The sequence below is a fragment of the Nostoc sp. GT001 genome, assembly GCF_030382115.1.
Classification (GTDB): Bacteria; Cyanobacteriota; Cyanobacteriia; order Cyanobacteriales; family Nostocaceae; genus Nostoc.
Genome location: NZ_JAUDRJ010000003.1, coordinates 608,187 through 665,857, shown reverse-complemented (window position 1 = coordinate 665,857; position 57,671 = coordinate 608,187). Strand labels below are relative to the sequence as shown.

The 57,671-nt window shown below is 41.0% G+C and carries 45 protein-coding genes, 2 tRNA genes, 1 pseudogene and 1 CRISPR repeat array (1 of these 49 only partly in view); of the genes and pseudogenes, 26 read left to right on the top strand and 22 right to left on the bottom strand.

Features of this window, described 5'->3' with window-relative positions; genetic code table 11:
• Positions 1 to 51 precede the first annotated feature (51 nt).
• Positions 52 to 1,107: a tRNA dihydrouridine synthase DusB gene (dusB, locus tag QUD05_RS05745; protein WP_289795245.1), complete on the top strand. Its 1,056-nt coding sequence runs from the start codon at positions 52 to 54 to the stop codon at positions 1,105 to 1,107.
• A gap of 59 nt (positions 1,108 to 1,166) precedes the next feature.
• Positions 1,167 to 2,929: direct repeats of the CRISPR family, unit length 37 nt; unit sequence GTTTCAATCCCTAATAGGGATTTTATTAAATTGCAAT.
• Positions 2,930 to 3,230: 301 nt separating this feature from the next.
• Here dusB and ald read toward each other — a convergent pair.
• Positions 3,231 to 4,331 (bottom strand): alanine dehydrogenase, encoded by a 1,101-nt coding sequence (ald, locus tag QUD05_RS05740; RefSeq protein ID WP_289795244.1) that lies wholly within the window; start codon positions 4,329 to 4,331, stop codon positions 3,231 to 3,233.
• A gap of 479 nt (positions 4,332 to 4,810) precedes the next feature.
• Here ald and QUD05_RS05735 point away from each other — a divergent pair, with 479 nt between their 5' ends.
• From QUD05_RS05735 to QUD05_RS05710, 6 genes are all read left to right on the top strand, one after another.
• Positions 4,811 to 4,981, top strand: a complete 171-nt coding sequence (locus QUD05_RS05735; RefSeq protein WP_099099534.1) for a CAB/ELIP/HLIP family chlorophyll-binding protein — start codon at positions 4,811 to 4,813, stop codon at positions 4,979 to 4,981.
• A gap of 365 nt (positions 4,982 to 5,346) precedes the next feature.
• Positions 5,347 to 5,640, top strand: a complete 294-nt coding sequence (locus tag QUD05_RS05730; protein WP_289795243.1) for a hypothetical protein — start codon at positions 5,347 to 5,349, stop codon at positions 5,638 to 5,640.
• A 138-nt stretch (positions 5,641 to 5,778) separates the two neighbouring features.
• The gene (locus tag QUD05_RS05725) at positions 5,779 to 6,792 is read left to right on the top strand and encodes a WD40 repeat domain-containing protein (protein WP_502911427.1); all 1,014 of its coding nucleotides are present in this window, start codon (positions 5,779 to 5,781) and stop codon (positions 6,790 to 6,792) included.
• 706 nt (positions 6,793 to 7,498) lie between these two features.
• Positions 7,499 to 8,551, top strand: a complete 1,053-nt coding sequence (locus QUD05_RS05720; RefSeq protein WP_289795241.1) for a permease — start codon at positions 7,499 to 7,501, stop codon at positions 8,549 to 8,551.
• A gap of 63 nt (positions 8,552 to 8,614) precedes the next feature.
• Positions 8,615 to 9,388: a TIGR03943 family putative permease subunit gene (locus QUD05_RS05715; RefSeq protein WP_289795240.1), complete on the top strand. Its 774-nt coding sequence runs from the start codon at positions 8,615 to 8,617 to the stop codon at positions 9,386 to 9,388.
• A gap of 52 nt (positions 9,389 to 9,440) precedes the next feature.
• Positions 9,441 to 10,937, top strand: coding sequence for an Ig-like domain-containing domain (locus QUD05_RS05710; protein WP_289795239.1), 1,497 nt, complete (start codon positions 9,441 to 9,443; stop codon positions 10,935 to 10,937).
• Positions 10,938 to 11,233: 296 nt separating this feature from the next.
• Here the strand turns inward: QUD05_RS05710 and QUD05_RS05705 are convergent, their stop codons facing one another.
• The 3 genes from QUD05_RS05705 to QUD05_RS05695 form a co-directional block, all read right to left on the bottom strand.
• Complete coding sequence (locus QUD05_RS05705) at positions 11,234 to 12,025, bottom strand: sulfite exporter TauE/SafE family protein (protein WP_289795238.1); 792 nt, start codon at positions 12,023 to 12,025, stop codon at positions 11,234 to 11,236.
• 35 nt (positions 12,026 to 12,060) lie between these two features.
• Positions 12,061 to 13,347: a sulfite oxidase gene (locus tag QUD05_RS05700; protein ID WP_289795237.1), complete on the bottom strand. Its 1,287-nt coding sequence runs from the start codon at positions 13,345 to 13,347 to the stop codon at positions 12,061 to 12,063.
• Between the two features lie 129 nt (positions 13,348 to 13,476).
• On the bottom strand, positions 13,477 to 14,931 hold the full coding sequence (locus QUD05_RS05695; protein WP_289795236.1) for an aminotransferase class V-fold PLP-dependent enzyme: 1,455 nt from the start codon (positions 14,929 to 14,931) through the stop codon (positions 13,477 to 13,479).
• Positions 14,932 to 15,946: 1,015 nt separating this feature from the next.
• Between QUD05_RS05695 and QUD05_RS05690 the strand changes: the two genes are divergently transcribed.
• On the top strand, positions 15,947 to 17,473 hold the full coding sequence (locus tag QUD05_RS05690) for a hypothetical protein (protein ID WP_289795235.1): 1,527 nt from the start codon (positions 15,947 to 15,949) through the stop codon (positions 17,471 to 17,473).
• Between the two features lie 52 nt (positions 17,474 to 17,525).
• Here the strand turns inward: QUD05_RS05690 and QUD05_RS05685 are convergent, their stop codons facing one another.
• Positions 17,526 to 19,685, bottom strand: a complete 2,160-nt coding sequence (locus QUD05_RS05685; protein WP_289795234.1) for an NAD(P)/FAD-dependent oxidoreductase — start codon at positions 19,683 to 19,685, stop codon at positions 17,526 to 17,528.
• 160 nt (positions 19,686 to 19,845) lie between these two features.
• Here QUD05_RS05685 and QUD05_RS05680 point away from each other — a divergent pair, with 160 nt between their 5' ends.
• From QUD05_RS05680 to QUD05_RS05655, 6 genes are all read left to right on the top strand, one after another.
• Positions 19,846 to 20,079, top strand: a complete 234-nt coding sequence (locus tag QUD05_RS05680) for a hypothetical protein (protein WP_094349603.1) — start codon at positions 19,846 to 19,848, stop codon at positions 20,077 to 20,079.
• Between the two features lie 469 nt (positions 20,080 to 20,548).
• The gene (locus tag QUD05_RS05675) at positions 20,549 to 21,688 is read left to right on the top strand and encodes a glycolate oxidase (protein ID WP_289795233.1); all 1,140 of its coding nucleotides are present in this window, start codon (positions 20,549 to 20,551) and stop codon (positions 21,686 to 21,688) included.
• A gap of 91 nt (positions 21,689 to 21,779) precedes the next feature.
• A tRNA-Leu gene (locus tag QUD05_RS05670) sits at positions 21,780 to 21,863 on the top strand.
• Positions 21,864 to 21,896: 33 nt separating this feature from the next.
• Positions 21,897 to 22,148: a hypothetical protein gene (locus QUD05_RS05665; protein WP_289795232.1), complete on the top strand. Its 252-nt coding sequence runs from the start codon at positions 21,897 to 21,899 to the stop codon at positions 22,146 to 22,148.
• A gap of 484 nt (positions 22,149 to 22,632) precedes the next feature.
• Positions 22,633 to 23,430: a WecB/TagA/CpsF family glycosyltransferase gene (locus QUD05_RS05660; RefSeq protein ID WP_289795231.1), complete on the top strand. Its 798-nt coding sequence runs from the start codon at positions 22,633 to 22,635 to the stop codon at positions 23,428 to 23,430.
• 252 nt (positions 23,431 to 23,682) lie between these two features.
• Positions 23,683 to 23,754: transfer RNA gene (locus tag QUD05_RS05655), tRNA-Gln, on the top strand.
• A gap of 89 nt (positions 23,755 to 23,843) precedes the next feature.
• On the opposite strand, the gene QUD05_RS05650 is transcribed toward QUD05_RS05655, so the two are convergent.
• From QUD05_RS05650 to QUD05_RS05640, 3 genes are all read right to left on the bottom strand, one after another.
• Positions 23,844 to 24,323, bottom strand: coding sequence for a hypothetical protein (locus QUD05_RS05650; RefSeq protein ID WP_289795230.1), 480 nt, complete (start codon positions 24,321 to 24,323; stop codon positions 23,844 to 23,846).
• 164 nt (positions 24,324 to 24,487) lie between these two features.
• Positions 24,488 to 24,784 (bottom strand): arginase family protein, encoded by a 297-nt coding sequence (locus QUD05_RS05645; protein ID WP_289795229.1) that lies wholly within the window; start codon positions 24,782 to 24,784, stop codon positions 24,488 to 24,490.
• The gene (locus tag QUD05_RS05640; RefSeq protein WP_289795228.1) at positions 24,781 to 24,981 is read right to left on the bottom strand and encodes a hypothetical protein; all 201 of its coding nucleotides are present in this window, start codon (positions 24,979 to 24,981) and stop codon (positions 24,781 to 24,783) included. Before QUD05_RS05640 ends, QUD05_RS05645 begins: the two co-directional genes overlap by 4 nt.
• A gap of 53 nt (positions 24,982 to 25,034) precedes the next feature.
• Here QUD05_RS05640 and QUD05_RS05635 point away from each other — a divergent pair, with 53 nt between their 5' ends.
• The gene (locus tag QUD05_RS05635; protein ID WP_289795227.1) at positions 25,035 to 26,333 is read left to right on the top strand and encodes a hypothetical protein; all 1,299 of its coding nucleotides are present in this window, start codon (positions 25,035 to 25,037) and stop codon (positions 26,331 to 26,333) included.
• Positions 26,334 to 26,406: 73 nt separating this feature from the next.
• Here the strand turns inward: QUD05_RS05635 and QUD05_RS05630 are convergent, their stop codons facing one another.
• From QUD05_RS05630 to QUD05_RS05615, 4 genes are all read right to left on the bottom strand, one after another.
• The gene (locus QUD05_RS05630) at positions 26,407 to 27,552 is read right to left on the bottom strand and encodes a SpoIID/LytB domain-containing protein (RefSeq protein WP_289795226.1); all 1,146 of its coding nucleotides are present in this window, start codon (positions 27,550 to 27,552) and stop codon (positions 26,407 to 26,409) included.
• A 311-nt stretch (positions 27,553 to 27,863) separates the two neighbouring features.
• Positions 27,864 to 28,301, bottom strand: a complete 438-nt coding sequence (locus QUD05_RS05625; protein ID WP_289795225.1) for a hypothetical protein — start codon at positions 28,299 to 28,301, stop codon at positions 27,864 to 27,866.
• A gap of 321 nt (positions 28,302 to 28,622) precedes the next feature.
• A complete protein-coding gene (locus QUD05_RS05620; RefSeq protein ID WP_289795224.1) occupies positions 28,623 to 30,815 on the bottom strand; it encodes a GumC family protein in 2,193 nt (730 codons plus the stop codon).
• Between the two features lie 640 nt (positions 30,816 to 31,455).
• A complete protein-coding gene (locus tag QUD05_RS05615; RefSeq protein WP_289795223.1) occupies positions 31,456 to 32,415 on the bottom strand; it encodes a ribonuclease Z in 960 nt (319 codons plus the stop codon).
• A 403-nt stretch (positions 32,416 to 32,818) separates the two neighbouring features.
• On the opposite strand from QUD05_RS05615, the gene QUD05_RS05610 reads away from it, so the two are divergent.
• Complete coding sequence (locus QUD05_RS05610; protein ID WP_289795222.1) at positions 32,819 to 34,567, top strand: endonuclease; 1,749 nt, start codon at positions 32,819 to 32,821, stop codon at positions 34,565 to 34,567.
• Between the two features lie 281 nt (positions 34,568 to 34,848).
• Here QUD05_RS05610 and QUD05_RS05605 read toward each other — a convergent pair whose 3' ends face one another.
• Together QUD05_RS05605 and cobU are read right to left on the bottom strand one after the other, a co-directional pair.
• On the bottom strand, positions 34,849 to 35,268 hold the full coding sequence (locus QUD05_RS05605; RefSeq protein ID WP_289795221.1) for a hypothetical protein: 420 nt from the start codon (positions 35,266 to 35,268) through the stop codon (positions 34,849 to 34,851).
• Positions 35,269 to 35,313: 45 nt separating this feature from the next.
• Positions 35,314 to 35,889, bottom strand: coding sequence for a bifunctional adenosylcobinamide kinase/adenosylcobinamide-phosphate guanylyltransferase (cobU, locus tag QUD05_RS05600; RefSeq protein ID WP_289795220.1), 576 nt, complete (start codon positions 35,887 to 35,889; stop codon positions 35,314 to 35,316).
• Between the two features lie 226 nt (positions 35,890 to 36,115).
• On the opposite strand from cobU, the gene QUD05_RS05595 reads away from it, so the two are divergent.
• The 5 genes from QUD05_RS05595 to QUD05_RS05575 all read left to right on the top strand — a co-directional run bounded on the left by QUD05_RS05595 (position 36,116) and on the right by QUD05_RS05575 (position 40,508).
• On the top strand, positions 36,116 to 36,943 hold the full coding sequence (locus tag QUD05_RS05595; RefSeq protein WP_289795219.1) for a hypothetical protein: 828 nt from the start codon (positions 36,116 to 36,118) through the stop codon (positions 36,941 to 36,943).
• A gap of 227 nt (positions 36,944 to 37,170) precedes the next feature.
• Complete coding sequence (locus QUD05_RS05590) at positions 37,171 to 38,103, top strand: glycosyltransferase family 2 protein (RefSeq protein WP_289795218.1); 933 nt, start codon at positions 37,171 to 37,173, stop codon at positions 38,101 to 38,103.
• Positions 38,104 to 38,127: 24 nt separating this feature from the next.
• On the top strand, positions 38,128 to 39,084 hold the full coding sequence (locus QUD05_RS05585; RefSeq protein ID WP_289795217.1) for a glycosyltransferase family 2 protein: 957 nt from the start codon (positions 38,128 to 38,130) through the stop codon (positions 39,082 to 39,084).
• Between the two features lie 30 nt (positions 39,085 to 39,114).
• On the top strand, positions 39,115 to 39,696 hold the full coding sequence (gene hpsU, locus QUD05_RS05580; RefSeq protein ID WP_289795216.1) for a hormogonium polysaccharide biosynthesis acetyltransferase HpsU: 582 nt from the start codon (positions 39,115 to 39,117) through the stop codon (positions 39,694 to 39,696).
• A gap of 335 nt (positions 39,697 to 40,031) precedes the next feature.
• Positions 40,032 to 40,508, top strand: coding sequence for a hypothetical protein (locus QUD05_RS05575; protein ID WP_289795215.1), 477 nt, complete (start codon positions 40,032 to 40,034; stop codon positions 40,506 to 40,508).
• Positions 40,509 to 40,544: 36 nt separating this feature from the next.
• Here QUD05_RS05575 and QUD05_RS05570 read toward each other — a convergent pair.
• The 4 genes and pseudogenes from QUD05_RS05570 to QUD05_RS05555 form a co-directional block, all read right to left on the bottom strand.
• Positions 40,545 to 40,814 (bottom strand): annotated as a pseudogene (locus QUD05_RS05570) (nuclear transport factor 2 family protein); the annotation flags it as partial.
• A 177-nt stretch (positions 40,815 to 40,991) separates the two neighbouring features.
• Positions 40,992 to 41,291, bottom strand: a complete 300-nt coding sequence (locus tag QUD05_RS05565) for a protealysin inhibitor emfourin (RefSeq protein WP_289795214.1) — start codon at positions 41,289 to 41,291, stop codon at positions 40,992 to 40,994.
• 185 nt (positions 41,292 to 41,476) lie between these two features.
• The gene (locus tag QUD05_RS05560) at positions 41,477 to 42,556 is read right to left on the bottom strand and encodes a M4 family metallopeptidase (protein WP_289795213.1); all 1,080 of its coding nucleotides are present in this window, start codon (positions 42,554 to 42,556) and stop codon (positions 41,477 to 41,479) included.
• A 641-nt stretch (positions 42,557 to 43,197) separates the two neighbouring features.
• On the bottom strand, positions 43,198 to 45,468 hold the full coding sequence (locus QUD05_RS05555; protein ID WP_289795212.1) for a RelA/SpoT family protein: 2,271 nt from the start codon (positions 45,466 to 45,468) through the stop codon (positions 43,198 to 43,200).
• A 322-nt stretch (positions 45,469 to 45,790) separates the two neighbouring features.
• Here QUD05_RS05555 and patD point away from each other — a divergent pair, with 322 nt between their 5' ends.
• Positions 45,791 to 46,165: a heterocyst frequency control protein PatD gene (gene patD, locus QUD05_RS05550; protein ID WP_289795211.1), complete on the top strand. Its 375-nt coding sequence runs from the start codon at positions 45,791 to 45,793 to the stop codon at positions 46,163 to 46,165.
• 139 nt (positions 46,166 to 46,304) lie between these two features.
• On the opposite strand, the gene QUD05_RS05545 is transcribed toward patD, so the two are convergent.
• Positions 46,305 to 46,889 (bottom strand): TetR/AcrR family transcriptional regulator, encoded by a 585-nt coding sequence (locus QUD05_RS05545; RefSeq protein WP_289795210.1) that lies wholly within the window; start codon positions 46,887 to 46,889, stop codon positions 46,305 to 46,307.
• Positions 46,890 to 47,081: 192 nt separating this feature from the next.
• Between QUD05_RS05545 and QUD05_RS05540 the strand changes: the two genes are divergently transcribed.
• The 3 genes from QUD05_RS05540 to cysH all read left to right on the top strand — a co-directional run bounded on the left by QUD05_RS05540 (position 47,082) and on the right by cysH (position 49,997).
• Positions 47,082 to 48,200: a DHA2 family efflux MFS transporter permease subunit gene (locus QUD05_RS05540; protein ID WP_289795209.1), complete on the top strand. Its 1,119-nt coding sequence runs from the start codon at positions 47,082 to 47,084 to the stop codon at positions 48,198 to 48,200.
• A 37-nt stretch (positions 48,201 to 48,237) separates the two neighbouring features.
• Positions 48,238 to 48,672: an efflux MFS transporter permease gene (locus QUD05_RS05535; RefSeq protein WP_289795208.1), complete on the top strand. Its 435-nt coding sequence runs from the start codon at positions 48,238 to 48,240 to the stop codon at positions 48,670 to 48,672.
• A 599-nt stretch (positions 48,673 to 49,271) separates the two neighbouring features.
• On the top strand, positions 49,272 to 49,997 hold the full coding sequence (gene cysH / locus QUD05_RS05530) for a phosphoadenosine phosphosulfate reductase (RefSeq protein ID WP_289795207.1): 726 nt from the start codon (positions 49,272 to 49,274) through the stop codon (positions 49,995 to 49,997).
• A gap of 138 nt (positions 49,998 to 50,135) precedes the next feature.
• Here cysH and QUD05_RS05525 read toward each other — a convergent pair whose 3' ends face one another.
• Genes QUD05_RS05525 through QUD05_RS05515 form a run of 3 tightly spaced genes read right to left on the bottom strand, consistent with a single transcriptional unit; the run spans position 50,136 to position 57,229 of the window.
• Complete coding sequence (locus QUD05_RS05525) at positions 50,136 to 51,236, bottom strand: hypothetical protein (protein ID WP_289795206.1); 1,101 nt, start codon at positions 51,234 to 51,236, stop codon at positions 50,136 to 50,138.
• A 20-nt stretch (positions 51,237 to 51,256) separates the two neighbouring features.
• Positions 51,257 to 53,158, bottom strand: coding sequence for a trypsin-like peptidase domain-containing protein (locus QUD05_RS05520; protein WP_289795205.1), 1,902 nt, complete (start codon positions 53,156 to 53,158; stop codon positions 51,257 to 51,259).
• A 57-nt stretch (positions 53,159 to 53,215) separates the two neighbouring features.
• Positions 53,216 to 57,229 (bottom strand): PDDEXK-like endonuclease domain-containing protein, encoded by a 4,014-nt coding sequence (locus tag QUD05_RS05515; protein ID WP_289795204.1) that lies wholly within the window; start codon positions 57,227 to 57,229, stop codon positions 53,216 to 53,218.
• Between the two features lie 238 nt (positions 57,230 to 57,467).
• Here QUD05_RS05515 and sbcD point away from each other — a divergent pair, with 238 nt between their 5' ends.
• Positions 57,468 to 57,671, top strand: the 5' portion of a protein-coding gene (gene sbcD / locus QUD05_RS05510; RefSeq protein ID WP_289795203.1) for an exonuclease subunit SbcD. Its footprint extends 1,050 nt past the window's final position; only the first 204 of its 1,254 coding nucleotides appear in the window; its start codon is at positions 57,468 to 57,470; the stop codon falls past the right edge of the window.

The following is a 57,671-nucleotide window of genomic DNA, read 5'->3' as shown; positions in this document are numbered from 1 at the left end:
TTATCTACATATTTTTACTATTTCTCATTCCCATAATTTTTAATTTTTTCTATGATTTCCATCTCTCCTATTCTTCAAGCTAGACTCTCCCAACCCTTAAAGATTGGCTCCTTTGAGGTAAAAAGTCGGGTTCTCCAGTCGCCTCTATCTGGAGTGACAGATATGGTGTTTCGCCGTCTCGTGCGTCGCTATGCGCCAGATTCGATGATGTATACCGAAATGGTTAATGCTACGGGGTTGCATTATGTCAAGCAGTTACCCAAAATCATGGAGGTAGATCCAAATGAACGCCCAATTAGCATTCAACTATTTGATTGCCGTCCAGATTTCCTGGCAGAAGCAGCTATAAAGGCAGTTGCCGAAGGTGCTGATACTGTTGATATTAATATGGGTTGTCCGGTTAATAAAATCACTAAAAATGGTGGTGGTTCTTCGTTGTTGCGACAACCAGAAGTAGCAGAAGCAATTGTGCGGGAAGTGGTAAAAGCTGTTGATGTTCCTGTGACAGTAAAAACTCGTATTGGCTGGAATGACAACGAAATTACTATTCTCGACTTTGCCAAGCGGATGGAAGATGCTGGGGCAAAAATGATTACGGTACATGGACGCACCCGCGCCCAAGGGTACAATGGTAATGCCCGTTGGGAATGGATTACCCGTGTAAAAGAAGTGCTTTCTATCCCAGTGATTGGGAACGGAGATATTTTTTCCGTTGAAGCGGCAGTTAAATGTTTAGAGCAAACTGGCGCTGATGGCGTCATGTGTTCCCGTGGGACTTTGGGTTATCCGTTTTTGGTGGGAGAAATCGATCATTTTCTGAAAACAGGGGAGATATTACCATCACCAACCCCAATTCAGCGTTTGGAATGTGCAAGAGATCATTTACAAGCCTTGTGGGAATATAAAGGCGATCGCGGTGTACGTCAAGCCCGTAAGCACATGACTTGGTATGCTAAGGGTTTTGTTGGTGCTGCCGAACTCCGAGGACAGCTAAGTTTAGTTGAAAGAGTAGATCAGGGTTTGGCAATGATTGACCAAGCAATTGAAAAATTGGCTAATGGTTATGAACTAGAGGAAGAAGCAGAAGGTAGTTTGGTAATGCTTTAATAAGTTGATTTTAACCTAGCTTGGGGTGATATTGCTGGTTGCAAAAAGTGATGCGATCGCTTGAATACCACAATAGGGATTTTATTAAATTGCAATGATTGCATCAACACGCCGATTAGGGCAAGTTGATAGTTTCAATCCCTAATAGGGATTTTATTAAATTGCAATCAATCTCCATACCCCTTTAGAGAATACGAATTAGGCGTTTCAATCCCTAATAGGGATTTTATTAAATTGCAATCATTCACCTTTCCTAAAGGAGGAAAGCAACTAAGTTTCAATCCCTAATAGGGATTTTATTAAATTGCAATTTGTTTTGCCCAAGGTGGCTGTTGCCTGCTATAAGTTTCAATCCCTAATAGGGATTTTATTAAATTGCAATAAAAGATTCTTAGATTTGTTACTATATATAAGTAGTTTCAATCCCTAATAGGGATTTTATTAAATTGCAATGCCGGGCTTGGGCGGCTGGTAGTTATCAAGGTGTTTCAATCCCTAATAGGGATTTTATTAAATTGCAATGAGAGGATAGAGATTTTTACCTTGACGATGACCAAGTTTCAATCCCTAATAGGGATTTTATTAAATTGCAATCTCTGTTGCTCCGGCAAGCGCTTGCTCGTTAATTGTTTCAATCCCTAATAGGGATTTTATTAAATTGCAATGGAGGGATAATTTATTTAGTTAATTTAAGTGAATTTTGTTTCAATCCCTAATAGGGATTTTATTAAATTGCAATTCCAAAAATATCGAAGGGGAATTTATTTGAGAAGTTTCAATCCCTAATAGGGATTTTATTAAATTGCAATAAATCTGGCCAGTCTGACTAGTAATTGCCTTATCCGTTTCAATCCCTAATAGGGATTTTATTAAATTGCAATCACTGATATAAGTGCAATGGTAACGTCTCTAGGGTTTCAATCCCTAATAGGGATTTTATTAAATTGCAATATCGTTTGAAGTTTACTAAGCGGTCTTTACTCTCGTTTCAATCCCTAATAGGGATTTTATTAAATTGCAATTTAATGCTCTCATTACGTCCAGCTTTCAATGCTTTGTTTCAATCCCTAATAGGGATTTTATTAAATTGCAATCTACGTTAACTTGAGAATCAAAGATTGCCAGGGAGTTTCAATCCCTAATAGGGATTTTATTAAATTGCAATATGCGGTCGAAGCAGATTAGCTCCATAGTTACAGCGTTTCAATCCCTAATAGGGATTTTATTAAATTGCAATTCAGGGGGGGCAATACCAGAAAGGAAAAGAGCTTCTAGGTTTCAATCCCTAATAGGGATTTTATTAAATTGCAATGGTAGTGGTAAGCGTGTAAGGATTCCTACTAAATTGTTTCAATCCCTAATAGGGATTTTATTAAATTGCAATTACTGTTTAGCATCCCGTTCTGCTTGACTTCGCTGTTTCAATCCCTAATAGGGATTTTATTAAATTGCAATTGTTCAGGAACTTGTAGTACGATGCTGGGTGAATGGTTTCAATCCCTAATAGGGATTTTATTAAATTGCAATCTGATTCTTGATAGCGCTTGTCTACTTGCGTTCTCCTCAGCGTTTCAATCCCTAATAGGGATTTTATTAAATTGCAATTTCACGTATCACAAAGTCTGTATCACGTTGTAAAAGTTTCAATCCCTAATAGGGATTTTATTAAATTGCAATACTCCTTTATTTACAAGAGGATCAGCTAATGACTGTTTCAATCCCTAATAGGGATTTTATTAAATTGCAATATATGGCACAAATTATCGTATCCGATGCACTCGAATTGTTTCAATCCCTAATAGGGATTTTATTAAATTGCAATCGCTGCCTTCTGAAAGCGCTGCTGTATTTGGTTTTCAAGGTTCAGTTGCGCGAATGAGCAAATCATAACACAGGGAATAGTGATATCACAAGATGCAAATCGCTGAAACCCAATCCCCATAAGGTGCGCGGATGGTTTGAAAGTACCATTGCCCTCAAAGTCTTGTATAGATGGAGCGTAGAGCCTTTTTCGCTCCTTCTCATTTTGTACATCTACCCATCCGCGCATTTGGTAAGAAAATTAGTCTGATTGGCGATCGCTACCTCTATTAAAATAAGCGATCGCCTAATCCTTGAACATCTTAATTTACCAAATCAGGGAACACTTCTTGCACAGCAGGATGCACTAAGCGATGATTCTGCACATTCACACCCTTAGCTAATGCTGGGTTAACCTCCAGTGCCAAAATTCCCAAATTTGCCAACTGGACGACATAAGGTAATGTACTATTATTAAGTGCCTGAGTTGCTGTCCAAGGTACTGCTCCTGGCATATTAGGAACGCCATAATGCACCACACCTTCTTCAATGTATACCGGATTTGTATGGGATGTTGGGTGTAAAGTTTCTATGCAACCGCCTTGGTCAACGGCTACATCAACTATTACCGAACCAGGACGCATTTGTTTAACCAATTCGCGAGATACTAATATTGGCGCTCTACGTCCTAACACTAAAACTGCACCGATGAGCAAATCGGCTTCAAGGACTGCGGCTTCAATATGAGCAGAGTTGCTGTAAAGTAATTCAACTCTAGAACCTCTAGAACCAAAAAGGGTTTCTAAGTAAGATAAACGCTCGACACTCACATCTAAAATCTGGACGATCGCACCCATCCCTACGGCAATTTTAGCTGCTTCTGTGCCGACAACGCCGCCACCTAAAATTACTACTTTACCTGGTTTGACTCCAGGGACACCGCCCAAAAGAACTCCTCTACCACCTTGCTGACGTTCTAAGAACCTGGCCCCAAATTGTACTGCAAGCCGACCAGCAATTACGCTCATGGGGGTGAGCAAGGGTAATCTATTTGCCCCAGGTTGTTCTACAGTTTCGTAAGCGATCGCAGTTGTGCCACAATCAATTAAATGCTCTGTCAACTTGCGATCGGCTGCTAAATGTAAATAAGTAAATAATACCTGCCCTTTTTGCAAAAATTTATACTCAGATGTCAGCGGTTCTTTGACTTTAACAACCAATTCCCGATTCCAAGCTTTTTCTGATGTGGAGACAATTTCGGCTCCAGCAGTTTTGTAGTCGTCATCGGAGAATCCAGCACCATTACCTGCTTGTGTCTCGACGAAGATACTATGACCATTTTCTCGCAGCACCCGCACACTAGAAGGACTTAACCCTACCCGAAACTCTTGATCCTTATTTTCCTTGGGAACGCCGATTTCCATATATCGCCTCTGATAATTTTTTTGTTTAACTGTAGCCTTCCAATCTCAAGCTTGCTACTTCCGTCTTGCTAGTTCCGTATTAGAGATAGCTGGATTAGAGATACNNNATCTCTGTTNNNACTTTCNNNATTCAATCTGAGTAGCCCNAAACTCTTACCCTTGACTATTGCCCCAGTATTTATACAATATATAAAGAATAGTAACAATTTATTAAAAAAGCGATTTATAGCTCTTGANNNGGAAGCTTTTGCTGAATTTCTCAAGTCATCTTGGCATTCCAGCATTGCAATCAGCTTTTAAGTTAACTTGACTTTTCAATGTCATCTGAAAACTTCAAAGTCTCTCTCTTAGAAGGAGAGAGATTTAGAGAGGGGTTTTCCAGACACCATGAAAAGCAAGTAGCGATTATCCCCACTTTCTGTGACTTCTACCAGAAGTCTGATATCAAGTCCCGTTTGCCAAAAAAAGGTTTCNNNAAAATGACACAAACACAACCAACAATTACACCGAAACTAGAAGAGCCTAAATTTGGCTTTAACGAATACGCCGAACGCTTGAATGGTCGAGCTGCAATGATTGGCTTTGGTTTGATGCTGGTGATTGAATACGTCACCAATCAAGGGGTGCTATCATGGCTGGGTCTGAAGTAGTGCCATCAACAAGCACGATCTTGAAGTTGTAAGCTAGTAATTAAAAGAGTTACAACCAGCTGGAACAACCAGTTGGTTTTGACTTCAATAATTTATAGTGGAGTACTTCGCCCTAGATACATTAATTAGACTTATTCATAAATAACTGCCATAGAATGTAAGCAAGAGAGGAATCGAAATACCTATTAGTGATTGAAATATCATAGACTTGCAACTAATATGTGCAAGGCGATTAATGAGTAAATTTCCTCCCCCTACTAAAAAAATCATAAATTAGTGTCTGCCTTAAATGAGAAAGGCAAATTATGGGTGAGGTATTCTTGGTAAATATACACAAAAGGTGAACTGGAACCAACCAAGCTGTGATGAATGCTGTATTACCTCGTTTTTTGAAGTCAACCTACCGAAAAGACCCACTAATCAGTGTACTGATGACGATGGGCGTTATGGATGCCCTGATTGGCGGATTGAATGATAGCTGGTCGTTGTTTGCTTTTGGTTTGGGAACGGCAGGGATAGCGCTAGGCTTTAAGTTGTGGCGTTTTCAGCAACGTCGTCCTTTACCAGAAGAGCCTGTAGTGCAACATTATTTGCCCTCTCGTTCTTCTAGTGCGCCTTTACCAATGTTAAGCGTTTCTAAGAAAAAACCACCTCTTTAGGATATGCAGAGTTATGACTTAAAATAACTCTGCAAAATTTATTGGGTTTAACTGTATCTGTAAAAGTGAGGAAAAAGAGTGAGTAGTGAGGGAAGAGGTGGCGGTAATTTTCTGCGACCGTATATTATCCTGGCATTTATGGCAGCTGTTGCCCTTCCAGTGAGTACCTGGGAAGGGTTTTATATTCATCAAGCTCATGCTGCCATTGAAGAAGTAACGCCAAGNCTCCCCCCAGTTAACACTAACTTTGCTAATGCTCAACTAATTTACACACTCAAAGGGCATAACGGAACTGTTAAATCCCTCGCTTTCAGTCCAGATAGCAGAATGCTTGTGAGTGGAGGTGCAGAAAACGAGGGTGTCATTCGCTTGTGGAATTTAGCAAAGGGCAAAAAATTAGCGACTATTAACAAAGCACACAAAGCAGCTGTAGAATCTTTAGTGATTTCACCAGATGGGCAAACCCTCGCTAGCTGTAGTGATGACAATACGATTAACCTCTGGAGCCTGAAAAATTTTAAATTTAGCCGCTCTTTTGTCGGACATACCAGTAACGTCTTATCTTTAGCGGTATCTCCTGATAGTAAAGTTCTTGTCAGTGGAGCTTTGGATGGGATTCGTCTCTGGGATTTGCTACAGCAGCGCCCTCTAGGAACTATAGTACGCTTTGATAATTTGATTTATACTCTGGCTATTAGTCCTGATGGACAGACCTTGGCTAGTGGTGATAATAAGGGTGTAATCAAGCTGTGGAATTTGAGTACTGGTAAATTAATCAGTGAATTGGTAGCTCATTCTAGTGCTGTTAGCGATGTGATTTTTACACCAGATGGACAAACATTAGTTAGTGCTAGCCACGATCGCACCATAAAATTGTGGAATATTAATACTGGAGAATTAGTCCGCACCCTTACAGGACATAATAACTGGGTAAATGCGATCGCTCTTAATCCCGATGGACAAACCCTTGCTAGTGCTGGTAGAGATGGGATTAAATTGTGGGATTTAACTACAGGGGAGTTAATAAATACACTAAGTGGACATACAGACTGGGTAAGTGCGATCGCTTTTAGTCCAAATGGTAAAGTTCTTGCCAGTGGTGGATTCGATCGACTAATCAAGATTTGGGGGATTCCAACAAAACGAAAGTAACTGCGATCGGGCAAAATAATCGTGAAAGAATAGACTATATCCCCGACTTCTTTTAAGAAATCGGGGATATCATTTTGACGCTCCTTTTAAGGCTTTGTGACTTGCCATAGCTCAAATTCTCACGTCATATAGAAAGTCAGGCTATCGCTAACACCGAAAAATTCCCCAATCATTTCCCGTATCTGCTAAACTTTGGTCTTGCCTTTTTAGAGTTTTTGTAGTAAAAAATCAACCAAAGCTCAGATCAAATTTTGCTATAACTAGTCAAAATCAATGATGGTAACAACCAATAGTGATGTCTACGATGGTCACTGAGCTTGCCGAAGTGCGGGCTACGCCTACCAAAATCTTGAAGAACTGTGAATACTTGATGAAAATACAGCCGAACTAATATCTTATCCAGCAAATTACTGTAAGTATAAACATAGGTAATTTCAAATTAATCTGTGCAGTTACTTGCCCTCTAGATAGGAACAATTTCTGAACTTAGACAATCTTAGAAATGGTCATCGTCAGTAAATGCACTCAGTTAAAAGTCACAAACTCGTGTGAAGCCAAGGTTTGTAGTGCTTAACCGCTATTTTTAAGATAGGATAACTTGCTACTTAAATTATGTTTAATTTTCCCGAACTGCTTTTGATCCCCATTTCGATAGAATGACTAGGCAGAACCCTAAAACTAAAAACCGCTTTTGACTGCGACGCACATGAATCAACTGAACAATGGTTTTACGCTATTTTTAAGTCTGCTAGTCGAGGCGATGCCTTTTTTGCTTCTTGGGGTTTTATTCTCCAGTTTGCTGCTATTTTTTGTTGATGAGCGCAAACTAGTAGAAAAAATGCCCAAAAACCCGCTGTTGGGTGCTTTAGTTGGCAGCATGATCGGCTTTTTGTTTCCGGTGTGTGAGTGCGGGAATGTACCGGTAGCGCGGCGATTCCTGATTCAAGGAGTACCCACACCAGTCGCAATTGGTTTTTTGCTAGCAGCACCAACAATTAACCCAGTTGTAATTTGGGCCACTTGGACAGCATTTCGAGATCAGCCAGAAATAGTAGTCTTACGAGTCGTATTTTCCCTAACAATTGCCACAATTATCGGGTTTGTTTTCAGTTTTCAAAAGGACTTAAATCCCATAGTCCAACCTGCGATCGCTCGTTATATGAAGTTTAATCCACCCGCGCAACCCCAAACCAAACGCCGTGGTAAGCCTTATCAAGGACAACAAGAAGAAACAGTACCGAATCTGTTGCAATCCGGGACTTATATCTTAGGAGGAAAAGCAGGTATCCCTCTACGGATAGATCCTAATTTAGCACCGCCTACCTCAGTCTCTACTGCTGATAAACCACTGGCAGCTAAACTGCGCCTAGTTGTGGATAATAGCATCCAAGAATTGCGAGAATTGGGCGGAGTGATGATTTTAGGAAGTGCGATCGCTGCTGCTATTCAAGTCCTAGCTCCCCGTGAATTAATTCTCAGTTTGGGTGCTGTGCCCATTAGCTCAATTGTGGTCATGTTGATATTAGCAGTAGTGGTATCAATTTGTTCTACAGTCGATTCTTTCTTTGCCTTATCTTTTGCCTCAACCTTTAGCAGCGGTTCATTGCTGGCATTTCTGGTGTTTGGCCCAATGATTGACATCAAAAGCGTTGGTTTGATGTTATCTATTTTTAAACCCAAAACTATCTTTTACTTGTTTGCGTTAGCAGCACAGTTGACATTTCTGTTCACTCTTTTTCTGAATTTACACGTCTTTTAAAAAAATATTTGTCATTTGTCCTTTGTTAATGACCAATGACTAATGACCAATGACTAATGACCAATGGCTAACAAAAATCCCAAATCTAAAATCCCAAATCTGTTACTCCCTTGGCTGGATGCCCTAGCAATTACTGCTTGGGGTATTTTGATGTTGAGATATTGGCTAACTAACAAGCTGAACCTGTTGATTCACCCAAATTACTTTTGGTTGGTGATTGTGTGTGGTATCAGCTTCATCATTATTGGTTTGTTCAAGATGCAGGAACTTTGGCAACGGCGTCGCCGTGATCTTATGCCAAACACCCAGCATATTAGTTTATTTCCCCCTGGTTGGGGGAGTGGTTTATTGTTGACTACAGCAATTCTAGGTTTTATCATTACACCGCAAGTTTTTGCTAGTGACAAAGCACTCCAAAGGGGTGTGACGACTGATTTATTGGGAAGCACACGTGTCAAACCCCAAGCCTTTCGGGTTACTGTTCGTCCAGAAGAGCGATCGCTTGTAGACTGGGTACGCACTGTAAATGTCTATCCAGAACCAGACGCATATACAGGACAAAAAGTCAAGGTGCAGGGATTTGTGATCCACCCGCCCGATATAGGAAAAGAATATTTGTTTTTAGCACGATTTGTCTTAACTTGCTGTGCAGCAGATGCTTACCCTGTGGGATTGCCCGTTAAACTACAAAATAATCAAGAGCGTTACTCTCCTGATACCTGGCTAGAAGTAGAAGGACAAATGGTGACAGAAAATTTGGCAGGTAAACGCCAACTTACCATTGCCGCTACCTCTTTTAAAAAGATTCCTCAACCGGAGAATCCTTATAGTTATTAGTTATTTGTTGATGACAAATGACAAATGACAAATAACAAATGACAAATGACAAATGACTAAATCTAAAGCATTCCAACCACTGGATCGTATAGCGATCGCACTAATGCTACTGCTGAGTGTGCTGATTGGGTTAATCATTTTGCAAGGTGATGTGGTAACTGCTCGTGTCCGGGAATTTACCTGGCAAAATCAACAAATTGGGGCAGAAGATAATTCCTTCACCCTCACCTTCAGCCGCCCAATGGAAGCAAAAAGCGTCGAGGATAACTTGAAAATTGAGCCACCCCTAGCAGGTAAATTCAGTTGGGCAGGGCGGCGGATGGTTTATACACTGGTGACACCAGCACCTTATGGCACAAATTATAAAGTGCAGTTACAAGGAGCTAAAGATAAGTTTGCGGAGCAAGAAGGTAAAAATCGGCTGATACAGCCCTTTACAGGTAGCTTCCGTACACGCGATCGCGTCATCCTTTATATCGGAACCGACAAAGAAGAACAGGGACGCTTAGTTCTTTACAACTTAACCCAAGAGCAAAAAAGGGTACTTACCCCTAAAGACCTGATAGTAATCGACTTTGAGTCATTTCCTGATGGGGAGAAAATTTTATTTTCTGCTCGCGCCGCAAACAATCAAGACTTACTTTCAGCCCAACTGTATACGGTGACAACTGGCGTTTCTGCTAAATCTGGACAAAAAGCAGAACCAGAAGGCAAAGTTGACCTGACTTTAGATAGTAAAGATTATCAAAACCTGAAATTTGACTTATCACCTGATGGGCAAACTATTGTCATCCAGCGGGGAAATAAAAATAATCCTGGCGATTTTGGGCTATGGTTTATGCCAGCAACCAGTGATGGTTCAGCAGAAAAAACCACCCCGAAACGTCTAAAAAGCCAGCCGGGAGGAGACTTTATGGTGACACCAGATAGTAAAGCCGTAGCAGTTGCTCAAGGACAGGGAGCAGCAATTTTACCACTGCAAGGTGATGCCAGTAAACCTTTGGATTTTCTGCCACAGTTTGGTTTAGTACAGGCTTTCTCCAAAGACGGCTCTCAAGCCGCGATGGTAAAGTTTAATACAGATTACACGCGAGATTTGTTTTTGGTAACAAACCAAGGTGTGCAGAAACAGCTATTAAAAACAACAGGTTCAATTCTCAGTTGCCAATTTGACATCGCCTCACCCACCCTCTACTGTTTGTTAACACAGCTAGTATCCAAGGAACAATACATAGAACAGCCCTATGTGGTGGCAATTGATTTGAAAACTGGGCAACAGAAACCATTGTTAGTACTGCCTCCTGCTCAACGGAATGTGCAAATGAGTTTATCTGCTGATGGTTTGGGCTTGTTATTTGACCAAGTAGTACCGCAGACAAATCCCCCAGCATCATTACCCACAAACACTTTGAAAACTGATGATGGAGATGCGATCGATACCAGTAGCCTGTGGTTAATGCCTCTGTTGCCCATCGCTGATGCTGCAACTGTTGAAATTAGACCAGAACAACTGCCCTTAGCTGGGTTTCATCCCCGGTGGCTACCTTGAGCGAATAATTCGTAATTCGTAATTCGTAATTGTGATTAGCAATAACTGTAGGGTGGACACTACTACAAACATCAAATTTAGGTTGCCTCGTTCTCACCAATGGACTAGGAATAACCCTCATTGAGGCTCCGCTCCGGCTTCCTGACTTTGGTAGTAGCACAATGAGTAACATTTCCAGCCTATGGCTGGAAACAAGATTTGAAAATCGTTTTAGCTTAAGTGAACACCTACGATCATTGCTATTTCACTACAAGGTATGTGGTGAAAATAAATTAAACCTGCTGTAATTATACGAATTACGAATTAATAATGATTTGTTGATAATTTATCCAAGCTTCCCAAAAAATATAAATTGATAGTATTCCTAAGAAAATACGAAGCACTAAACTCACAGTATAATCTGGTAGTTTTGGCAATGTGCGAGTACTCATTTGAACGCCTAAAAGACCGCCACATCCCAGAACTATACCTTGAGTAAACAGAATATTTCCTTCTAATGTATGTCCTGTACAAGCAGCTAAAGCAGTGATGACAATCACGCCCAAACTAGTCTGAATTGCTACTTTAATTTCTTCTCCCAGTAATAACATTTGCAGCGGAACCATAATCGTACCGCCACCTAAGCCGAATAAACCTGCTAAAATTCCTGCTGCTCCCCCAGTGCCAATTTTAGAAACTAATGGGTTAAATACTCGGACTGTATCTTCTTTTTCCTGGAATGACAGTTGCTTGCGAAGCTCAATCAGATAGATATTAGCAAGTAGTATGATGCCAAATGTAAAGAGTATTATATAAGATGGAATTTTATTGGCGAAATATACACCTATTCCAGTAGTTAGAAAAGCTGGAATTCCTAAATATATTACTCGTTTAAAGTCAAAGTAGCCCATCCACCAATTCTGCAAACTTCCAGAAATTGAAGTAATCACAATAGCAAGGCTACTAGTAGCGATCGCCTGAACGGGAGTATAACCTAGTGTGACTAAAAGAGGAATTGTGATAATACCGCCACCTATTCCTAAAAGTCCAGCTATGACTCCAGATATTAAACCCCCACTCACTAAAATTAACCAACTAAAATCAATCATAAATAATTCTTTTTCTAAAGACTGACTTGGTGTGATTAACCTTGTACTGTCACCGGATGGCTAACAACACCTCCGTAAAGCAATCCAGAGTCATTCCACGGAACTGTACTCGGTTGTGTATTACCTAAATTGTCAGTAGCACGAGCCTGGAGAAAATATTCCCCAGGAAGTGGATTCCATTCAATGTCCCAGCGTACCCACGCAAATGGAAAATTTGGTTCTCTCAGTCGTGCAAATTGCCAAGTTTTACCGCCATCTAGGCTGACTTCTACACGGACAATCTTTCCTTTCCCAGACCAAGAACGTCCGCGTAGTAAGTGGGTTTTAGCCGAAAGCGTAGCTGGCCAAGCCAACTCGAAAGCGCTCTTAACATTTTGATAGGTAATCAGTTTACCTTTATAGGGTGCGATCGCTGGGTAGTCTGCACCAACCAGCACCATCTGCTCTGTCACCCACTGGGTATATATCGGTGTTTCAGAAACTTCAATCCGCTCAATCCATTTAACGTTGGCGTTTCCTCCCCAACCAGGGAATAACACACGGCACGGCTGACCATGATCTGGAGGTAATGGTTCTCCATTCATGGCGTAGACGACGAGCGAGTTATCTGCTAATGCTTTGCTAATTGGAACTACACTGCTGAACTTGGATTTATTTGTTTCCTTTGAGTCCAACGAATCCACATCTGCACCCTCAACGAGTACATCTTTTGCTGTGGATTTCAGTCCAGATCGTTCTAATAACATACCAAGTGGTACACCAGTCCACTCAGCCACACCAATAGCCCCAAGTCTCCACCGTGTTCCAGGGAGTGGTGTGTTGTAAGCTTCTTCAAAGAAGCGCCGACCGTTAGCAGCACACTCAATAGCGCAAGTGACTGAGATGGATGGCATGGCGATGATTTCATCGTAAGTAAACTCGCAGGGGGCAGAAACGCCAGTTCCATGAATTTGCAAACGCCATGTAGATGGTTCAAAGGTCGGCGGTGCGCTGCGGTTGTGAACATAGAACCAATCATTTGGTACTAAATAGCCACGCCCATACATCGCTTCCCAGTTCATCTCTAATGTGCCTTTGCTATGAGAGATGTACCCTGGTGGTAATGGCTTAAGTATTTTGCTGCCTTTAGTTTTAATAGCTGTCTGACTCTGAGCAGGTGCAGGTTTAGCTAACCCTGCAATGGCTGTGCCACCAACCATAGTGGCAAGTATTTTCAGAAAGCGCTGGCGCGAAATACCCGCATCTGTACTTTTTTGCCAGATGCACTCATCAACCCGTGCCTGTAGATAATCTTCCTGGTCAAAGAGGTTTTTATCACTCAAGCTATTACCCCCTTTTAATTCGTAATTCGTAATTAAGAATATAGAGAATGAAGGAGTAGGGGAGAAGTTGCAGTAAGTCTTTCCCCTCTGCGCCTCTGCCCCTCTGCTTCTTCCAATGCTCTGAAAAAACTAGCTGTTTATCGCTGTCCAAACACCAGTTATCTGATCTTGGGTATAGTGTGGCAAATAGTGAGCCAATCCGTTTTTAGCTATTTGAGCGATCGCATTTATAAAGCGATCGCAATCTTCTAATGTATTATATACAGCAAAACTGGCTCGGATAATACTAGGAATATTACGTGTAATTCCTCTATCTACTTCCTCAGCAATCTCATAGTCTTTCTCGTCTGAAACATTCTTGAGTTTGCGAATATATTCATAAGTGCAGAAAGCCCCAGCCCGAACGCCAATACCGTATTCTTGTGCCAAAATTTCTGCTACTAAGCGTCCATCAAATCCATCAATATCGAAGGGAATAACATGGGCTAAGTTATCTCCGGGGATATGTATTTTGACACCAGAAATCAGCCCAAGCCGTGTATATGTAAATTCAACTAGAGAGTGTTCATACTGAGCAATGCGATCGCGCCCCACTTCTTCGATAATTTCAATCGCCTTGGCAATGGCGATCGCACCCATTGCATTTGGTGTTCCGGGGTCATGGGCCCGTTCTGTATAAAAACGCTTAATCTCTAGGTTTCTGGTGATATAAGGCAGGTTTCCACCCCCAATTTGATAAGGGTAGGAACTATCAAAAAATTCCTTTGGCCCCAGCAAAACCCCGGTTCCATAAGGGGCATACATCTTGTGTCCAGAGAAAGCCACAAAATCTAAATGACATGGGTCATCATCAGCACGCATATCAACTCGTTCATGCTGAATTAACTGACACACGTCGGCAAATATCTTCGCACCATACCGATGTGCTAAAGCTGCAATTTCGTAAATTGGGGGTCTGTAACCTGTAATTGTCGAAGCACCTGTAATAGTTACTAACTTAATTTGCTCGGCTTCGGGGAGATTTTGGTGTGCTTTAAAAATATCTTCAATTTCTGCGACATTTACACTTCCATCGGGCTGGGTTCTGTACTGCACAACTTCGTCTCTAGTAACCCAAGGCAGCAGGTTAGATGAATGCTCAATATCAGAAACTAAGATTTTCCCAGGTTTTTTTGCCCACAGTGTGGCGGCTCCGTTAATTGCTTCTGTTGTATTCTTCGCAAAGATGACATAGTTGTCTGAAGATGACCCTACAAAGTCCCGAATCACGTTCCGACTAGCGTCATATTCTCGTGTAGTGATGATGGATTTTTGCCCAGAACCTCGATGTACACTGCCATAGGTGTCAAGCATTTCGTCCACGTATTGCTTCAGGGTTGCAAATGGTGTGGTTGTAGCTCCATTATCCAAGTTGACGTACTTGACATAGTTTCCGTTAAGAGTTTTCACCTTGAAAGATAGAGACTCATCTGTAAATAACGGTCTGATTTCTTTGTCCCAAAAGCTGTCACAATTTTCTACAAGCAGCGGCAATTTAGCAGTCTCTTGCTTGATATTTACACCCATTCCAAGTACATCAGTCATCTTTAGCACCCCTATTTGAAATTTTGATTTTTTTGAAAAAGCCTAACTGCCACAGCACTTTATTTCGCGCTACAACCAGATGAATTGCCAGTAATTATGGTCTTTATAATTACTTCATTTCTAATAGAAAACGCGGTTATTACGATTATTCTTTAATAAAATAATTAAAATGAGTATCCGTAGTAATGCTCAAATTCAATATTTTTATTGTAAATTAATATACAGTGTAAATAATATTTCTAAGTAGTAAAGTATACTTTAAACGATTTTATTCCAGTCATTAAACAAACTTGACGTATTGAAGATAAGTCGATCTAAAAGCTTATAACCAATAAAACCTGCAATTGCTTACTGGCAATGTATTTATCGAGAAAAAAGCCCTAACTAAGTTGAGATTACTCTTTAAAAAAGTTTTATATTTTACTTAGACGACTTGTTACGTCTTTGTTAAGACTTTATAAGTATTTACTCGCGTATTTCGGGATCTCTTAACATTGCAGTTATAGCGAAAGCTCTTAGTTGTTTGCTGACATTAAATAGCGATCGCTTAAAATTACAGAATTATCATTGAACAGTAGATACTTGTACGGATATCTATATTTAAGTACTAAATAAGGTATTACAAAATGTATTTCAGGAGACAATCATAATTTATCTCTTAAGACAGATGCGATTATAAAAAATAAAGTATAAGGTTAGGCAGTTTTTTCATGTCAAAAACTTCCTCAGCTAGCCAATACAGTTTAATTTTTAATGTATCGGGTTTCTCCTCCCTCCCACCTATCCTCGAAGGCGGCCAGAGTTCCCCTTATACCTCTTCTTGACGGGGCAGAGCATCATAGTGTTATAACGGCATCAGTCTAGATACAAAATGGGGAACACCAATTGATAATTAATTGCTGGTGCTTGGAGAGAGTTAAACTTAGCTTCTAGAGCAAACCCTGATTAGACACAGTTTATAAGCAATGCTAATGCCAGCGCTGCTGAATATTTTTAAGCAGGTGAGTCAAGAGTGATGAATGAAGCTGACACCTCAAACAAGGGGGTTGTGATGGAATCCCTAAATTCTGCTAATTCGCCACAATCAGAACAGGCGAGTTGTCCCTTTTACTCAGTTGTGCCTAATGACAATATGACAGTTAAAAAACTGCCACTCCTCATGCCAGCTGAAGATAGACAATTTTCACAAGATACCACCCAGCAGGACTGGGTTGCAGAGCCTGAAAGCGGCAAACAAGCACTTATTGACTCGGAATTTCAGAACCTGCTGGCATTGAACGAAGAATTACGTGCGGCTAACAATAATTTGTATGCACAAGTGGAGCAGCTAAAAGACAACCTAGCTGAGTCAGAAAAGGTTTTGCAGTGGCAGAAAACGCGTTCTAGCGTTAGTGAGTCGATGCTCAACCAACACACTCAGGAACTAGCTGCGGCTCAAGAACAGATAAAATCTTTATTTCAACAATTAGAAACTGCTGTACAAACTGTTCAACGTCAGGAAATTTTCACTGATACTTATAAAGCACAGCTACAAATTAGCCAACAACGCCTGGCCCAGTTAGAGCGAGAATGTACGTTGCTACACACTAATAACAACGAACAATCTCAGCAGTTATTGCAATCAGAAAATGTTTGTCGGGAGTTACGTACAAGACTGATGCGACAACAACGCCAGACGCTGCAATTCAAAGCAGCTTTGGAAAAATGTCTAGATACATCGGTTCCTAGCTATGACTCCTTAGAGGATGCTGCAAAACATCCTAAAGACATAACTAGTAGCCAAGGAAGATTTTCTAGAAAAGCTCGGTCTTTATTTCCTAACGCACAGCCAATTCAACCTTGGTCAGCAGAAGAAGAATCCTTGAGTAACGATCTAGATAATTCTTGGGGTGAACCTTCAGCACCAATCCCCTTCCAAAGAAATGAAGCCTCTGCGACGCCGCCATCATCTCCTTGGAACTGGACAGTTAAGAAAGACACGCCAACACCAACACAACCTGCGCCATCTGCACAAGTTGATGATTCTCCAGAAACAACGGAAGCGGTTTCACCTTCGGGTTCATCAAATTTAGATCAGCAATTAGATAGTCTAATTCAAATGTTTTTCACCTCCCAGCCTGCATCTACATCACCACCACCTGCTGCGAAAACGGATGTTAGTGATGTTCCTATTTGGGAGACTTTAGCAACAATCTTAGAAGACGATGAGGAACTAGAAAATCCACAGGAGGAAGATTTGGAGGCAGAAATTAATCCTCCTGCAACTACCTCTACCTCTTGGACGACGGATTCTGTGCTTTCACCAGCCAATAACTTACTGCTTTCCTCTAATCCATCTCAAACCGAAACGCCTGTTGGAGAAACTGAAGACTACTGGTCAGAAGTTTCACAATTGTCAGCAAGTGATTTGTCCTCAGAGTCATTAGGTGATAGCACCAATGATGACAATTCACCTTCACCAGTAGTTTATCCCCAGCGTCCACCCAAGGGGCGTAAGTCATTGGCATCTGTAGAACTGCCGAATTTTCGCCCCAAGAGTTAGGAATTAGTTGTCATTAGTCATTTGTCTAATACTAATGACTAATGACTCATGACTAATTCAGAATCCTTGCTTCTGACTTCGGAATTATGGCTTCTGGGTTGCTTTTTGCTACCTGACTTGGCGATCGCGGTTTGCCTGTGGCGATCGCATAATTAATCGCCAATAGCCACAGCCACAAGCCTGGATTCCGGGGTTCTAGCCAAAAACCTACCCGGTTTAAGAAGTGCGGGAACCACGGACTTAATAAAGCACTAACTAGGGCATGACGACCAAAGTTGAAATAACTACCAAGCCATCTGAGCAAATCCCTGGGCCCAGCAAGTTCCCAAATCCATAAAAGCAAGGCAGGATTTTTTCTAGCGGCTTTGAGTGCTAGGCGGTTAAAGGTTAACCAATCACACCGATCTTTGATAAAGTTATCTGCTACCTCTGGCGGTTCGTCTGCTAACAGCCCAAAGAAGGTGTTGAGCATAGAGTTAATCCGCTGGGGTGGTAAAAATTTCCCTGTGGGAACCATCATCCCTTTGGAAAATAGCCAAGTCACGGAAACGTTGCTTTGGTAGGCGCGAATTTGGTTCAGGTGGCGGAAACTCAACAAGTCATGTTTGAGGGCAGTATCCAACAGCGTTGTTAAGCGCTCTAAGTTGCGAACTAGGGAACCAAAACCTGTGAAAACGAGGGGAGACTGGAGTGATGCTGCATCACCGATCGCAATCAATCGATCAAAGGCAACTGTGCGATCGCGACTTCCTACACTAAAATGCCCTGGTATATACCCAAATGTCGGCTTCTTCCACACCAATTTGTCCATATCGCACCTGCGATACTCTGGCAAAATTGTGAAAAAGTCCTCGTACATCTCCAGCAAGGAACCAGGATTTTCAGCATTGACTTCGTGGTAATGAAATAAATAAATCGTCAGTTCATCATCAGCTGCGGGAAACAATTCCCAAATCAACTGCCTTCCCCGCGAAATATCTCCATGACTGTAAAGAACGTCCCCATATTGGGAATCCCATACTCCCGGCTCAAATCCGCTCTCAATTGCCGCTCCCACTGTCGGACAGACACTATCAAAGGCACGACCACCATTTAATTGCCAAGCAATGGGTGACGCAGTTCCCATTGCATCTATTAGCAGTCGTCCACTTACTTGCTTCTCAATTTGACTGGGCAAGTGCTTGACTTGCAAAACTACCTGTGATATATCAATATCTGCACGGATAAATTCTGTTTCATCCCAAATTTCACCGCCTGCCGCTTGCAGTTTTTGCCCACACATTTGGAGCCATTTTTCGGAATCTAAACCTAAATTTAGGACTGTGGGTGTGTGGAGGACGGGCGATCGCAGTTTGGCTGGATTATTAGCATCAAAAAACTTATTGAATCCATCTTTGTATTCCCTGGCAATGATGGTTTCTAACTCAGCGGGGGTGACTAAACCCAAGTTAACCAAGCTTTGAATCTCGTCGCGCGAAATATTCCATTCTCGGTTCATCCGCCCAAAGGGCATTCGTTCCACTAGCAAGACTTTATATCCGAGTTTTGCCATCAGTGCCGCATGGATTGCACCGAGTGCGCCACCGACATAGATAATGTCGTACTGAGTATGGGACACAAGGGGCAGAGAGGAAAGCCTTCCTGCTACTTCTCCTCGGTCACTGAGCGAAGCCTCTCGTAGAGAAGTGCTGCTCCCTGGCGAAAACACCACTTGACGAGGCTGCTGCGGATTCCGCACCCCTTCGCGCCATCGTTTTTCCCACCAATAGGCACGAGTTAGGTCATATTCACCGTTGGGCATTTTCTGAAAATACTTGACGGTAAGGGGGTAAGTCGAGCCTAGTGCGTCAAATATTGATTGCTGGGATAAATCAATTGTTGGCGGTTCTGGGTAATGATGCGGAAAACGGCTTCTAATTTCCTTGGTCAACCGTTGCAGAATTTTTCCTTCACCGGGAAAGGGTTTTTCTGCCCAGCGAAACACTTTCAGATAGGTAGTTCGTTGCACCGACCAGACAAATACCGAAAGTTCTGTAGGCAAGTTTTCGGAAAGACTCACTCCAGTATGTGTAGTAGCACTGGGTATTTGAAGGCGAAAACCTTCCGAGGTAAGTACTTTTTCTCCATTTCCAGGTTCAAAATCTGTTTGTAACCAACTACGCACAGTTTCTGTTTCTGGAGTTGGAACTTCTAAATAAAGGATTTCTTTCATGTTTTCCTGACATCTCCCATCAATCTACTCACTAAGACAGATTTTCTTAAGGCACAAAGTAGGGTAAACTCCGCCCTATTAGTTTCATAAAGATTCAGTGAAGAAATTTTAAGAGTTTGTCAAATTTATTGTTCATTTTGTATTTCTGTAAACCCACGCCATGAATTATCCCATTCCAGACAGTCCCCAAGAAATTATTGCCCTGCGACAACAACCGATTGATGAAGAACTAGTTGCCAGTGCGATCGCTGGAGTAATTAAAATTGTCCGCGCTCAGGGTCAATCTTTGGAAGAATTGACCGCTCAGTTGTTAGCAGACGATCCACTGCTGGATCAGCAACAACGTCGCTGGTTAAGCCAATTAGTTGCCCAATCCTGGGAAAAGTTCTCCTAAAACCTTGCATAACGATGAAGTTTTAGTCGCAGCATTAGATTTCTAGGTCTGTACCTAAATGTTGGCGAACGCATTTCCGGTATAGGAGTAATAAGAATGGTCAGTATGGGATTGGCAATTGGGTTGATATTTTTGCGTTCATGGCACAGAAGCCATTAAATTAACCATATCAGCGTTTTACGTTGCTTATGAATTTTACAACGTTCTGCAACAGAAAGACCTCTGGCGCAAAGCAGAGGTCTTTTTTTTGGGAGCAATCTTCATGCTGTTTGAACAACGCCTCGGCGCATAATTTTATTGAGCGATCGCTAACTAGGTGAGGATAAATTAATACAAATGTACTATCAAAATAAATATATTTGAAAGCCTTGAAAATGAATAATCGTAGTCAGCGACTCTAGCCTTTTAAAATCTTATGCAGAGCGATAAATCGCTCACTACGAACAAAAGTTTTATTTTAGATTTAATTATGTCTACCTACTTATCCACTGACGATCACTTTCAACCCATCAATCTTTTTGAGTACGAAAAGCTAGCAAAAGAATATCTGTCTCAAACGACACTTGATTACTACAGTAGTGGTGCTTGGGACGAAATCACATTGCGAGATAATCGTGCTGCCTTTGAACGAGTCAAGCTGCGACCTCGGATATTAGTCGATGTAAGCGATCGCAATCTAAGTACCTCCATTTTAGGACAACCCCTGCAACTACCTTTGTTAATTGCACCGATGGCTTTTCAATGTCTAGCCCATCCAGACGGAGAAGTTGCCACGGCTTTAGCTGCTGCATCAGCTGGTGTGGGTATGGTGTTAAGTACAATGGCCACAAAAAGCATTGAAGAAGTGGCGACTGCATGTAATCAGTTTCCAGATTCTCTGCGGTGGTTCCAGCTTTACATCCATAAAGACCGGGGATTAACTCGTGCTTTGGTAGAAAAAGCCTATACAGCAGGCTACAAAGCACTTTGTCTAACTGTAGATGCACCCGTTCTCGGACAGCGTGAGAGAGATAGACGTAATGAGTTTGCCTTACCCCAAGATTTACATCTGGCTAATCTTGCTAGTATCTCAGGACTAGATATTTCCCATGAAAAAGGCGAATCTGGTTTATTTACCTACTTTGCCCAACAACTAAACCCAGCAGTTACTTGGGACGATTTGGAATGGTTGCAGTCTTTATCTCCACTACCTTTAATTATCAAAGGAGTTTTACGCCCAGATGATGCTGTGCAGGCTGTAGAATATGGAGCTAAAGCAATTGTTGTTTCTAATCATGGTGGCAGACAACTCGATGGTGCGATCGCTTCTTTAGATGCCCTAGCTGAAATAGTAGCCGCAGTGGACGGTAAAGTAGAAGTAGTGTTGGATGGAGGCATTCGTAGAGGCACAGACATTCTCAAAGCTCTGGCATTAGGGGCAAAAGCAGTACTAATCGGACGACCTATTTTGTGGGGACTAGCGGTAGCAGGACAAATCGGCGTATCTCATGTCATCTCACTGTTGCAAGATGAGTTAAATGTGGCAATGGCACTTAGCGGCTGTGCCAAAATACAAGATATTGACCCTAGTTTATTGACCCTGCCACACTTTAAGCCGGAAAATTCTTAGAAATGTTATTCCAGCAAAACTTTCAGAAATAATTTTCAGACTTGTCACAAAATCTCTTAATTTAGAGTATACTAGTTAAGGTTAGATACAAGGGCGGGTGGCGGAATTGGTAGACGCACCACACTCAAAATGTGGCGGCCTTACGGTCATAGGAGTTCGATTCTCCTCCTGCCCACTACCAAACAAGTGCTAAAGAGGTGAAAAACTTATGCGCCTGAAAAGATGGGAATCTCCCCGTAAAGAAGGCAGAAATGATAAAGGTAGAGGCGGTTCTGCTAGGAAGCGTCAACTGAAAAAACAAAGGCAAATGTTACGCCAAAGACTTAAAGAAAATAACAAGCCAGACAATAACAAAAACTATAGAGCAGGGAAAGATAAATTTATCTTTCCCTTATTTTTTGGGCTTTTATTTCAGAAAAAAATAAAATTTAGAGATTTTTCAATACAGAGACTAAATTAAATCTGTAATAAATTTGGAAATTATAAGAAAAAATTATTATTTATTAAAATATACTAATTTTAATTCAACCTCTTAAGCGCATATTTACGTATAATATCTGCATATTAAGTGGCTATTATTTTGCATTTCTACTTAAGCAATTAAGTAGTATATACTACTGGATATACAGCTTCTCTCTAGGAATTTATCGCAATTATAATGCTTGGATGAACTAACCAAAAAATAATTATGAAGGAAGTATGAATTTTGTCAAGCAATGTCTAAAATCCTTAACATAAAACAGTAAGCTAGGACACAGCAGTAAATAATTCTAGTATTACCGATTAAGCCAAAAGTATACTAAAAAGGCAATTGCACCTCCATGTGTTAACTTCCAACAATGACACAAGCCTACAAAAAGTCAGGAGTCATCAATCCGAATATTAAGTCATTGGGATTGGTCTAGGTAATCTATGAATTGTTTTCTTGGATACAGGAGTTATTGATGGTGGCGAGAGTGCTTCTACCTACTAAAAAAGTGCTTGATTTTCCTATTACTGCTTTACGGTTTGACGACCAGATACAAACAATAGTGAAGTGGGCGAGTAGGCGTGAGAGTAAAACTGTATATGTAGCCAATGTACACATGCTCATTGAAGCCCATTGGAATCCAGAGTTTGCCACCATATTGCGAAATGCAGATATAGTTACTCCTGATGGTATGCCTCTGGTGTGGATGATGCGAAAAATGGGAGCGCTTTACCAAGACCGCGTGGCAGGGATGGATATTTTTCTCGCATTGTGTCAGCTAACTCAAACACAAAATCTGAGCATCTTCTTTGTAGGTTCCCAAACGGAAATTCTGTCTAGGATGCAAAACAGGTTAGAGAAGGAATTTCCGCAGATAAAGATTGCGGCAATGGAACCTCTACCCTTTCGCCCCCTAACTGAAATTGAAGACGAAGCCTTGGTTCAAAAGATTAATTCTAGTGGTGCTAGCGCTGTCTTAGTGTCACTGGGATGTCCCAAACAAGAAAATTGGATAGCTCAACACAAGGGCAAAATACAAGCTGTAATGATTGGACTGGGTGGAGTTTTCCCAGTTTATGCCGGAATTCATAAGCGCGCACCCCGCATAATTCGAGACTTAGGACTTGAATGGCTATATCGATGGATTCAAGAACCGCGCCGACTTTGCGGCCGCTATGCGAAGACTATTCCACTCTTTATATGGCTGGCTACTAAGCAACTACTATCATCAAGTCGGATTGCAGGGGTCTTCCTTCACGAGACTGGAGACTAAAGAAAAAGAAGTAGATGAGACTGACTCTAAGGCGTCGATCATCAAGTAAAGCAGATTTGAGATGCGAAGGAAAGAATTTTATGCCTTAAGCATGAAGACTGAAGGTTTCAACCTCAAAATGATAAAAGATTCTAAGTTTAAGGATTCTGAGCCATTAATGTCCTGCTGTAAAAACCCATTATCTGAAATCAACTATTAAAGTACTTGACATTAACCCAGGAATAAGTGTTATATTAGTCATAGTGAAATTGTTGGGGCGTCGCCAAGTGGTAAGGCAGCGGGTTTTGGTCTCGCCATCCCTGGGTTCGAATCCTAGCGCCCCAGTTAATCTGAAGACAGGTTATTATGCCTGTCTTTTAGAGTATTTAATTGCATTTTTCAGATGTGTCTCAATGCATCTAGTTCTGTAAATGTTACTTATCAGGGGATTTGAGAGCTTGATCTAGAGTCTGCCTAGCTAGTTCTGCTTTAGACCGCGCTTCTTGGTAACGCACATTAGCTTGAGCAAAATTTTTGAGAACTTTAAAACCTTCCTTGAGTCGAGTAATTTCCTCTTCAGTCACGGAGTCATCAGTAAACAAAATATCAACAGCTTTGCGAATTTCCAACGCTTCAGCTCGTGACTCCTGAACTTTCAGCTTGAGCGTAGCCAGGTTACTCAGAATCTGGACAGCTTGGGTAATACTATCCTCACCACTAGCAGTATCAATATTTGACTCTTTTACCTCAATTAATTGTTGAGGGCCAAATCCTTCTTCCAGTTCTGTGGGTAACTTACCTGCATCCATCAGTTCCATTAGCTGATCCATTGCTTTATCACGGGCTTTGGCTGAATCTTTTCCAGAAACGGTAAGGATAATTTCTGGGCTTTGAGCGAGAGTGTATTGAACCATATTTGAGCAGAAAATTTGCTGATTTTAACCAAGCTGAGGCAAGTAATTATATCATTTTGCGTGTCAGTCATTTGTCGGTTTATGGACTTTAGTATTGGTTTACCAAATTCATGTAAAGATTTCGTTAATGAACAGCAACTACCTACAGCAGCATTAGCTACTATTCAAACGTTTTCAAAACCTTTAACGAGTTGCCGAGCATTTTCCCGTAAGGCTTCAACGAAATATCCACCCTCTTGCACAAATAGTGTTGGTAGATTCAGAGAGCGAATCATTCTACCGATTTTATAGTAAGAATTAGACTCCAGCGCAAAGCAACCCAGGGGATCAGATTTAAAGGTATCGAAACCTGTCGCCACTACCAAAGCTTCAGCCTTAAACGATAATACCCTGCTGACAGATTTTTCTAGAGCTTTTAGATAAAAAGCCTCATTGCTTCCTTTTGGCAGTGGAATATTCAAGTTATATCCTTCGCCATCGCCTGAGCCACATTCGTTTTCACATCGGGGTGTTCAACGAAGCGTCCTCTTTGAAGAAATTGCGAAGGGCCTTGAGCTTCAAAGTATGGACTGACAATGGCTTTCATATAGATAAAATAGTAAGAATTTCTATTTTTAATGATTTCATGCTTTATTCCTACCCCTGCTAAGTCGCTCAAAATAAAACTTTATACTTAAGAAAAGGAATAATTTTCAATAGGAGGGGAGAGCAATGGCTCCCAGTCCCACCATCATGCAGGCTGTGGAACAACTGGGCTACCGTGTCACCGTTGGTGATGTGGCAACTCAGGCAGGATTGAACGTCGCTGAAGCTAATCAAAGCTTGTTAGCCCTGGCATCTGATGCTGGCGGACATTTACAGGTAGCGGATTCAGGTGATATAGTTTTCCTTTTTCCACAAAATTTTCGAGCAATTTTGCGTAATAAATACTTCCGGCTACGATTGCAGGAATGGTGGAAAAAAGTCTGGAGTGTTCTGTTTTACCTGATTCGCATTTCTTTTGGAATTTTCTTAACTGTTTCCATCGCTCTGATAACTGTTACCATCTTCATGATCATTACTGCTGCCAATTCAGATCGTGACGGCGACAATCAGGGCAGTAATTCCGGCGGTGGGGGCTTCTTCTATTTTCCAAATTTATTTTGGTATCTTAGCCCAAATTATGACACCCACTACCAGGAAACGCGACGTGGAAGCCGGGAAGAAAGCAATCTGAATTTCTTTGAAGCTGTATTTTCGTTTTTGTTTGGCGATGGTAATCCGAACGCCAACTTAGAAGAACGTCGCTGGCAAGAAATTGCTACGGTGATTCGGAGTAACCGTGGTGCAGTTGTAGCAGAACAAATTGCCCCATATTTGGATGACATAGGTGAGGGATACACAAGAGAGTACGAAGATTATATGCTGCCCGTTCTGACGCGGTTTAATGGGCAACCGGGAGTAAGTCCAGAAGGGCAAATTGTTTATTATTTCCCAGAGTTACAGGTGAGTGCAGTTAAAAAGCGCCGTTATGCAATATCAGATCACTTAGAGGAATTTCCCTGGCGTTTTAGTGCCGCAAGTTCTGGGCAGATTATGCTGAGTGCTGGGTTAGGTGTATTAAATTTTGTTGGTGCTTTGGTACTGGGAAGGTTGTTAAGTGATGGAACTGTTGCCATCCAATTAGGCGGACTGGTAGCTTTTGTACAAGGAATTTATTGGCTGCTATTGGCTTACGGAGCAGGTTTTTTAGGTATACCATTATTACGTTATTTCTGGATTCAGTGGCGTAATCGCAAAATAGGCGATCGCAACCGCGATCGCCTTTCCAGAGCAAGGCTATTGGCAAGTCCTGACACACTTTTGCAACAAAAAATCAACTATGCTCAACAATTTGCAACAGAAAAAGTCATTGGCAACGAAGATTTAGTGTATTCTAGCGAAACTGACTTACTCGACCAAGAAGTTGAACGTTCTGCACAAATTGACGCTGAATGGCAACGGCGCTTGGAACGGGGGAGTGGGGAATAGGAAGCAGAGGGGCAAGGGAGCAGGGGGAGAAGAATTAATAATCAGTCCCCAATGCTAAATGCCCAATCTCTGATTACTTCGCCTGAATTGGTGTTAGAGCTACACCTTGATAATAATGTCCCAAAATTTGCAGGTGGTTTACTCCTTGCCGAGCCAGATTGTACGCCCCCCACTGACTCATGCCTAAACCATGACCATAGCCAAGCCCTTGCAGTACAAAACTACCATCAGCCCCCTTGGTGACGCTAAATTTGGTACTTTTTAACTTGAGGGCTGTTCGCACTTTCTCGCCTTCTAGCAACTTCGTGCCCTTGTTGCCGACAATTTTTAAAACTTTAACACTGCGGAAAGGTGAGTATGTCTCTGGAATCATCGCCGTCACACTGCCCACCTCAGGAAATTTAGCGCTAATTTCACTGGGTGAGAACGTTTTCACCCAATTACACTCGCGGATATTTTGATCGTAGTCTTGAACAGCACGTAGGTAAGGGAGGGTATTTCCCCAAACATCTTCTACGTTTTCAGTGTGTCCTCCAGAACAAGCATGAAAGACTGAGAGAATAATCCGATTTTTATAAGTTAGCACCTGTCCCAAAGTAGAATCCACTGCGGCGTAAGTCGCAGGAGATTCACTGATGACACCTTTGTAAATTTGCCAGCGATCGGGGGTATTGCCTAAATCGTAAACGGGATTATTTCGTTGTTTTTCTCGTTCGTAGAGGGCGTAAGTGCGGGCTGCGATCGCTTGGGCTTTTAGTGCTTCTTGAGGCCAGCTAGCATTCATTTCGCCACCAAGAACGCTGTAGAGATATTCTTGATCGTCAACCCAGTTAACAGCCGTTAAGCCTTTTTCTGTGGGGACAACCAGAGTTCTGCCTCGATACCAGCGATCGCCAATATAAACAAATCCTTTACCAGTTGGCTCAATCCAAAATAAACCAGACTGCCACTTATCTAAAGCAACTCCGCCAGGAACGGCTTGGGCATAATATGCACTCATTGCTGGCAACTGTCCAAGAGTCCGGCCAGTACTATCCTTAACGATCCCAGTGGTGGAACTGCCCACTTTTACCTGATTAACGCCCCTCTCAATTGCCACGCGCAGGATTACAGACGCTTGGGCTGGGGCAACCAAAGCTATCCACAAAAAGATACTTAACCACCAATGACGTACTTTAATCTGGGAAAATAAAGAGCCTAAGTAAAGTTGGAATTTCATACCGATCATCTAATCACACTAGTATCTAATTGACGCTCTTAACTATGGCGTCTACTACTTTAAGATGAGACAGTTCTCCAACGCGGGAGGTTGCCACCTCCTACTAATTATGCATTTTACTTTAGCTATCAGGTAGAAATCAGGTGAAGGAGGCAGGGGGAGAATTTCTCTCCTCTACTTGTTTCCAATGCCCAATGCCACTAGCTTTTTTTCTTGTTAGGCATTGCATTAACACCTGCTAAATTAATTGAGTGAAAGCGGAGCAATGGACAGTATAAAATTCTCATAATTGAGATTAAGTGTAAGATAAATTACCTTATCATCTTCTTCGCTACTTCATTTAAGCCACCTTCTTTAACACAGGTTGCACCGAGATTTTCTGTGTAAGCAGCATAGTCATTGTAATGTTGTCTCTTAATTAACATGACGTTATTATCGTTCCATTTGCCTTTAATTTGGCTGATTTTAAATGTTTTAGGATTAAGAAAATGGTTCAGGTTTCCGCTTAGTTTTCCCCACCAGTAAGAGGCCCCAACCATTCGCGTATCAGTAAACTTAACATTAGACATTTTAACGACTGAATTAGTCTTAGTGTTAAAAGAACATGCAGTATTAGTCTTATTATCCAGTACGATGATCAAATTGTTATTGCTCTCGAAGAATGACAAGTCGTCATTTGTGCTGCTAGCTACAGCAGTTAGGGGCAATAAAAGTACCAAAATATTAAAAGTTACAAATAGTTTTTTCACTAGCTTTGTTTAAATGTGTTAAACAGTTTACTATCTCAGTCGTCCATAGCACATCAGTATATTTATTTACTTACTTTATATCCAGAATAGTAGCCTGAATATTGCTAACTGCCAGTCAAAAAAGCTCTGACTGACCTCTTTATCTTAAATATGAGCAGATGCAATCACTAAGTGATGGCGCAAGCACCCACCGAAAGCGATCGCATTGCTCAAATATATTCCGATTCGGTTGAAGATAGAGTCAAAAATCTGTTGCGGTAATTGGGTAAAGTGAATCGTCCAAATCTTACTGCTGTGGAAGAGAAACTTTTCTTCTTCAATTTACGATGCCAATACCTTTTGAGAATTACTCACCTCATTAGCAATAATTCCAATTAAATTCAACTTACTCAAAATTTCTGTTGCTTGAGTCAGTTCAGTTCGAGTCACTTTTCCCATGCGCTCTACCATGACAATACCACTGCAAAAAGATGCCACAATCCTGGCATCAACCGTGCCTAAAATAGATGGAGCGTCTATTAGTACTAGGTCATAATTTTGCTCAAACACCTCTATTAGTTCTTTCATCCGTCGAGAACTGAGCAACTTCACTGTGTCTTCTGGTTCTGGGCCAGCAGTCAAAATATCAATGGAGGGATGAATGGGCTGGATGTAATCTTGAAAATGAGTAGTTGTCTCATCAACTAATAACAGAGAGAGTCCCCAGTCATTGGATAGTTCCAAGATTTTGTGTAGGCTAGGATTATGTAGATTAGCATCAATTACCAATACCCGTCTATGCATTCGGGCAGCGCTAGCTACAAGCCCTAATACTAAGGTTGTCTTTCCTTCCCCTGGTAGTGCTGAAGTAAACATCAGCGACTTGAATGGTAAGGGATATTTTAATATTTGAATATTTTGGTAGATCATGTCCAAAGTTTCATGGACTGGCAATTTGTTGCTGGCTTCTATTACAGAAGAATGTGAGCTTCCTCGGTTGTTCCAAGGCAGCCCCATCTGCCGTTTTTTGACACCACATGTCGGTAGTTTTGGTACCGATCCCAATACACGTAGGTTCGTCAGTTTCTTTAAATCTCCGGCACAATAAATAGCGTCATTAAACTTTTCCCAAATCAGAGATGCTAAGATACCTAAAATCGGCCCAATGACTGCTCCTCCAACCAAAAATAATAATCTGTTGTTACCCATATAAATACCGGGAGAAGGTTCTGCCAAAACTTGCCAGTTATATCCTTCCTGAGCAATTTTCAGCCCTAATGACTGTTGCGCCTGTATTAGTTGTTCAAGATTTTTGCGACTAGTTTCTACCTTTGGCAGCAGACGATTATATTCTGCTATTAAACTTGGGTATTTGTTTATCTCGGAGCGTAGTTGCTGTTCTGACTCGACGAGATTTTTTTCATTGGCAGTTAGTCCTAAAACACTTGTCTGTACTAAAACAAACTCATCTACTAACGTTGGATCGACCCCTAACACTTGTCCTTTGAATAAAGGCTTCTCCTGACTAGTATTAGTAATAGTTTTCACCTCTTCTCGTAAGAGGGAAAGTTGACTTTGGCGTTGCTGTTTTAATTTTTGTACCGATGGATAATCATCTGTATAGCGGAGCCGCTCTTTAGCCAATGCTAATTCAGTCTTTTGAATTTCACTTAATAACGCTTGATAGCGGCTTGACTGATTTAAACGAGAAGAAAGTAGTGTATTCTGCTGGGACGAAGATGCTATTAGTTGCTCTAGATTATCGTAGCGAGCGTTTAAATCTTGAAGGTTGGCACGAGTGGTTTGTAATTGTTGTTGAATATCGGCTAGAGATTCTAGCAGAATTTTACTTTGGACTTCTGGATCGAGTAATTTATGCTTTTTGCGAAACTGTTCTAAGTTTTTCTCAGCTTTACTTACCTCTTTTTTTATCTCAGGTAAACGAGTATTTACAAAAGCTAATCCCTGATTCAGACGTTCTTTTTGCTGCTGTTTGTTGTAGTTTTGATAGACTTTCTGTAGCGCTTGAAGTACTCTTTGTGCTTTGACTGGATCGTCATCATGAAAAGAAACTTTAAATGCCTGATTAAAAACTTTATTTGCTCCTATGCCTCCTGCTTCTGGAGTGACTTCTAAAGGTGCTTTTTTGTTATGTTCTTTTTGACCATTGATATCTTGTAAAGTAAGATCGGGATAATCGGAATGGAGTAAATCTACAGCTTTCTGAAGCAACTTAGAACTCAGCATGAGTTTCATCTGAGTAGTGGAATCAACAACTTGAGAATTTGAATCAATAACCTGAGTATTTGACTGTGCCCCTTCAGATAAATTGGAATTCACCAATATCTGCATATTGCTCTGGTAAGTAGGTTTGGCATTGATAGCCAAGAGGCTAGCAACTGACATAACGACACAGGAAACTCCAAAGATCAGAAAGCGTCGGCGAAGCAAAATAGTAGATAGTTGTCTGATGTCAACTGCGCCTTGTGCTGAAGTAGTAACCTGTTGCTCTTGATTCAGACTAGTCTTAGCCACTATTAAACTCCTCTAATATCGAAACACTATATTTATTTGGAAGATTTATGATAAATATGAAATGATTTTTTTTACACCTAATAGCTGCGATCGCATACTTAATTCTTCTTCCAACAATGACAAGCTAATTTGGCATAATATTATGCCAACTGGCGCTTTCATGTTCATCAATTCATGCATATAAATTCTGAATCAGTGTTAGAAGGATAAATTTTTAATAAATATTTTATTTAAGGAATAAAAATCTTGACGAAAAATTAATTATTTTTCCTAAGCATTTGAGTATAAAACTATCAAACTCACAATCTTACTAGATATATTAAAGTGATTTTGATAACTTGTAATATAAAAAACACATTGATAAAATATTTAAACCATACTATTTATATATTCTTGATACATCTAGTTAACCGTAAATTGTTGGTTAAATAGTTGACTTACTCGGAAAACGAAGCTACTGTTTATTTGCTTGATCTTATGATTGAGACTATTAAAATCTAAGATAGAACCTGGTTAATTTTAGATTTTAGATTAGAAGCGTTCAATAGGAAATCTAAAATCTAAAATCGTTCAACTGAGCGTAGCCGTACTCCTTCCCTACGGGACGCTACGCGTAGCGTTCCGCAAGAAAGTCCAAAATTTAAACGCTTACCTTGGTTAACTCTATTTCCCGTCGTCTGGGTACTTCATGAATCATAAAATCGTGAGCCATATCAGTACGGGGAAAAATAGCACGAGCTTCCTTGAGAAGATCCTTTAACTCCAAGGTATTTCCGGGAGCATAGCGGGGACTGAAATGACTCATAATCAGCCGACGCGCCCCAGCAGCTAAAGCTGTTTGCGCTGCCATTGTCGTTGTAGAATGCAACCGTTGGAAAGCCATATCTGCATCTTGATGGGCAAAGGTTGCTTCGTGAATTAATACATCTGCATCATGAGCTAATTGCACTGCACCATCACAATAAATTGTGTCTGTACAATAGGCAATCTTTCGACCAATTTCTGTAGGGCCGCACAATTGGGTGCCATCAATCACCCGTCCGTCCGCAAGAGTAACAGTTTCACCGCGCTTGAGTTGACCGTAAACCCGGCCAGGAGGAATTTGCAACGCCTTGGCTTTTTCCACATCAAAGCGTCCGGCTCGGTCTTTTTCGGCTACGCGGTAGCCGAAAGCTGTAATCCGATGATGCAAATTACCACAGCTAACGGTGAAGTCATCGTCTTCATAAATTACCCCTGGACGGATGGCGTGAACTTTGATTGGGTAAGAAAAGTGTGTGTAAGAGTAACGTGAAGCGGATTGAATGTAATCATTTAATCCAGGTGGCCCATAGATATCAATTCGTTCCACATTACCAGCCAAGCCGCAAGTAGCAAGAAGTCCCATCAAGCCAAAGATATGGTCGCCGTGCATGTGGGTGATAAAAATTCGGGAGAGTTGACTCATTTTGAGTTCACTCCGCATAATTTGATGCTGAGTACCTTCGCCACAGTCAAATAACCAGAGTTCTGCCCTCTGGGGTAATCTCAGAGCGACACTGGAAACATTGCGCGATCGCGTGGGTACACCGGAACTCGTCCCTAAGAATGTTATCTGCACAATGTTCTTTAGTCTTCCTATTGCTCAATTTGAAGCTCTATTTTCTATAGTGCCACGGTTATTGAGCAAAATACTTAGGAATTTGGGCATTGAGCATTGGGTATGGGGCATTAGTTACTAGTTATTCTCGTAATTCAGTATCCACAAGTAACTAAATAACAAGTTGATAAATACCAAATAACTGCTGTATTATTAATTTTGTTATGACTTCTTCTTTGGAGAGAAGTACATCTCTTAATACAAACATAAACTTGCACTCAATACTTGATTTTGGGCTGAAACAGATAGATTGTTTTTCTTAGCCAAATGGCTTGAAAAAAAACTTCAACTTTTTTGCTTCTCATATCTTCGGAATGGCGCTCCAACTGAGTTAAGTCTCTATTTGCAATTAAGGAGAATGTTCATGAGTTCTTTCCGAAAAGTCTTGCAAGCGCTATGCTTTATCGTTTTTCTTGCATTGTGGCTTCCTTCAGGAATCGCTCATGGTGTACAAGTTACATCTTTGGTAGGAAGTCCTACGCAATTAACGATTACCACCTTTAACGTCGAAAACCTCGATCCTAAAAAGGAAAACGTCTCTAAGGTTGATGGTGGGTCGGCCAGAAATGTAGATGATGATGTAAAAAACGGTAAGTTTGCAGCTTTAGCAAACCAGATTGTTACTAATCTTGAAGCACCAGACATTATTGCTTTGCAAGAAGTACAAGACAATGATGGAGCTGAGTTAAGTTCTGTAGTTGATGCTACTCTGACTGCTAACACTCTCATCAGTTCTATCCAATCTGTAGGAGGCCCAGCCTATAAATATCGGGAAATTCCTCCTCAGAACGGACTTGATGGAGGCCAACCAGGTGGCAATATCCGGGTAGGCTTTTTGTTCAATCCTCAACGAGTTAAGCTACAAAAGCTTGAACGCTTTGCGGACGATCCAGCTTTTTTAAAAAGTCGCAAACCTTTAGTGGGTGAATTTACTTTCAACGATATTCCTATCACCCTGATAAACAATCACTTTGCGTCCAAAAGCGGAGGAGCAGCTTCCGACCCAAAACGGATACAGCAGGCAACAATTGTGAACAAATTTGTCGAAAATCGCTTAACTACTGACCCCAATGCAAATATTGTCGTTCTTGGCGATCTAAACGATACTCCAGACTCCCAGGCGATTAAAATCCTTGAAGGAAATCAGCTGAAAAATTTGGTAAACAAAATTCCTCAAGATGACCGCTTCTCTTATGTCTTTCGAGGAAATAAGGAACAAATTGACCAAATCCTGATTACCCCAAACTTGTTTAACAATGGAAATCCTGAGATCAATGCTGTTCACGTTAACGCAGGGATTTCTAGAGTAGTCAGCGATCACGACCCTGTGATTGCTCGATTTAGTCTATCAGCTATTAGTGGGACTACTCCCATTTCATCAGTCCCAGTTAGCAGTCCTGAACCAGCAGTTACACCAGGCACAATTCTTTCTGGTGTCACAGGAGATGATTTACTGGAAAAATTAGATAGCCTTTACTCCCCTCGTGCTAGCCTCGGATATGGTAGTGCCCGTGATTTGCTCTACACCAAAATAGATAACCAAAGCGGTACAGTAACGGACATCTACGCTGGTTATAGTGTTCCGATTGACCCAAATGCAGATAAACCCAGAGAGGAAGCTGCACAACGCAGAATTAATGCTGAACACGTTTGGCCACAGAGTATGGGAGCTGAAGGCCCAGCAAAAAGTGATTTGCATAACCTCTTTGCTTCACGTGTGGAAGTTAACAGCGATCGCGCCAACTTTCCATTTGCAGATATTCCTGATAATCAAACTACGTCTTGGTATCTCGATGATGATGAACTAAGTTTCAAACCAAATCCGCAGGATATTGACAAATACAGTGAATTCAAACGGGGATTCTTTGAACCACGGGAGGCAAAGAAAGGAGATATTGCTCGCGTAATTTTCTATTTCCGCACAGTCTACCCAGAACTGGCAAATGCAAGCTTCTTTGAAGCACAAAAGGATACTCTCTGTAAGTGGCAAGCAGACGATCCAATTGATGCTGGTGAGGTAGCACGCAGTCATGCGATCGCTAAAACACCCCAAGGTAATGATAATCCCTTCGTGTTAGATTCTACCCTGCCACAACGAACCTACTGCAACTAAAAAGTACAGAGGTCTAACCCGCATTTCTCACAAGCTTAAGGCGTTTGATGGAGCAGAGGAGAAGTAATGAGTAATGAGTAATGAGTAATGAGTAAAAACTTCTTACTTCTTACTCATTACTTCTCCCCGGCACAAGCGCAGGCTTTAGGAGGTGTGGTGAGAAATCCGGGCTAAACTCTATCCTGGTTGAAAGAGTTTTAGACCTCCGTTTTTGAGAAATTGAGTAGATGAGTTTTTCGACAGTCGTTGAAGTTGCTGACTGTTGACTGTAGGATATTTTTTTATGCAATATTGTCTAAAAGCCGATCGCGAATTGTTTGGAGTTGGTCTTGAGTTTTAATTGGCTCTCGCGGTGCTGGCAATTCAGTATTCGGCCAGTTAGGTAAATCATTACAGGGACATAACAACGCCGGCATCCCGACGTTTCGCGCGGCTACTGGCATACTGCACCGACCACAAGGCAGCATATCCCATGCTGGTGTCAACAATTCAGCAATGGTTTCATGAGTACCCTCTAGGTAACAATCACCCGATTCGGCTGAAATAATTTTTTGCCAGCACTCTTCAAATTCTTCACTATAGCGATCGTCATTTAGCACCGACTGGGGCAAAAAGCTTGCCTCGCCGTTGCCCGTAATCACTTTCTTACCCAACTGAAACCAGTAGGCAAGGTATTTTCTAACTTCTTGTTTGGTTGCCATAAGACAATTTTAGATTTTAGGTTTTGGATTAATTTGGATCAAAAGTTAAGAATCTTGACTCCTGAATGTTCCAGGATCACCTCTCTTTGGCAATGGCGAACCAAGGATGCTGAGATTGAGAACATGACCACCAGTTACTAAATAAACAGTTTCGCTGAGTGTACTTAGCTGGCGTACTAAAGAACCGAGGCGATCGCGGAACGCCCTTCCAAGGGGATAAGCTGGTATCACACCCCAACCCACCTCTTCTGCTACAAACAGCATATCAGCAGCAACCAATTCCACCGTCTCTAAAAACTCTGCAAGGGTATTTTCCCAGCTAGATTCGTCCTGTTCTAGGAGATTGGCAACCCAAGTCCCTAAAGAATCGACTAAAAGACAGGTATAGGGTTTGGCATCAGCAAGGGTAGCAGACAGTTCCACAGGTACAGATAGAGTTACCCAGTCTTGGGGACGACGTTGTTGGTGTTCTAAAATGCGTTGATGCCATTCTTCATCGTCTGGGTTATCGGTGGCTGTTGCTATATAAACAACTGCTTTTCCTGACTGTATAGCTAAAGCTTCTGCCCATTCACTTTTACCAGATCGTGCTGGTCCTGTTACTAAGATGATTTTACCCAAAGTTTTTTACTGAGTATTTTTACAATAGAGGCAGGAGGTAGAAGGAATATTGCCGTCGCCTCCTGTTTTTACTTTATGGGTGAGATTTTTTGTTTCAAATAACTTTTAAGGGATAAAATTAGCACCAGCATCATTACATGCTACAACTGGCAAAAGCCAAAAATCCCAACTACCCCATTCTTAATTATTCAATACTACTGGGGACAGCAAACTTTAGGATGTCTTTATGAACGCAGGCTTAAAACGCATTGAAGCAACTCTACACGATTTAGGGAATCGCGGCACTGACTCTACTGCCGAAACAACTGATTCGACGACAAAACGGCCTTTCTCTTTTAGAATCAGCGTTGGAGCTAACGAATCTACAGAAAGTACACAAATTCCATCTTCTCAGGATGGGGAAGTAAAGTCACAAGGACAAACAGTTGACTTAAATGTAAATACTGAGGTTGATTATCCTTCTGACCAAAATTTCTTTCCTCATCATGAATCTGTGCAGACCTTTCAAGCAGAAGAGAATGGTAACAGAACACCCAGCCTACCCAAGTTAAAAACTCCGACCTTTAGTAGCCATCGCCACGGTGCGAATCCAGCATTGGCGATGAATCTATTGCAAGAAATTCAGGAAACTGTCGCTGGTTGGCAAACAGAATTGCAAAATATTTTGAAACAAATTCAGGATATTTACTTAGAAGGGCCAATTGTCAATGGCTGGTTAGAATCTAATCCCACCGAACCAGAACCAGGAGGAACTGCGACACTGCGCCATGCAGAGGTTGACCGCCTGATGAACTACGTAGAAGAAATTTGTGCCACTGGTGGAAAAGTATCTTATCAATCATCTATTACTGGCTATCGCCTCTGTGGTGTAGACGATACTGGTAAAGTTTGGTCGCGTCTATGTCCACCGGATCAGGTTCCCAATGTTAGTATGGCGATCGCTCGTTACCAAAAGTTACGTCAACTGTTAGGGCGCAAGCAATCTTTGGAAACCCGCCTTAGTCAACTGGCGCAAACTCTTGTAGTTTTACACAGTCATATTCAACAAACGTAAAGTTTTAAAGATTATTTCCGAAGAAACTCGGTTGGTAGGTCGGTAACTTTTGGTTTAGATTAACTCTCAGCAGTTATAGCGTTGGATTTAGATTTTAATCTAAAATCGTTCGACTGAGCGACTTGCCTTGAGCGTATCGCTAAAGCGAAAGCTCCGCTAACGCGTAGCGTCTCGTAGAGAAGTCGAAAGGAGCCGAAGCCCCAAATCTCAAATCCAAAATTAAATCTATGCCAGACACTCAAATCTCTGCCATTATCTGTACTCACAATCGAGATACCTATTTAGGGGCTGCAATTGATAGTCTTTTAGAGCAGGATTTTGCTGCTGATTTTGAAATTGTAGTAGTTGATAATGGATCTAGCGATCGCACCCGTGAGGTTGTAGAAGAAAGGGCCCACAATCCGCGCCTGAAGTATGTTTTTGAACCCACCATTGGTTTATCTGTCGCCCGCAACACGGGTGCAAAGGTAGCCAGTGGTGATATTCTTGCTTATCTAGATGACGATGCCGTTGCCAGTAAGGGCTGGCTACAAGTTTTATATTCTGCCTATTACAATAATTCTAAGCTAGCGATCGCAGGTGGCAAAGTCACTCTCCTGTGGCCTCCAGGAATTCAACAACCACGATGGCTATCTCCAGGGCTAGCTGCAAATCTGGGTGCATACGACTTAGGTGACAGTAACATCTACATTGAGCAACCTGGCTTAACACCCAGAGGCTTGAATTACTCCATCCGCCGCAGTTTCCTAGAAGAAATTGGCGGTTTCGATCCTCATCTCGGTCGAGTGGGTAAAAATTTATTATCTAACGAAGAACTGCAAATGACCGAATTCGCCCTAGAGCGTGGTTGGCAAGTCGCTTATCTTCCCGAAGCACTCGTCGCTCACAATGTAGCTCCAGAGCGCCTCCAACGCTCCTGGTTTTTAAACCGGGGCTGGTGGCAGGGTATCAGCGAATGCTATCGAGAACAACTCGCTGGTAAAGCTGGGATCGCTCAATTACAGCGAGGTAGCGAAAGATTTGTGCGAGGCTTGTATAAGGCTTTACAGTATTTCTCCGATCCAGCAGAACGGTTTGACAAACTGGTGTATGCTTACGGTCAGATTGGTTACTTAAATGCTGCTATTCAGGGTCTTTTATCTACATCCAATAAGAAATAACTAGTAACATAATTTCTACTCAATATGTCATCTAAAATACCAGTTTCAGTCCTAATTCCGGCAAAAAACGAACAAGCTAACTTGCCTGCTTGCCTTACTAGCCTCAGCAGAGCAGATGAAATATTTGTAGTAGATTCTCAAAGTACCGACAACAGCATTGAAATTGCTAAAAGTTACGGTGTAAATGTCGTACAATTCAACTTCAATGGACGCTGGCCTAAAAAGAAAAATTGGTCTTTAGATAATTTGCCTTTTCGTAATGAATGGGTGCTAATTGTAGATTGTGATGAGCGCATCACCCCTGAACTTTGGTCAGAAATTGAACAAGCAATTCAAAATGATGAATATACAGGTTATTATCTCAACCGTCGCGTATTTTTCTTAGGAAAATGGATCCGTTATGGCGGTAAATATCCTGATTGGAATCTACGTTTATTTCAACATAAAAAAGGTCGCTACGAAAATCTAAATACAGAAGATATTCCTAATACTGGTGATAACGAAGTTCACGAACACGTGGTTTTGCAGGGTAAAGTTGGGTATCTCAAAAATGATATGCTCCACGAAGACTTCCGCGACCTTTACCACTGGTTAGAACGCCACAACCGATATTCAAACTGGGAAGCTAGGGTTTATTTTAATACTCTTACAGGTAAAGATGATAGCGGTACTATCGGCGCTAATCTATTTGGCGATGCCGTACAACGCAAACGATTTTTGAAAAAAGTTTGGGTACGCCTGCCATTTAAACCCATTTTGCGATTTGTTTTGTTCTATATAATTCAACGCGGTTTTTTAGATGGCAAAGCGGGATATATCTATGCTCGTTTACTGAGTCAATATGAATATCAAATTGGCGTTAAGCTTTACGAATTACGCAACTGTGGTGGTCACTTAAATACTGCAACTATCCCAAAAGAGGGAGCAGAGGAACAGGGGAGCAGAGAAGCAGAAGCAAAGCTATTGACCATTGATTCCTAACAATGACTAATGACCAATGACCAATGACAAATGACAAATGACCAACCTTTTGTAGATTTACGCAAATATGACCAATCTTGGTTTGACCGAGGGCGTCCAAGTTGGTATGTTTTATTATGGTGGTTTGTACAAGCGATCGCCTTTCCCCTCACTCCTCAACCGTTAAATATTCTGCGTTGTGCTTTGCTACGATTATTTGGCGCTCGTATCGGCAAAGGTGTATTAATTCGACCCACAGCCCGATTTACGTACCCCTGGAAAGTCACGATTGGTAACTACAGTTGGATTGGAGATAACGTAGTTTTATATAGCCTGGATCAGATCCATATCGGCGAACATTGCGTAATTTCCCAAAAAAGTTATCTGTGTACTGGTACTCACGATCTCCAAGATCCTGCCTTTGGGTTGAAAACAGCAAGTATCACCATTGAAAATGGTGCATGGGTAGCGGCAGATTGTTTTGTTGGCTCAGGAGTGCAAATCGGGGCTAATGCTGTGATTGGCGCTCGTAGTAGTGTTTTTACTAATATGCCTTCTGGACAGGTTTGTTGGGGAAGCCCTTGTCGCCCCAAAACGGCTCGGATAAAACTCGATCCCTCCACAACCCCGTAATTTTATAGATTAAACGTAGTAAGGGCGTGCAGCTAGCTGTGCGCCCCAGCCCTACACCTCAAGCGACTTGTTAAGAAATTTACAGATGGTGATTAGCACAAAGTAGAGTTTGTCATTTGTCATTAGTGAATAACCAATGCCCAATGCATAAGTAAAATGGTAAGGATCGTGGATTTAATAACCTGTGTAGGTTGGGTTGAGTCTGCGAAACCCAACATCTCTGGGGCGTTGGGTTTCGTGCCTCAACCCAACCTACAAAAGTCGATGTTATTTAATTCTCATTCCTAAGTCGCAGTGGTAATATGTTTTCATGGCTGCTTTAATCCTTGCTATTGATGAACAAACTATTGGATGAAACGCTGTCAATCAAAATTGCTGAACAGATAAACAGCAGAGCTAGCACTCCGTTTGATAATGCTTATAAAGCAGCATTATCTACTGAGGGAGCAAAGTATATTCAGGGATTTTTAGCTTTTGCTGGGAAGCCATATAGACCGATTGAACACAGTTGGATTGAGCTAGATGACGCCTCTGATGTTCGCATTATCGATCCCACATTACCTCACCTAAACAAAAATCCCCAAGAAATCTGGTATTTTGCAGCACATAGTCTGACTGTTAAAAAACTGAAAGCTATTATTGAAGAATCAAAAGAAGATTATCCAGAAGATGATCCATTGCCAATTTATGGCGAACCACCTTATGAATATTACGGTGATGTAATGTTGGGTGGTCAAGACTATCTGGCAGCATATCAAGCCGCAGAGGTTAAGTGCAGAGAAATCAACGAACTCAACCCTGAGAGTAACTAATAAAAATCAATTAAATAATTCATAATTACGACTTATTTAATACGATTTACCATCGCTGCCAAAGTATTCCCTATAGCCACAAATTTTGTCTTCACGCACATCAAAAGAAACCGCTACCCGATTTCTGTAAGGCTGTCCGAATAATAAAAGTCCCTTGTCCCGAAACTCCAAGACAGCAGTCGTTTCATTACTGGTAACACGGTCTAGACCAGTCAGCTTCAACCCAGGACTAAAGGATTCAGAAACGTACTCGAAAAATTCTCTAGCTCGCTCTTTTCCAACATTNNNACCGGGGAATTTTGCCATTTACTTACACACTCAAAAATCAAATTAATTCCATTGAAATAGAGACTTATAAGTAGAACGATGTGGAAAAACCAAACTATGTTAAGAAAAATTAAATAGACTTAAACTCTCTTCCCTCCTGCCTCCTGCCTCATCCCAATAATAAATATTCACACCGACCTACTTAAGTAATTATTTTTACTTTTTCTGTGCTAATGTCTGTAGCCATTCAATCAGTGGTCTTAAGGTTCCTGGCAATGCTGACTCACTGACGGTCACAGTATGGTGCTTGCCGTTATCTTCTACTGTTAATTTATATTGAAAGCGATCGCTCTGGGGATTTGGCGAAGTAATTAGTTCCGGTAGCCTAAATAAATCAGCAACTTCCACCAGTCGAGGAAGTGTGGCTGCTTCATGTGGCGGAAGACTATCTGTATCAACGGTTGTCCTCTTGCTAATTCCAGCAAAGCCACCTGTGCGTTCAAATGATACTCGCATTTTTTTTTGCTCTCTGTTGTGTTATTTGGTTGAGATAAATGCAAATACTGGGAGATGATAACTATCATCTCCCACCTTAACAACAACAAACAACAGATTAATCAGTCCTGAGTACTGAATGAGGCAGTGGAAGGTGTTGAACATTTATTCCTAACTCCTAACTCCTCACTCATCACTCCTCACTTCTAGATAACTCCTACCTTTTGCCAAGCATTCTGCACAGCTTTTTGCTCATTACTATCATTACCGTAGAGTTCGCCAGCAACTTGAATGGTGACGTTGGCAGCCTTTTTAAAATCTGCTTTGGCACGCAAGCGATCGCGTAAAGCTATATACCATATTTTGCCAGCTTTTTCCCAAGCATATCCACCAATCTCAACAGCCGCTAGATAAAAAGCATGGTTAGGGATTCCTGAGTTTATATGCACTCCAGCGTTATCTTCAACACCAGTATATTTATCTTTCATGTGGGCTGGTTGGGGATCTTTACCCAATACCGAATCATCATAAGCTGTTCCCGGTAATTTCATTGACCGGAGGGCAACACCTTTGACAGTCGGTACTAAAAGACCTTCACCAATCAGCCAGTCTGCCTCTTGTGCAGTCTGATTTTTGGACTTTTGTTTCACCAAAGAACCAAATACATCAGAAAAGGATTCATTTAGTGCCCCTGGTTCGCCATAATACTGTAAACCCGCTTCATACTGAGTTATCCCGTGAGCTAGCTCATGCCCAATCACATCAATTGACTTTGTGAAGCGTTGAAACATTTCTCCGTCGCCATCACCATAAACCATTTGGTCGCCGTTCCAAAAGGCGTTGTCGTATTTAAGGCCATAATGCACGGTGGAGTCTAAACGTAGTCCTTTGTCATCAATAGAATTGCGATCGAATATTTCATGAAATAAGTCATAAGTAGCACCAGCAGCATCGTAGGCTTCATTCACTGCTACATCACTGCTTGGTGGATCTCCTTCACCACGCACCAATGTGCCAGGTAGTTGCTGTCCATATTTGGCATCGTAGATGGTGCGCCGCTTTTCACCCGGTGAAGGTGCAAAGGAAACACTACCTATGACATCTCTGCGTCCGCGAAGCTGTGCCGAAACATTTAATGTATGAAAAGCCCAACTCCGCTGCTGAGGATTGCCATTCACCACGACATTTTCCAGCATGTGGGGCGGGATAATACAACAAATAGGGCATCTAGAGACAAGTGGATGCTCATACTTAAACCCGGCCGATTTCTTTTTATTTCGAGCCATCCAAGATATTCTCCTTTTGAAACTAAGTGATGGTAAACAGTGGCTTTAACTCCACTGGAGAAAGGAGCAGAAAAACGAATNTCAAATTGCGTGTCCCTGGTTTTTTCTGAAGGAAATTTTCTACTCTGTATTTTCGGATAGGTCTGTAGAGGATTGATAGTATCCTCACAGGTACTTCTGATGTGGAAATATTGTATAAAAACACCAAGTCAGCTAAATTAACACCAGTTTTAGCTAAAAGCCTTGTGTGAGTTAGCAAGACCTCCTTTACAGACCTAATGCGTTTATATATTAGTTCTTATCAACAGAAATAATATTATTTATTGCTGTTTTGTTACTATCAAATTGTTAATGCTATAAATGCTTATTGGAGACAGGGGAATCTCAAATTTAGGCATCCAAAACCTAAAATTTTCACAAACAACCACCAAACACCGCCAGACCATAATATTTCCAAGGTAAAGCTAAAGAAAACCTCAAGAAGCATGGAATTAGCTTTGAAGAAGCAAAAACTGTATTCAATGACCCGTGGCAATCAATTTCTGTGTACCTATTGCATCAATAGTAATGATGCGCCTCTGCGGTTCGATTCCTAAATTGGTGCGTTACACTGCGTTAACGCACCCTAGTAATTGAGACACCTACTCGTCGATTTGACCAACGCGGCGGATATTCAAAATGTCGCTCATTTTCTTAATTTGGACGAACACTTGCTCTAGTTGAGAGCGATCGCGTATATCTATTCCTAAGTCGATCAATGCAGGTTGGCCAGTAGAGGTTTTTACCTGGGCATGACGGACGTTGATCCCTTGGTCGCTTAACCGTGACAAAATATCCTTTAGCACCCCTACACGGTCAAGGGCTTCAATTTGAACATCTACTGGGTACGTATGCGGACGACCACTACTTTCGGCGGCTGGGTTCCACCTAACTGGTACTAAGCGTTCATACTCCACAGTCTCCAGATTATGGCAGCCTTGGCGATGAATTGAAATCCCCCTACCTCGCGTCACCACACCAATAATTGGTTCGCCAGGAATCGGGGTACAACACCCAGCTAAATAATATACCAAACCTTCCACCCCAAAAATTGGCGAATCCGTGGAACGTGAGGTAGTTGCAGGTGCATCTCGCAAAGCTTTTGATGTACTTGCTTCTTTAGGGATAAATGGCGACACAGTGGAAACTGGTTGTTGTCCCTTCGCTACTTCTCGCCAGCGATTTAGCACTAGGTTCAACGTAATTTCTCCATAACCCAAACCAGCGAGTAAATCTTCCACGCTATGGTAGTTACACTTTTCAGCAACAATCTGCATCGCATCCGACTTCAGCAGACTATCAAAACCAGTTTTACCAAGTTCCTTTTCTAACAACTCCCGTCCACGGGCGACATTTTCTTCCCGGCGCGATCGCTTGTACCATTGTTTAATCCGATATTTTGCTGCCGAAGTTCTGACAAAGTTCAACCAATCTAAACTCGGATGGCAGTTCTTTTGGGTGAGAACTTCTACAATATCGCCATTGTGCAGCCGCGTTGACAGTGGCACCATTCGCCCATTCACCCGCGCCCCTGAACAGTGGTTTCCGACTTCTGTATGAATGCGATAAGCAAAATCTACAGTGGTAGCACCAGGACTTAAAGGAACAACATCCCCCTTAGGGGTGAAGACATAGACATCATCTTCAAATAAATTATCTTTGACGCTATCAAGATATTCTTGTGCATCCTTAAGATCGGTTTGCCATTCTAGCAGTTGCCGCAGCCAAGTAAATTTGTCATCTGTGCCTGTCAAATGGCTAATGCTAGAACCACCTGTTTCTTTATACTTCCAATGAGCGGCAATCCCATACTCGGCGATATGATGCATTTCGATTGTCCGAATTTGCACCTCTAAAGGACGGCCAGTTAATCCAATCACCCCAGTATGCAATGACTGGTAACGGTTAGGCTTTGGCAGTCCAATATAGTCCTTAAATCTCCCAGGAATTGGGCGAAAAGCATCATGAACTACCGCCAACGCCCGATAGCATTCTTCATTGGTTTGAACAATTATTCGCAGCGCTGCCAAATCGTAAATTTCATGAAATTCCTTTTGCTGGCGGTGCATTTTTTGGTAAATGCTATAAAGGTGTTTGGGACGACCGCTGATATCTTGAAAGTGGATTCCGGCTTGCTGCAAACGTTCTCGCAAAATATCTGTAGCTTTGGCCAACTTCTCTTCTCGCGCCGTCCGTTTTTCGGAAACATGCTCCTGCATTTCGCGAAAAGCTTCTGGTTCCAAATATTTAAAAGCCAAATCTTCCAGTTCCCATTTAATTCGCCAAATCCCCAAGCGATTGGCTAAAGGTGCGAATATATCTCGCGTTTCCTGGGCACTGCGGCGGCGGCTGGCTTCTGACATATATTGTAAAGTTCGCATATTATGCAAACGATCTGCCAATTTCACCACAATTACCCGAATATCTTGCGCCATTGCCAAAAACATCCGCCGGAAGTTTTCGGCTTGGCTTTCGGTTTTGCTAGTGAAATTGATTTTAGAAAGCTTGGTGACGCCTTCAACCAATTGCCGCACTTCTGGGCCAAAGCGTTCTTCTATTTCTTGACTTGTAACTTCTGTATCTTCAACGACATCATGGAGAAATCCAGCTGCTATCATAGCAGCACTGCCTCCCAAGTCACGCAGCAATTCAGCCACAGCAATGGGATGAGCGATGTATGGTTCTCCAGATTTGCGGTATTGACCTTGATGTAGTTGGTAAGCAAATTCAAATGCCCGACCAATTAAGACGGCATCATTATGCCTTCGGTCATCTTCTCCTGCGCCGCTACTTGTCGATGACTCCTTCAAACATTTTTTTAACCATTCGGGAATGGCAAGGTCAACTGATGAATTTATCGCTATACTGCTCATACAATTTGGGTTTAGAGAGGATCGGTAGATAAGTGAATGATAATAAAACTAGCAGCATCGCCCTGAAAAGATGCTGTTGCCTAAAAAAGGGTGAAAAAGCAGTGTAAGGATTTCTCCAATTGCAATAGCGTAGCGTTAGGTACGCAGGAGCGTCTGGTAGTCATCCAGTTTGAGTTTCAAGGATCGTTAAAGAAAGAAAATCCATTGATGGCAAACAAAGCCCCAAATCACGATTTGAGGCTTTTAATGCTGATAAGTCTTTAAGAAAGTTTATTGTAGAAGAAAAATTACTTGACATTAATACTATCTTAACTAGCACTGGATGTCTTTAAACCGTGATAAATATCTGGCATTCGTAACTTTATTAGAGCAATTACGCTCCGATGCCACAACTACCCAAATCGTTGCGCCAGAACTGCGGCAGCATGTAGCCACGTTGCAGCAATTTTTCGGGCAACAGATTGTGCCTTTGGCTGATGAAAACTGGCGAGTGCAGTCTTATCAAACGGAGATGAGCAAGCAATTGCGCCTTTTGGCAATAGATGTGATGTTTTTGCAAGGAGCGCGGCAAGCATCTACTGTACAAACGAGACTTCAAACGATTAGCGATCGCTTGACAACCCTCATTCAATACTGTGATGCCATCTGCAACCAGAAGCGGAAGGGAAAAATAACAATTGTTCACCTTTTTCTCTAATTTCTCCATCATCTCATTTATGACCTATAGTGAAAAGTTATTTTGCTAACAAGTTGGAATGGGGAATGGGGAATGGGGGATGGGGAATGGGGAATGGGGAATGGGCATTGGTTATTCCGTCTCCCGTACTCCCTATTCCCTACTCCCTACTCCCTACTCCCTTTATCAAAAGATTCATGGTGCGGCGCATGTATGCTTCTACTGGCTCCGTTGTGGGTTTGAAGATCAGTGCATAATATAGTGACCCGCTTACAAGGTCGATAATTAGTTCTACGTCTGCATCCTTGTGAATTTCGCCTCTGGACTTGGCACGCTCAAGTATTTTAGAAAAGGCTTCACGTCGGAGTTTTGTATATTTTGTCCAGTAAACCTCTGCAAACTGAGGATTGCTAGATGCTGTACTAATTATCAGCGCAAGTGTCTGACGACCAAGAGGACTATCTATTTTTTTGGCGGCATTATTAATCAGGATATCCATGTCTCCCCAAAAGCTATCAGTATCGGGGATCACTAAATCATCTCTCAAACTTTCGATCGCGTCTGCAACTAATTCTTCTTTGGAAGTGTAACGCCGATAGATGGTCGTTTTACCAACTCCAGCACGGGAAGCGATCGCTTCTATACTCATGCTTTCATATCCTACCTCTGCAAGCAAATCTAGGGTCGCTTGCAGAATGGCTTGGTCGGCGTGGATGCTACGTGGGCGTCCAGAAGAACTTGACATGGGGAATGGGGAATGGGGAATGGGGAATGGGGAATGGGATCGCTGCTGCTTTCCTTGACCTTTTTTATATGATACGCTACCGTATCGTATAGATAAAGTGCCTATTTTTAGCTTTGCGATCGCTCTGATACCAATTATCGAAAAGAAAGTTGGATTTCATCTGGGCTTCTTAATTACAAATTAGTATTATTGATGGCTACCAACATTAAACGTTCTAGTTTTGACCAATTTGGTTATGTCCACGGGCCATTGAAGTGGGCGATCGCTTTTACGGCTTCCCTTGGTGCGATTTTAGAAGTAATTGATACCAGTATTGTTAACGTTGCTCTAACAGATATACAGGCTAGTTTGGGTGCAACTGTCAGTGAGGTTGGCTGGGTAGTAACTGGATATGCGATCGCAAATGTTGTCTTAATTCCCTTATCTGCATGGCTGGGAGATTACTTTGGACGCAAAACCTACTTCATTTTCTCGTTGATTGGCTTTACCCTGGCCTCGGTTTTATGCGGGTTGGCATTTAATCTCCCAATGCTAGTTTTTTCTCGAATTCTTCAAGGTTTATGTGGTGGCGGATTGCTAGCTAAAGCCCAAGCGATTTTGTTTGAGACTTTTCCACCTGCTGAACAGGGTTTAGCACAAGCAGTTTTTGGGGTAGGTGTAATTGCTGGCCCAGCCATCGGCCCGACTTTAGGGGGATTTTTGGTAGATGGTTTAGGCTGGCGATGGATTTTCTTTGTTAATATTCCCTTCGGGATCGTTGCAGTGGCGATGTCTTTCATGTTTTTGCCCAAAGATAAAGATAAAAGTGAGACACAAAGCCAAGCCGTCGATTGGTTCGGGATTGGGTTTTTAGTTATCGCTATTGGCTGTATGCAAACTTTGTTAGAGGAAGGAGAGAAAGAAGACTGGTTTTCCTCCGGTTTCATCACCACATTAGCGATCGCCAGTATTATCGGATTGGGATTATTTATTTGGTACGAGTTGAAAATAGACCATCCTGCCGTTGACTTGAGAGTTTTACGTCACCGTTCTTTAGCTGCTGGAAGTGTGTTATCTGCCGTGGTAGGAATGGGGCTTTATGGCACACTCTTTGCTGTGCCGATATTTGCTCAGAGTGTGCTGCACTTTACAGCAACGCAGACAGGACTATTGTTAGCACCTGGGGCTTTAGCATCTGCGATCGTTATGGTTTTATTAGGCAAACTGTCTAGTAAAATTGATGCCCGATTTTTAATTGCAATGGGTGCTGTCGGATCGTCTGGAGTCATGTTTCAACTAGCAGCAATTACCCCACAAACCGAGTATAGATGATTTATTTTGGCCATTGGTATGGCGTGGGGGCTTTACTGTGTTGATGTTTCTGCCTTTGAGTTTGGCAGTTTTAGGCCCGCTACCCAAACCGGATATTTCTGCTGGCTCTGGTTTCTACAACCTCACCCGACAACTGGGTGGTAGCATTGGCATTGCTCTATTGACCACTTTACTTGACCGACGAGAAGCTTTTCATCGAGCCATCCTATTAGCAAAACTTAGTCCTTATGACCCAGAAACCAGTATGCGCCTCGATGCACTTAATGGGGCACTGCAAGGTCAAGGTATGGATGCAACAACGGCTCAACAACAAGCACTAGCTTTATTAAGTCAAACAGTAGATACCCAAGCTGCGGTTTTGTCTTACGCAGATTGCTTTCGGGTGGTAGGGGTAGGGTTCCTTTGCTCATTACCTCTGTTGCTATTTCTGGGTAAAGGCGGTGCAGGAGTGAAAGCGCCAGTTGGTCACTAGGGGTCTATCGCATCCCTATTCTAGATTCTCTGATTGCAAAGCTACGTAAAAACACGGTTTCAGAATTATTCTCTGCCGAAAGGCACAGCAGAAAGTTAATACACACGGATTTGTCTGGATAAAAAGTAAAAGTCCCACTCAGTTTTGAACGGGACTATGTGAAGTCTTATTACTAAAATTAGAAATTTTGATCTNAGAAAAAGTTCATGATTGTGATGATGCCAACGCTTGTTAACATCATTAAAGCGCCCATAATTATAGATTGTCCTAATGGATTGCTGAATTTTGCATTGTTCATTTAAGTAAAATCCCTTTATTAATAGTCCCTTAACCATATCAAAATCAGTATATATATCTATAAAACCATTGTAAAACTTAAATTACCGTAAAATTTCTTAGTAAATACTTATTTTTGGACTTAAGTATCAATTTTTACTTTTAATGATTTGTTCTTCTGGTCTGCCGACTTCCCATTCTCCAGTTCCAAAACGTAGTAATTTCCGAACAGAATAAATACCTGAACTCCGAGCGGAATACGTGCCTTGATGGGATAAAATAAATCTTAATCAAGGTAAAAATATTTTGAATAGAAGATTATCATGACAGCATCCAGGGAATCTAGAAACCAAGCGATCGCTTTTGACCTAGAAAAATTAAATGAGCAATTTGAAACTGCCACTCCCAAAGAGATACTGGCATGGTCTATAGAAAATATCCCAACGGGACTGGTGCAAACAAGCGCCTTTAACGTGGATGACATGATAATTACCCATATTCTTTACAGTGAACTGAAGCATCCCGTTCCTGTGATCTTCCTCGACACCTTGCACCACTTCCCTGAAAGCCTAGAATTAGTAGCCAAAGCTATACAAATCTACAACCTGGATTTGCAAACTTTCAAAACTCCAGATGTAGACACCCGCGAAGCCTTTGAAGCTAAGTACGGCGACAAACTCTGGGACAAGGATATTGCCAAATTCCACCACATTACAAAAATTGAACCACTACTACGGGGTCTGGACGAACTCAACAGCGTCGCTTGGATTACCGGACGCCGCCGTGACCAAGCAGTAACCCGTGCGAATATGCCCATATTTGAATTCGACGGTAAAGGTCGGCTGAAAGTAAATCCTATAGCTACCTGGACACGCAAAGAAAGCTGGCTTTATGTGGCTGAACACGGAGTTATCTACAACCCCCTCCACGACCAAGGTTATCCCAGCATTGGCGACCAACCCATCACCACCAAAGTAGCCGAAGGCGAAGACGAACGCGCCGGACGCTGGCGGGGAAGTGATAAAACAGAATGCGGAATCCACATTTAAGCATAAGTGGGGGGTAGAGATTAGGGAGTGGGGAATATAAGAAAAGAAAAATTTCCCCAAACTCTCCCCTTCTCTGCTTACTCTGCACCTCTGCGGTTGGTTGTATAACAGCGTTACACAACAAATTTAAAGACTAGTTTATTGACCATTTTGCTGGAAAAGCTGCTCTAGAGAAGCTAATTCAGCTTCTGTCGCTGCGTCAAGCGGTGGTAAAGCTCGCTGCATAATTGAGTGAAGCGATCGCTTTTGCACTTTTGCACCCTGTAAGCCCAACTCCTGCAAAAAAACTTTAATTTTCCCTATCATCTGCTGACGGTCAGCTTTAGTAATATCAGAACTGCGGTAAATTTCAGTTTGAATAGCTGGTAATATAAATTTTTTAACCTTTTCATATTCCCCTGATAAAACAGCATCTTGGGCTTTAGCAACTAACTCTTTTATGGTTGTTAATGACTCCCAATCTTGCTGTTTGCGCTTTTCTATACGAAATAACATATAGCTGTAACCTTTGAAAGGCTTACTATCACGGACAAATACTTTAGTACTTCCAGGAGAGCCAAGCCGGAGGTTATCATTGACGACGCAAAGATTTTCACTGCTAATTTCGTGTTCCTCCGCTAAAATTACGGCAAAATACCCCTCTCTGAAGAAGTTACTACTACCACCGTCAGCATCAGAAAAAGTTTGTTGATAACCTAACTCTAATCGGCGTTCTCCAATATCGAGTAAATCTTCAATTCCGCGATATACCGGTTCTGCTAAATTCAAAACACTTGAGAGTTGAGGTACAGGTAACAATTTGGCAAATCTTCCCATTGTTTCGATAAATTTGCCGATGGAGTCACTCGCAGCCATGCTGAATAAACCAGCTTGAAACTCTACTAAACCTTGATTAAATGGAAACAGAGGAGTAAGAGGATATCTGTCTTGAATGACTTTATCCAAATTGTTGCTTCCCAAATCTTTTAATTGACCGGGCGCAGCTAAATAAGGAATAGTTACTAACTTAGAGTCGTAATGGAAACGGACAGCAGCATGAACAACAGGATACCGTTGTTTGAACCAGTCTACATCTTTAGCTATATTCATATCCTCTAGCCAGATACGACAATAGGCATCACCTGCACGAATAGGTGTATCATCGCAGTCTATATCAACTCGATGTTTTGGCAGGAAAAGAGTTGTATATTTTTTAGCCTCTCGGCTGAAAGTATCAGATAAATTCTGGAAAAAGCTCATGAAATTATTCCTCTGTTACATCAACCTAGATGCGGTGAAATCTGATTCCAAATAGCACGAATGGGAATACCTCCCATTGAACCTAGAGTCACGGTACGTCCTATACCGGGATTTCCTTGATGAATTGCAATCAATTCCCATTGGCGATTAAAAATTGGTGCGCCAGAGGAACCGTCATCAGTTTTCACATTATGGTCAATGTAATCTTCTCCTACTTGCGTAATTTGCCCAAAGTCGGAAATTATCACTGGGTTTCCTTGGGGATGATGGATAATACGAATATCTTGACCGCTATCTAATATAGATGTTTCATTAATAAAAATGGCTTTTTGTTGTTGAGGATTATTTTTGATTTTGACTAAAGCGTAGTCAGGGCGATTATGATAGATGATAAAAGCCATATCTAGTTCAAAGAAATTATTGTCTAACTTACGGCTGTCAGCATTGTAGTTAAAACGTACCCAAGCTTGTCTAACTTGAGTTTTGCTAAAAATGTGATTGCAGGTTAGTAATAAATTTCTACCTATCAATACTCCTGTCCCAATACCCATTCCTTTGGGTGATTCGATTCTGCAAACAGTATTACAAGCCTTTAAAGCGTTGAGATTTTCCTGACCTCGTACAACTAATTTAGTGAATAATTCTATATCTTGGTCTTCAAACTCATAACTTTCTTTTCTATTTAGTAGATACTGTAACAATTTCACCATTGGGTGATGATCTATTCGCTGATTAGAGACTTTATAATCTTTAAATTTTGCTACTACTCTGTTGCTGAATTCTACAGGATTGTTAATAAAAACTAGAGGTCTAATAAACGAATCTTCAACACCTGATGAGCTAAATACGCTTCTCCAACTACTTGCATTATCAAACTTTGTAGCAAAGAATTTTTCTAGACTATACTCTAAACATACAACATCATTTTGCTCTAAAAATATTTCCGGCTTCATGACGTTCTCATTTGTCAGAATTAAACTATAGTTTTCAGTTGTAAATAACGAATTTTCAAAAGATTGAGTAGCTGGGACAGAAAATGAATCAGCTATAGGTTCTGATGTTTGTTGCTGAAATCTCTCATCTAATTTTAGATTAGATGTTTGAACGTTTTTGCTTAAAATTGGGGTTAGGATTATAGAATCTGTATTAACCTGGATATAAGTGGACTGATGAAATCTATCCTTCAAAAGTTGAATAAATTCTTGTATAGAATAACTTGGGTTAGAGCGGTATTGTCTTAATGCTTTTTCTATCGGTTTGACAACATTTACATAAAGATTATAAATATATTCACGTCGTGCAGTCTTTGTATTCTCTATCTGCTCTGAATAGAAACTGTACCATTGCCAAAGTGAGCGAAACTGATTGGTGTTTGAGACTGATATTCCTGTTTCTCTAAAAATCTCTATTTTAAACCAAACTTCTTGATATAGCTTTCTGTAATTCTCATCATTATACTGAATTAAAGAAATAGTATTACTTTCAGTAGCTACCTCTATCATGATTTCTTGTAGCTTTTCTATTTTGGCTTTTAATTCCTCAATTTGTGTTGGTTCTAACTCATTATTTAAGACTTCTGGTGAGGTAACTTTGACATAATTTTTGCATAAAGCAATATAAATTTGATTGCAGAAATTTTGATAAAGGTTATGAATATAACCTCCCCGGAAAGCAGATTTACTTAACTTAGATTTCCAATGCCTATACCAGTCCCATAGTGAGTGAAAATTGTTTGGATTTTGTATAGAAAATCCTTGGTATTGAAGGTCTTCTATTTGTGATGTTATTTCTTGATAAAGTTCAGTGTACTCGTCTTCTTTATCCTGAATTCGATACTCTTGGGAATTAGTAGCAACTGCAATCATTATCGATTGCAGTTTTTGAATATTTGTTAATAATTCTTCAAGTTCTGTTAATTGCATACAAAAATTACAGGATGCTGCCAATGTCATCTTGAAAGACTACACTAGCACCTTTGTCTATTCCTGATTCAGTAAATGTTTTATGTGTTCCACTAGTAGCTTGATCTGACTGTCTCTATTCCAATACCACTCGCTAGACCAAATTCTGTAAATGTTCCAACCTAAGCCTTTCAGAATTTCGTGGCGAAGGCGATCGCGCTCCCGTGCTGTAGGATATTTATGATAAATAGTCCCATCACAAACAATACCCAACAAAAACTCTTCTGTTTCTTGTCGTCGTTCATCTATTACTGTTAAGTCTATGGGATAGGCTGAACGACCTACCCGTTTTTTCACCCTGTATCCTTGCTGTGTTAGAGCTTGATATACATCCTCTTCAAAAAGAAAATCATATTCGGAACAATTATTATCAAAGTGCGTTTCTAATTTTTCACCACCCTTTTCAGCAAAATCAAAATATTTTTGTATCAGTCTCACTTCCTCATTTTCCGAATCAAAATCTGTTGCCTTAATAGAAGCTACTAACACAAACTTGCTTTTTGCGCGAGTTATTGCTACGTTTAAGCGTCGCCTTCCTCCTGGGTTAGTAAGAGCNCCAAATTTATGGATTAGCTTCTGGCTGTTTTCATAAAATCCAAACCCAAAGCTAAAAATAATTATTTCTCGCTGGTCTCCTTGAACTCTTTCTAGTGGTTTAATAAAGAAATTACGTGAGTCTTCTTGACAAAATTCTTGAATGTTTGGATAGTCTGAACTAAGTTGCTGTAGTTTGTCTCTAATCATCTCTTCTTGAGATTCATTTAACGTAATAATTCCCAAAGAAAGTTCAGAAAGATCCTGATGTTCCCGACAATGTTCCAGACAATGCTCTATTGTCAATTCTGCTACTTTTTGTGCTTCACGGATATTATATTTTCCACCGTCGCCGGGGGTGTAGATTCCATCTGGAACGTACTCGAAATGAACGCCTAGATTAGGATTTTTTGCTGGATTTGGAAAAGTCAAAAGTTCTAAATCATAAAAGTTTTGGTTTGAAAAGGCAATTAAACTCTCGTGTTTACTGCGATAGTGCCACTTCAGCCAAATTTTATCTAGGAATGTTGAAGATTCATCAAGCAAGCTGTCATATATTTCTTGCTCCTCATCTTCACCGCCTGAAGCATTGCTTTTAAAGAAATAAGTTGGCGGTAGTTGTTTATTGTCACCAACGACTATTACCTGCTTTGCTCGCATAATGGAAGGTACTGCATCTTCGGTACAAACTTGGGAAGCTTCATCGAAAATTACTACATCGAACTCTACAGCCTCCGGTTCTATGTATTGACTAACAGCAAGTGGACTCATTAGCCAAAAAGGTTTTAAGGTAGTCACAAGTTTAGAAGCTTCTTTTATGAATTGACGGATTTTTTTATGCCCTTTTTTTAATGTGTTTTGTTTTTCAAGTAATTGTATTTGTGTCCTTGCTTCTGGTTGTTCAGACCACTTTTTCCAGCGTTCAGCGTGGAGTTGTCTCAAACGCTGTATTGCTACTTTATACTGTTCATTATCAAGCTGAGAAAATTCCTCTAATTTCTGCTCATGCCTTTTTTGGTTAAAATTCCGCAATTCAGTACTATCTAAAATATATTGCAACCAGTCTTTATAAATGCCTTTTTGCAAAACTAAAAACCAAAAATTTGGTTGAATATTAGACTCTCTTAGTTTTAACAAAAAATCTTTAGCTCCAATATTTTCTAGTTTCTCTACTAGCTGTTCGCAGTCTAAGCATTGTTGAAACAAAACTAGCTCTTGTTGGGCTTTGTTAAGGAAAGTTTCTACTTCATATAAAGATTTTCTTTCCAATTCACCAGATTTTGTCATTGGTTCCTGGTGAAAATGTTGTGTTAGGAGTTCAAAGCCTTCTCTTATCAAGTTTCGTGAAGTCTCTAAATTTGTTAATAAATTTCTAAGTTCTTGCAAATTTTCGTATGAAGAAATAACTACTGAAGCTTCCTTTGAAGGCAGTGAATGACTTTGTAGACCTTTCAACCAATTCAATGCTTGCTCAATAGCATCCAAGTCTGGCATTTGAGCTTCAAAGAATGAACCAAACGCTCGATGATATTGATGTGTAGTATCTTTTAATTTATTCCAAATTTCACGTTGCCGAATTGCATTATCAATATCTTTAATTAATTCTTGGTCAGTCACTCTATTTTTTACTTTTTGGAGGCTAATAAGGCTTCTGCGAGTACGCAAATAACCACATTTTAACCAGCGAAAAATACCTTTATAATTTTGAAAGCGTTGTTTAAATTCCGTCAATTCTGGTAAATCCCAGCTTAAAAACTCATTGATATATTTATTACTAAAATCTGAGCCTATATGTTGAAGTTCACCAATATCATCTTTAAGTTCATCAAAATTTTGTTGCAAAGTATTTAATATCGTTCCTCGCAACCAATTCTTAGGAAAACGTGGAGGTACTTCAATAAGATGAGCTATCGCTGGCTGAAGCTTGTCTAAAGCTAATAAAGTGTTAGCAGGTTCTATTTTTAATAACTGCCGCAAACGAGTAGTAGTTATTGTGGCAAGCTGAATTCCCTGTCGCAAGTCGTTAATATTCTGGCGTAAGTCCCTGTTAACATCAGCATTCCACCTCTTTATCGGACTACTTGACCATATAGTTCTCTGCCTTCCTCGAAAAAATGGCTCAAATTGTCCCAGGTTATTCAGTAAATCTTTAGCTTCCAACAATAATCTTTTTTCTGACCAATCTTTAAGATTATAGGTATTAAATTCGAGTGTCGTATCTAACTCTCGTTCCAGTTTGAGTAATTCACCATAAAGTTCAAAAGCAGATTTGTTTATTGGCTGGTGTTTATGATGTAAACTTGCAGTGTGGCTATTGAGGCTTTGCCGACAGTCATGCAATTGTTGAAAGAATATATCTCGCTTTCCCTGTTCTGACTCAGTTTCATTTCTTTGTGATAAACGAATTTTAGTTTGATTTAATTCTTTTACCAACTCCTTGGTAGTTGTACCTTTATGGTGTAGTTTTAAACATAAATCTTCAAGGCTAGGCTCAGAATCTCGTAGTGTCTTGTATACAGCATCTAAGGCAGTCTCCTTTTCTGCAACTAGCAGAACTGTTTTGTTTTTGCCTATCAGTTCAGCAATTATGTTGGCAATCGTTTGGCTTTTTCCTGTCCCTGGAGGCCCCTGGACTACAAAACTAAGCCTTGCCTTTGCAGCTTCAATTACTACTTGCTGGCTAGAATCAGCGTTACATATCTGATATATCAATTCAGGATTGATTGTATCCAGTTTTTTATCTGTGATAGTTTTAATATCACTACGATTTTCTTGTGCTTCTTGTAGAGCAAGCCCTTGCAGAACCGGATGATTGGCGATGAGTTCCTGATTTTGTTCCAGATCCTTAATCATCGCTGTTTTAATAGAGTCAAATAAAGTAATATAAGCAGTCTCTTCTAGTTCCCAATCCTGCTTTTCGCCTATAGCAGTACGCACTGCATTTATAAATCCTTCATAGCCCAAATTTTGAAGTGTTTCAGTTTCAGGCAACGTGATATTAAATTCGTCACGTAACTTGTTTACTAAAAGAAAGTTAATGGAAATATCCTCATCAGTAGAGCATAATGTATATTCTGGGGGCTTTTTACCTTTCTTTTGTAATTCCACTGGAATGAGCAACAGAGGAGATACTAACTTATCCTTCTCCTTTTTTTCTTGAGGCTTTGCAGTATCAAACCAGGTCAAAGTACCAAGGACTAGGAACAGGCTAATGAAACCCTTTTCTTTTATTGTTTTTTTTGCTTCTGTACCCAGTTTATCTAGAAGCTTGATGAGATCAGCTTCAGTTTGGTTAGTTCTCAACTCCTTAAAGGAAATTGATTCAGATTCATATCCAGCGAGGTTGTCAAATAAGATTAAAGATGGTGTAATAACCTCAATTTTTGGCTTTTTGCTCTTTCGGAAGTCAAGTAGTGGGTTACTGTTACTTGAACCAGCAAGTTTATCTCTCCAATCATTGATTTTTTGCTGAATTACAGGATTTATGCCGTTACTCATTGACTTCCGATTACTAGCAGTTAATCAAAACAAACTTTTTTCTGATACTTAATATTTTAAGTAAAATTCCTTAGAAAATGAATAATTTTGTACAAACTTCATAAATTATTGCAATAAAATATACAAAAGCATCAATAAACACGCATAGATATGGTCAGTAATTGGTAAGTTTGAGACATTTAGATAGTTCTCAATAGCTATTTGTCATTAATATGTAGACAAAGAACAAAGGATAAATATGATTAAGATCCTCCATCTCTCCGACATCCACATGGGAAGCGGCTTCTCCCACGGACGAATTAATCCCGCAACTGGATTAAATACACGATTGGAGGATTTTGTCAATACTCTCTCTATATGTATTGACCGAGCGCTGACAGATGCAGTCGATATGGTGATATTTGGTGGCGATGCTTTCCCGGATGCTACACCACCACCTTAT

What these genes read in the sequence shown, in the direction of transcription:
- QUD05_RS05650 (WP_289795230.1), bottom strand. Translation starts at nt 24,323, where the DNA reads ATGGTTCAATACACTCTCGCTCAAAGCCCAGAAATTATCCTTACCGTT.
- QUD05_RS05635 (WP_289795227.1), top strand. Translation starts at nt 25,035, where the DNA reads ATGGCTCCCAGTCCCACCATCATGCAGGCTGTGGAACAACTGGGCTAC.
- QUD05_RS05605 (WP_289795221.1), bottom strand. Translation starts at nt 35,268, where the DNA reads ATGGCAACCAAACAAGAAGTTAGAAAATACCTTGCCTACTGGTTTCAG.
- hpsU (WP_289795216.1), top strand. Translation starts at nt 39,115, where the DNA reads ATGACAAATGACCAACCTTTTGTAGATTTACGCAAATATGACCAATCT.
- QUD05_RS05575 (WP_289795215.1), top strand. Translation starts at nt 40,032, where the DNA reads ATGAACAAACTATTGGATGAAACGCTGTCAATCAAAATTGCTGAACAG.
- QUD05_RS05520 (WP_289795205.1), bottom strand. Translation starts at nt 53,158, where the DNA reads ATGCAATTAACAGAACTTGAAGAATTATTAACAAATATTCAAAAACTG.
- QUD05_RS05525 (WP_289795206.1), bottom strand. Translation starts at nt 51,236, where the DNA reads ATGAGCTTTTTCCAGAATTTATCTGATACTTTCAGCCGAGAGGCTAAA.
- QUD05_RS05730 (WP_289795243.1), top strand. Translation starts at nt 5,347, where the DNA reads ATGAATGCTGTATTACCTCGTTTTTTGAAGTCAACCTACCGAAAAGAC.
- QUD05_RS05585 (WP_289795217.1), top strand. Translation starts at nt 38,128, where the DNA reads ATGTCATCTAAAATACCAGTTTCAGTCCTAATTCCGGCAAAAAACGAA.
- ald (WP_289795244.1), bottom strand. Translation starts at nt 4,331, where the DNA reads ATGGAAATCGGCGTTCCCAAGGAAAATAAGGATCAAGAGTTTCGGGTA.
- QUD05_RS05665 (WP_289795232.1), top strand. Translation starts at nt 21,897, where the DNA reads ATGCGCCTGAAAAGATGGGAATCTCCCCGTAAAGAAGGCAGAAATGAT.
- QUD05_RS05545 (WP_289795210.1), bottom strand. Translation starts at nt 46,889, where the DNA reads ATGTCAAGTTCTTCTGGACGCCCACGTAGCATCCACGCCGACCAAGCC.
- patD (WP_289795211.1), top strand. Translation starts at nt 45,791, where the DNA reads ATGTCTTTAAACCGTGATAAATATCTGGCATTCGTAACTTTATTAGAG.
- QUD05_RS05660 (WP_289795231.1), top strand. Translation starts at nt 22,633, where the DNA reads ATGGTGGCGAGAGTGCTTCTACCTACTAAAAAAGTGCTTGATTTTCCT.
- QUD05_RS05735 (WP_099099534.1), top strand. Translation starts at nt 4,811, where the DNA reads ATGACACAAACACAACCAACAATTACACCGAAACTAGAAGAGCCTAAA.
- QUD05_RS05715 (WP_289795240.1), top strand. Translation starts at nt 8,615, where the DNA reads ATGGCTAACAAAAATCCCAAATCTAAAATCCCAAATCTGTTACTCCCT.
- QUD05_RS05610 (WP_289795222.1), top strand. Translation starts at nt 32,819, where the DNA reads ATGAGTTCTTTCCGAAAAGTCTTGCAAGCGCTATGCTTTATCGTTTTT.
- QUD05_RS05555 (WP_289795212.1), bottom strand. Translation starts at nt 45,468, where the DNA reads ATGAGCAGTATAGCGATAAATTCATCAGTTGACCTTGCCATTCCCGAA.
- QUD05_RS05595 (WP_289795219.1), top strand. Translation starts at nt 36,116, where the DNA reads ATGAACGCAGGCTTAAAACGCATTGAAGCAACTCTACACGATTTAGGG.
- QUD05_RS05540 (WP_289795209.1), top strand. Translation starts at nt 47,082, where the DNA reads ATGGCTACCAACATTAAACGTTCTAGTTTTGACCAATTTGGTTATGTC.
- QUD05_RS05680 (WP_094349603.1), top strand. Translation starts at nt 19,846, where the DNA reads ATGAATTATCCCATTCCAGACAGTCCCCAAGAAATTATTGCCCTGCGA.
- QUD05_RS05695 (WP_289795236.1), bottom strand. Translation starts at nt 14,931, where the DNA reads ATGACTGATGTACTTGGAATGGGTGTAAATATCAAGCAAGAGACTGCT.
- QUD05_RS05710 (WP_289795239.1), top strand. Translation starts at nt 9,441, where the DNA reads ATGACTAAATCTAAAGCATTCCAACCACTGGATCGTATAGCGATCGCA.
- QUD05_RS05705 (WP_289795238.1), bottom strand. Translation starts at nt 12,025, where the DNA reads ATGATTGATTTTAGTTGGTTAATTTTAGTGAGTGGGGGTTTAATATCT.
- QUD05_RS05675 (WP_289795233.1), top strand. Translation starts at nt 20,549, where the DNA reads ATGTCTACCTACTTATCCACTGACGATCACTTTCAACCCATCAATCTT.
- QUD05_RS05590 (WP_289795218.1), top strand. Translation starts at nt 37,171, where the DNA reads ATGCCAGACACTCAAATCTCTGCCATTATCTGTACTCACAATCGAGAT.
- QUD05_RS05720 (WP_289795241.1), top strand. Translation starts at nt 7,499, where the DNA reads ATGAATCAACTGAACAATGGTTTTACGCTATTTTTAAGTCTGCTAGTC.
- QUD05_RS05630 (WP_289795226.1), bottom strand. Translation starts at nt 27,552, where the DNA reads ATGAAATTCCAACTTTACTTAGGCTCTTTATTTTCCCAGATTAAAGTA.
- dusB (WP_289795245.1), top strand. Translation starts at nt 52, where the DNA reads ATGATTTCCATCTCTCCTATTCTTCAAGCTAGACTCTCCCAACCCTTA.
- QUD05_RS05560 (WP_289795213.1), bottom strand. Translation starts at nt 42,556, where the DNA reads ATGGCTCGAAATAAAAAGAAATCGGCCGGGTTTAAGTATGAGCATCCA.
- QUD05_RS05685 (WP_289795234.1), bottom strand. Translation starts at nt 19,685, where the DNA reads ATGAAAGAAATCCTTTATTTAGAAGTTCCAACTCCAGAAACAGAAACT.
- QUD05_RS05690 (WP_289795235.1), top strand. Translation starts at nt 15,947, where the DNA reads ATGAATGAAGCTGACACCTCAAACAAGGGGGTTGTGATGGAATCCCTA.
- cysH (WP_289795207.1), top strand. Translation starts at nt 49,272, where the DNA reads ATGACAGCATCCAGGGAATCTAGAAACCAAGCGATCGCTTTTGACCTA.
- QUD05_RS05565 (WP_289795214.1), bottom strand. Translation starts at nt 41,291, where the DNA reads ATGCGAGTATCATTTGAACGCACAGGTGGCTTTGCTGGAATTAGCAAG.